Genomic DNA, 57,671 nt, shown 5'->3' with positions numbered 1-57,671 from the left:
GTAAAAGAATACGATTTCAAGGGAAACGTCAACTCGGTCTGTATGGTAAAATGAATGTATTATTATTCGCTGGTATCGACATAAAGATCTTGCTCCCACACACCTTCCTTTACTACTGCTCCGTTATTGTCGTATAATTTTCCTTTTCCATTTTTTTGATTTTTCTTCCACTTACCACTATATTTTGAACCATTTGACCAATGCATAGTTCCTTTCCCATGGCGTTGATTATTCTTAAAACTTCCTTCATAGTAATCGCCGTTAGACCATGTGTATGTGCCTTTTCCTGAAATCTTATTGTTATAAAAACTACCAGAATATTTAGTAGAGTCAAACCATAGAATATTACCTTTAACTAATTTTCCAAATGCAACTTCTACATCAAAAGCAGCTCCTTGAGAGGTGAATTTATGCCATCCATCAGTTAACTGATTGATGTGTTGAGTTGGTACATTATTTAAATCTTGAGCGTTCCCATAAAAAACCATTCCTACTACAAAAACGAATATACTTATACTTTTTTTCATGTTTTCCCTTTTTTATATTGTCGTACAATGTAAAGGGATACTTACAGAAGGATATAGAAAATAGTAATATTAATGTTGATATTTAGGGAATTAGAAAGAATAACGTTGTACTATCCTCCAATTGCAATCATACTTCGGTTATTATGAGAATCAGGTTTGTTAAACTTATCTAAGGTATCCATTCCGTTACGGACTTTTAATTTAGCTTGTATTGCTTTTTGAACAATAGGAGAGATAGGTTTTCCTTCTCTTAATGGTGTTAATAGATCTGATTCTTTAGAAGAAAACAGGCAATTTTTTATTTGACCATTGGCAGTGAGTCGTATTCTGTTACAACCATCACAAAAAGGATTGGTTACAGAGCTTATAACAGCAAAAGTACCTTGATATCCTTTTATTTGATAACTTTTTGTAGTGTCATTTGGCGCATCTTTACATTTTATAATGTCATCTTTTTCAAAATTTGAATGCACTTGATTAAGAATTTCCTGTAACGAAACTAGCTTATCCATATTCCACTTATTACCATCAAAAGGCATAAATTCTATAAAACGAATTTGTATGGGTAAATCTTTACTAAGATTGATAAAATCGATAACTTCATTATCATTAAAGCCTTTCATCAAAACACAATTTACCTTCACATTAAATCCTTCCTTAACTAGAAGAATAATATTTTGATATGCTTTTTCAAAATAAGATCTGCGAGTGATTTCTGAGTTTTTATTAGCATCTAAAGAATCAAGACTAACATTAAGTGTTGTAATCCCACATTTTTTGAAGTGATCAATAAACTTATCTACAATAACGCCATTGGTTGTCAAAGTAAGTTGTACGGGCAGTGAAGAAAGTTTTTCCATGATTAGAGCAGCATCTTTACGTACCAAAGGTTCTCCACCTGTTAAGCGAATTTTTGTAACTCCCAGATCTACAAATTCTTTGGCGATAGTGTAGATTTCTTCATAGGTCATGATGTGTGCCTTGGGAGATAACTGGATTCCTTCTGCAGGCATACAATAGGTACATCTTAGATTACATCTTTCTGTAAGCGAAATACGTAAATAATCATGTTTTCTACCAAAGGTATCGGTAAGAATATCAGTGGCTACAGGTTTGCGATGTCCAGCGTCTGACTTAGTCATGTCTAGCTCCTTTTAAAATTCTAAATACATGTAATACTTCAGGAAAAATAGAATCCATAGATTCTTTGGCTCCTTTGGTAGATCCAGGAAGCGCCAGTACTAATGTATTTTTAATAGTTCCGGCTACGCTTCTTGAAAGCATGGCATAAGGCATACGATCTTGTCCATATTTACGAATAGCTTCTTCAATACCTGGGATAGTTCGATTTAACAACGGTTTTAAAGCCTCTGGAGTGACATCACGTTGGGATAATCCCGTACCGCCGGTATAAATGATAAGATCAGCTCCTTGTTTCTGATATAACTTTGCTTTTTCTTGTATCACTTCGGCTTCATCAGGAATGATAATATAATCCATGATATCCACTTCACAAGCCTCTAATTTGGTTATAATAGCTTTACCAGCTCTATCTTCTTTTTTTCCTTCAGAAATAGAATCTGAACATACAATTACGGCTGCTTTAAGGTCTCTCCTAAACTTATCTTTATAATCAGATTTTCCTCCTTTTTTATCAAGGAGTTTGATATGATGAATTTCTACGCCTTTATCAATAGGTTTTAGCATATCATACATGTTTAGGGCTACAACACTTGCCCCATGCATGGCTTCGACCTCAACCCCTGTTTTATAGATGGTTTTTATAGTAACCAGAACTGTAATTTCCAGTTCGTTTATGGTATACTCGATACCAGTATATTCTATTGGTAGTGGATGGCAATCAGGAAGTAACTCGGGTGTTTTTTTTACACCCAGTAAACCGGCAGCTTTACTCATAGCAAATACATCTCCTTTGGGTACAGTGCCTTTTTCTATAGCTTCTATAGTTTCTGGTTTACTAACCTTAACAATAGCTTGAGCAGTTGCAATTCTTAATGTTGATGTTTTATGTGTGATGTCTACCATATTGTATAAATAAAAAAATTCAAAAAACAAGAGCCAAAATTCAATCTTTAGCTTTATTAATAATATTAGATAAAATTTTGTTTAATTCGGTCGCCTCCTGAATAAGTTCTTCTATTTTGTTTACTTCTTCAATTTCTGAAGAGATTTTTATTAATTTTAACCAATATCTGCTTTCTTTTGCTTCTTTTCTGGCGATTTTCAGACGCATTTTAAAATCTTTTGCACCCAACGGTTCGTTGGCTTCAATATAATTTGCTCCAACAGAACCAGAAGAACGAATTACCTGTTTAATGTCATCCATATTGATTAGAGATTTAGTCAAATTTTTGCAAAAAAGTCTCACATCCGCCGCAAAGTTGAAAGCTCTATCTTCTAAATCATATTTTGATGTTGTCATTTGTATTTTTTGAAGTTTGAAACTTACTTTTTGAGGTTTGCAAAACAGTTTTAACTGTTCTGTTTCCATTGATGTGTTTGGTCTTCAAATAGTTCTTTTCCAAAAACGGGGACATCTGCTTTAATGGCTTCAACGACATATTCCAGAGCTTCAAAAACAATTTTTCTTCGAGGAGAAGAGACAAAAACAAATAGACAAATCTCTCCTGCATTTACTTTTCCCAAACTATGATAAATATGCATGCAAGTGAGATCAAATTTTTCAAATGTAGCTTCTCGTATATCATGGAATTTTTGATTTGCCATATCTTCATATGCGGTATAATCAATTGCGACAATGCGATTTCCATCGATTTCGTCTGCCCGTACTTGACCCAAAAAGATATTGTGCGCTCCAATACTGGTTTTGGTCTGATGCTTGGCAATAGAATTGCCTATGAATTCAGATGAAATTGCTCCTTGAACAAATACATTTTTTGGTTTCTTTTTTTCCATATATTTAATTTCTATACTTCTTTTATGGTTTGAAATTCATAAAGTGCCATTGCTCCTCCTTTAACATGAGAAACATTTTTAAATTCGTGTTCCAGAAGAATTTCTACTGCTTTTTTACTTCGAATACCTGATTGACAAAACACAATGATTTCTTGCTCTTTATCTATTTTATTGATGTATTGTTGAAGCTGACCTAATGGAACATAATCAGGGTTTAAATTGTCTATTTTTGGTTGTTCATGGGGTTCGCGTACATCAATGAATAGTATATTATTCATCTCAAAAGCATCTCTAGCGTCTATCTCTGATATTTTTGATATTCCGCAGAATACATCATAATCTGTAGTTTCAAAGTTTTTAGCATTGGCAATTACCTTAGAGACTTCAGACTCAACTCTGGGAATACTAAAAGAAGAAGATTGTGCTGTCAAACAATCATAGGTAAATAATATCCCGTTAAGGATATTGCCTAAATGTAGAATAATTTTTAATGTTTCATTTGCTTGCATGCTTCCTATGATACCGGGTAGTACTCCTAAAACACCTATTTCTGAACAAGAAGGTACACTTCCTGCCTTTGGAGGTTCTGGAAATAAACAGCGATACGTAGGTCCCTCTTGATAATTAAACACAGAAACTTGCCCTTCAAACTTAAAAATAGCTCCGTATACCAGAGGCTTTTTAGCAATTACACAGGCATCATTTACTAGATATCGAGTAGAAAAATTATCAGTGCCATCTACAATAATATCATATTCAGAAAAAAGAGAAACTGCATTTTTTGTAGTTAGTTTTTCTGGATATGCATTGATAGTAATATCTGGATTGAGATCTTCAAGACGATGTTTTGCAGCTAATGCTTTATTCATTCCTAAAGAACTATTCCCATACAAAATCTGGCGATGTAAATTAGAGATGTCTACCGTATCAAAATCGATAATACCAATCGTACCGATTCCTGCTGCGGTAAGATATTGCAGAACCGGACAGCCTAAACCTCCAGCGCCAATAACTAATACTTTGGCGGCCTTAAGCTTTTCCTGGCCAGAAATACCTATTTCTGGTAGGATAACTTGTCTGTGATATCTGGGGTTGAAATTCATTTGTACTATGTTAATAGTTTTTATTCTATCATCCTCCTGCAAAAGGAGGTAATAAAGCTATTTCTGCCTTAGAGTCGATCATATAATTTTGATCTACTAATTTTTGATCTACAGCTATTTTAAAATTCTTATCGCTTAATTTGGGATGTTGATGTTTTAGTTTCTCTACTAATTGTGATACCGAACATACTTCAGTTTGGACCTCTTCTTCATTAATAGAAGTGGCCTCTGCCAGCATACCAAAATATTTAATAGTCAATTGCATCTGTAATTGTTTTTAAATCTTCAATAGTATTTAAATTTATAACCAATGCTTCTTCTTTTTCAGAAACCGTGATTGTTTTTGTACGCATTGCTAAAACCAGTTTACGTAAACGTCGCTCTCCGTTTTTTAATAATTCAAAACATTTTTCTGCACATTGTTTTTTATATAAAGCAATTAAGGGAATTGTTTTTCCTTTGCTTTCGAACTGAACAATATCATAGTTCTTGGTTCTATATTCTAAAAGTTGTTGTAAAACCCCAGTATTAATTAATGGGACATCGCAACTCACAATAAGGTTGTTTTTTGTTTTTGAATGCAGTAATCCTGCATGAATTCCTGCTATTGGTCCTGATTCAGGTACGATATCTTCAATTCTTTTTATATTGAATGTATCATAATCAGGGTTACTACTTACAATGATCAGTTCGGTAACCAATGGTTGTACTACATCGATAATATGTTGTATAAAAGGTTTGTTTTGTAAAAGAATCAGGCCTTTTTCACGTCCCATTCTCGAGCTTTTTCCGCCCGCTAGAATAATTCCCGTTATGTCTTTTTCTTTATTCATCAATACAATACCTTAATGCATAAATCTAATTTCTAGAAAAAGTTCTCCTTTTTTTAAATTATAATGTTATTTCTTTTGATTGTTGATCAAGAAACTCCCAACATTTTTGATTAATGGTGTCAAATGTTTGAATCATCTTTTCTCCGTACGGAGTTAAATAAGCACCTCCACCGCCTTTTCCACCTGTAGAAGTGATAACTAAAGGCTCCTTGGTAGCCTTATTCATACTATCCAATAAATTCCAGGCTTTCTTATAAGACATTTCCAAACTACTTGCTGCCTTACTCAAAGAACCTGTTTGATTTATAGCTTTTAATAATTTTACTCTTCCTTCACCAAGAAAAACACCGTTCTCTGATTCGATCCAAATCCTACTCTTTATTTTGTAATCCATAATCCATGTTTACTAGCGTTTGGTTTTCAAAGATACAACGATTTTTCTGGATAGATTTTTCTTTATCAGAATTTTAGCAAATAATGATTTTTCGATCTGTTTTTTTATAATTCTCTAGTGAAGAGTGTGTTTTTATGGCAGATTTATCACGGTAACAGTATCTCCAATGTTTACTTCGGTTACTTCTTCAGGAAGGTATACTATTGCATTGGCTAATGCAAACGATCTAAGCATAGAAGATGCCTGCCCATCTAGAATGGTTATTTTATTACCATCTATTAGGGCCTTTAGAAATTCTGCTCGTTGCCCTTTTTTTTGATAAGGATTGGCAGAAATAGCAGTACTTCGGGTTAAGTTATGGTTTTCATACCCTGCGATTTTCAATAAAGAAGGAAGTACATAAATATAAAAACAACTTAGAGAAGAGGCTGGATTACCTGGTAATGCAAAGATATTTGTGTTTTGTTTTTTAGCAAAGTAAAGTGGTTTCCCTGGTTTTTGCTTTACTTTATAAAATATCTCTTCGACATCCAGGGCTTGTAATGCTTTGCCAACAAAATCATAATCCCCTACCGATATTCCTCCAGAAATCAATACCACATCATATTGGTCAATAACAGTCTCTAAAATAGAAAGCGTAAGATCATATTCATCTTCTATTTTATAATATGATATATCTGTAAATCCAGCTTTGGTGAGTGCGCTGGATAACATAATTGAATTACTCTCATAGATTTGACCATATTTTAGTTCTTGTCCCGGAGGTATTAATTCATTTCCTGTTGCAATAATTGCGATCGAAGGTTTTTGGTACACAGGAATATGAGTAATTCCTAAACTAGCTAAATATCCAATAGCCGCAGCCGTCATTAAGGTTCCTTTTGCTAGTGCGATGTCATCTTTTTTGATTTGTTCGCCAAAAGGACGAATATTCGCATTAGAAACGACATGTTCGCTTAGTATAACCTGATTATTTTGAACAGTTACTTTTTCTTGCATAATCACTGCTTGAGCTTGCGAAGGTACTGGAGCTCCTGTAAAAATTCTAATTGCTTCTCCTTGTTCTAGCTTAGGATCGGTATCATCTCCAGCCTTAACTTCACCTATAAGCGTAAAGGTTTTTTCGTCTATAGAGCCTAATGCATATCCGTCCATTGCAGATTGTCGAAATGGGGGCATATGAATCGGAGAAAGAATATCTTCTGCAAGGACATATCCAAGTGATTTTGATATGAGAATATCAGAAGTTATAGTTGTTTTTTGAATATTGTCTTGGGCTAATTGAAGGGCTTTCTCTACAGTGATCATTGGTAATTTTTTCTATAGGTAAAGGTACTACGAAATTCTAATATTTTTTAAATTATACATTAACAATGAATGGGTGGTATAAAAATAAGTTGAGAAAGATTTATATATTCAAAAAACCTCCCAAGGGTATACTAAACGTAATAGTATTTCTGGGAGGTTTTTTAATGAACAAAATAAAAGATCAAATGCAAAAGCTGTCTAAAAAATGTTCTTAGCTGTTATGTCGAGTATTCCAATACGTTTTGATATAACAGTGTATTCCTTAAGATATTTTTTATGCAGCCCCGTTTTTGATTTTATCATATTTTTCAAATTATAAAGACACGATAGTTGTAATCTTTAAAGTAGGATTGATTTGAGAAATAATGGTAATACTTTTATCTGTTTTTTCGATCACCTTGGTTTCAGGTACGATATTAATCAGATCGATTTCTTTATCCCGGTATACAGGATTAATTTTTGGTTTACTTACTTCAGGTAATTTGATTTCATCTTTAGACGAACTTTTGGCATTAGGTCGTAGGTAAACCGATAGTGGCCTTTGTTCAAAATCAATAAGCCAGCTAATCAACTCCATGTTGGCAGGAGTGGTGGACTTTGTTTCTCCTATTAAAAAATTTACAATGGGCTTAAACTTGTCACCCTTCATATTCTCGATGGCTTGAAGCTTATCTTCTCCATCTTTAAATTTAAAAAAACGATTTAAGATCTGCTCGTCATACTTTCCTTTTCTTTTGTCGAGCAGCCATATGCACGCTTCTTTAATTTGTTTTCGAGTAGGCTTTAAAAGATAACTACTCATGTCTCCACCTTTTTCCCTGTTGTACTGATCAAGAATTTCATTCTTGTAGGACATACTTGTTTTCATTCTCATAGATATAAATAGGTTTTTAAAGGAATCTTCTGGTATTCCAAGGAATCTTTGGAATCCTTGGAATGGGATGTGAATCCAGATTTGGGTTCTTTATAAATTCACATCAACAAAATGACTCCGGTTTCATATTGCTAACATAGTAAATGTACGGCTTTAGTTTTTACGGTAACCCGTAATTCTATGGTAAAAACTTACATGAAAAGAGGAAAAACACCACTGCGCAGACTCTTTTTATGTTAAAAAATTAACAAATACCCAAGTATTAACGGTTGCTGACAACCCAAAACAAGTATCTGGATAAATATCCGGACGGCAACCACTTTTTTTAAATCGAAAATAAAACCCAAAAATTATGAAAACTATTTCTTACCTACTTATTGCACTTTTTATAACTGCTAATTTAACCTCTTGTACTGCCGATAGTGTAGCCAATGATGAAGATATCTCTGCTGAGCTAGTTGCTACAGGAAATGATGGAAGTGTTGATGAGGAAGATGAAAGTGGGAGTTAAGTAAACTACCTAAAATATAAATATTGTTAAATCCGGTGTCTATGTTATTCTAATAGCATAAACACCGGATTTATTTTAGTATTTTAGAGGGATGAAACTTTGGCGTGTCGATTTCCCTTTACTTACAAAATTTTGGGTGTTTACAATGTATATCATCACGTTTGCTTTTGGTCAACTATTAGCACAAACTCCATTGCACAAAAAAGAAATAGATAGTATTATTCAATACTATGAGCTAAGCAAAGCAGACTCATTATCAATAAAAGAAAGGTTACATAATGTCACTTTGTTTTTAAAAGGTGCAAGATTATCTAATCAGGATTCTCTGATGTATAATGGATTGATGACAAAAACATGGTTACTGGGTAAAGTGAAACAATATGATAGTGCCATTGTATACTCTCATCAATTATGTGATTTAGCAAGGCAAAATCAAGATACGACTTATTTAATAAAAGGTTTTACAAAATTAGGAATTTACCACAAAAATAATAATCAATTAGCAGAGGCTTTTAGGTATTATAATGAAGCTTTTAGAATTTCCAGAATTATTAAAGATAGTCTAAATGCAGGTAAGAAATTATTGCAGATGGCCAATATTCAAGCTTATTTAGGAGATTACTCAGGAAGTAAAACTACGGCGATTGATGGAGTGAAATATCTAGAATATACTACTGATTTAAGAAATCTTGCAGGATTATATCACAGGATTTCTGTAGGAAATAGAGTGCAGAAAAATTATAAGGAAGCCTTAAAATATAATGAATATGCTTTAGAGTTGGGAAAAGATAGCTTAACTATAAAAGCCATAGGCATTAAAAACATTTTAATTTTTAAAAATACTAAAGCCTTAATATTAGGAAATCAAGGAGATTATCGACAGGCAATAGAATTGTTAAAGACATTAGAGTCTAACACAATCGTGCAACAAAACAAGACTGAATACGCTAGAGTATTGAGCAATCTAGGTCATATATTGTGGTTAGAGAATAAAGAGAATAAGAATTCTGAAGTCATGTTACTTAAGGCATTAAAAATACGAGAAGAAATACATGATGTTCTAGGTTTGATGTCAAGTAATATTTATTTAACTAAGTTTTATCTTGAAAAAGATAAAACTAGAGCTCTGGAGTATACGGAAGCGGCGTATGATAATGCGAAAAAACGCCATAGTTTAACTTCTATTCTTGAAGCGCTTGATTTTATATTTAAGCTAAGAGAAAATACCAATGAAGAAGCGAAGGTATATAGTCGTATCCATAAGGAACTGGAAGAAGCTAACCAAAATAATAGAGAAATTTATGCAGTCACACGGTATGAAAACGATAAACTTGCGAATAAAATCCTGATTTTAGATGCACAAAAAGCACAACAAGAATCTGAAACAGCCAGACAACGTTCTCAGAAAATTATGTATCTTTTAGGTACAGTTATTCTTGCATTATCAGGAGGTTTTGTGTTTTATCTATTACAACAACGATATAAACGAGAAAAAATACGAGAAGTGTATGATGCAGAGACCCGTATCTCCAAAAAATTACATGATGAGCTGGCCAATGATGTATATAATGTAATGGTGCAGATACAAAATGAACAAAATAGTCCTGATGTATTAGATAAATTAGAAGAGATCTATAATACGACCCGGGATATCTCTAGAGAACATAATAGCTTTACGACGGGAGAAAACTACGCTGCAGAGCTCACCAATATGTTGAGTGGGTATAGTTCTAATGAGACCAAAATCATTATAAAAGACATCGAGGATGTCAATTGGGAATCGGTAGACCCCGAAAAAAAGATCATTGTGCACCGTACTTTACAGGAATTAATGATCAATATGAAAAAACATAGTGAAGCAGGGCTGGTTGCGGTGACATTTAAGAAAACACTGAAAAACGTAGGAATTACATATGCTGACAACGGAATTGGAGTGTCAGAAAATGAAATAATACATAGTAACGGACTCCGAAATGCGGAAAACCGTATAAAAACCATCGGAGGATCGTTTATCTTTGATTCAGAAAAAGGAAAAGGCTTTAGAGCCAGGATTAGTTTCCCAAATTAATTATAATAATAACACTTATGTTCAAGAAAGTTTTAGTAACAGAAGACCTTGGTAGTATTAATCACGGTATAGCACAGATTCTTCATGAAAGAACTGGCATTAATGAAATAGATCAGGCACAATATTGTGATGATGCACACCTAAAGGTGAGAAGAGCTATAAGTGACGGCAAACCTTTTGATTTGTTGATCACTGACCTTTCTTTTAAAGAGAGTCATAGAGAACGTAAATTAAAATCAGGTATTGAGCTTGTAGAGGCGGTACGTGCTATACAACCCGATATACGGGTTATCATATATTCTATGGAAGACAGACCTGGTAAGATCAAATCGTTTTTTGCTGATCAGGCGATTAATGGATATGTATGTAAAGGGAGGTATGGATTAAATGAATTGGTGCAATCGGTTACGGAGGTATATAATGGGAATGCATACTTATCTCCACAATTAGAAAGTTCTATGAGTAAAAACAATGTTTTTGAACTCATGGACTATGATATTTTATTACTTAAACATTTATCTGATGGGTTAACCCAGGACGAAATAGGAGATTATTTTAAAAAGAATCATATTTCTCCAAGCAGTATTAGTTCTATAGAAAAAAGACTTAATAAATTAAAATTCAATTTTAAAGCTAAAAATGCGATTCACCTGGTTGCAATGACTAAAGATTTAGGATTGTTATAAATTGAAATTTAGAAATAAATCAAATACATTATACCTTCTTTCCTTTCTTCTAGACATCAAGGTGTATTGTAATTAGATAAAAGTACTTTCTTGTGGTATTCCGGACTTGATCCGGAATCTTTTTTTACCAAATATTCTTATCTCAAATAGACGTAGATTATTATACGTTGCATTCTCCACAAGAGTTTGATCGAATAAAATAGTATAGAAATTCATTTTTTAGTTAAAAATAATCGTGATCACATACATAGAGAAAGTATAAGGTCATGCAAATTCATTCTCTCCCTAATTGTTAACTCCTGCTGATTTGCATCAAAATTGTGTTAAATACACAAATGTTATGGAAATCCGTAATAAATTGCTAGGGATTAATAATAGCTTTACAGAACTCTCGAAATTGAATAGAAAAACTGACTATTATAAAAATAACAACCCCGCAATTGTAAAACTTTGGCGAGCCAACAAAAGCAGGGTCTGAATAACGATTGATCTAATAAAACCAACCATTATAATGGTATTTTTATAATAACAAATCATTCAAAAGCACTTCAGTGCTTTTGAATGATTTATCGTTAAGTACGTGTGTAAATTCTTACAGAACTAATGTTTTTTATATTCCTACAGGCACAATATAGTAAGAAGGTTTTATATTTTTACGGTTTCCCGTATATTATTTATTCTTTTTTTTAAAAAAAGAGGTTTAAAATAATCTTATTCCCGCATGCTTTAAAATTTAAAATTCAATGCTTTATAAAAAGTAGTCGTTGATATCAGTCTATAATTACAAGAATGTGATTAAGAATTACTTTGTCATTAGAACTTAATCTAATTTAGGGGACCGAGATGGGGTTTTTAGAATTCTTTTGTAAGAAAGAAATATGTTAAAAAAAACCCGGGAAGTATTGAGATAATCAATTATTAATCTTATAGTAAGCGAATTACATCAAATAACACAAGTTTGAGAAAGGGATGTTTTATTAAGATTAACTATCGTATTAAATTTTTTAACTAATTTGGATTATAATGAATTGAAATTTAGCCGATAATGGATAACAAATTATAAACATGCATATTTTTTGTAATGCACTTTTTTTTATACGACTAAATAGTTTACTCATCTAATTTTTATAATGAATTGATAGACCAACATGAGCAAATAGCGGTTCTCATATTTGCTAATTCTTCAGAAGAAGAATTAAAACATAAATGCATTCCTAAAGGGAAAGGTTTATTTAATTATTTTAATTCTCAAACACTTAAGAAAGTTCGTAAAACCAATTTACCTTTCTTTCTTTATTCAGAAAAAGATCAGTTGGGTAATAATTTTGCAGAACGTTTTGCAAATGCAATTGAAGATCTTTTTAATAAAGGATATGAAAAAATCATTACACTTGGTAATGATAGTCCTAATTTAGAAGTTTCTCATATTATTGAGGCTAGTAAAAAACTATCCCATAATGATGCTGTTATTGGTCCATCTATGGATGGAGGGGTCTATTTAATGGGGCTTCATAGAAAATCTTTTAATAAGCTACAATTTCTAGAATTACCTTGGCAAACGAATACACTAGCTAAAACATTTATCAATAAGATTTTAAAGCTTGGATTAACGGTTCACTTCTTGAAATACCTTAAGGACATTGATAATCTAAAGGATTTAAAACAATTTTTAAGAGATATAAGAAATTTGTCATCAATATTTAAGAATATTCTGCTGACAATTTTTAAAACTTCTTTTCAGGAAATTCGATTTCAGGATGTCTTTATTTCCAAAGTCGTAACTACGTTACATTTTAATAAAGGTTCGCCAAGTTTGATTTAGTAAATCCTAAATTAAATTTTTCACTATTTATATTATTATTAAGCTTGATGAAACACTTTTTATTAGGGCTTACACTATGTTTGATATCATGTAGTTATGCCCAAAATTCGGTTACAGGTACAGTGACCTCTTCTATCGATGGTACATCTTTACCATTTGTAAATATTGTAATTAAAAATACTAATCAGGGAACAACTTCTGATATTGATGGTAACTATACTATCGAGATTAATGACCAGAATGTTATCCTTATATTTTCATCTTTAGGATTTAAAACTAAAGAAGTTTTTGTTGGAAATCAATCTACGATTAATTTGATTCTAGAAGAAGGTTCTACAGGTTTGGAAGAAGTAGTTGTAACAGCTCTTAACAGGGAAAGAGAAGCAAAGGAATTAGGCTATGCGATACAGAGTATTGGACCTTCTGCTATAGCTGAGGTAAAATTAGTTAATTTTTTGGATAATTTGGCAGGTAAAATAGCAGGAGTTACCATTACTCCTGGAGGAGCAACAGGAGTAGGTTCTTCTTCTAAAATTATAATTAGGGGAGAGCAATCGTTTACCAATAATAACCCCTTATTTATTGTTGATGGTACACCTATTAATAATAATACAGTCTTTAATTTCACTAATGAAGCGGCAGCTGGTTTTCAAGAAGTTGATTTTGGTAATGGAGCGATGGAAGTAAATCCAGATGATATTGCTTCAGTATCGGTACTCAAGGGGCCAAGTGCTGCAGCGTTATATGGTACCAGAGCCTCTAATGGAGTTATTATTATTAATACCAAAGATGGTTCTAAAAGTAAGGGCCTAGGAATTAGTATTAACTCTAGTATATTTATAGATACTGCTTTTCAATTACCTCAATTTCAGAATGAATATGGGCAAGGTAATTCGGGGCAATTCGAATTTGTTGATGGATTAGGGGGTGGAATTAATGATAACATCACTTATAGTTGGGGACCAAGATTAAATCAGGGAACGTTGATTCCACAATTTGATAGCCCGGTTACTTTGGCAGATGGTACTATAGTTCGCGGGGGTGATACTTCATTATATAGTGGGATACCAATTACAGCAACGCCTTTTGTGTCTAATCCAGATAATTTGAAAGATTTTTATGAGACAGGAGTAACAACGATAAATAATGTATCGATTTCTTCGGGTTTTGATAAAGGAAATTATCGACTATCTTTTACAGATTTAAGAAGTGAATCTATTATTCCGGGAGTTAATTTAGATAGAAAAACGGTTGCAGCTCGCTTAGGTTTTTCACCAACTGATAAAACAAAAGTAACGACTAGTATTAATTATGTAAACACAAGTAGTGATAATAGGCCATCTAATGGGTATGGGTCAGAAAACGTGAATTATTCATTGGTAGCATGGGGTCCAAGGTCTTTAAATATAGATAATTTACAACAATATTGGCAACCAGGCTTAGAAGGAGTACAACAATACTCTTTTAATTATACCTTCTTTGATAATCCTTATTTTATTTTATCTGAAAATCGTAACAGCTTCAATAGGGATCGTGTTTTTGGGAATATCGCTGTAAGACAGCAATTGACTAAAAATTTTAATATAACCATTCGTACAGGAATGGACTATTCCAAAGAAGATAGACAGTTTCTAAGAAATTTTAGCACCAATCGTTTTAGAAATGGAGCCTATGCAGAACATGATGTTTTTTATAGAGAAATCAACACAGATTTCCTGTTCAATTACACTAAAAAAATAAAAGACTTTGATATTGATGTATCTGTAGGAGGAAATCGTTTAGATCAAAAAGCCAAAACAACCCAGACGCAGACTACACAATTGGCACAACCAGGGATTTTTAGTTTTAATAATGCGGCATCACCTATAGAAAGTTTTGGTTTCGAATCCGAGAAACGTATCAATAGCTTGTATGGGTTGTTAAAAATAGGATATAAAGATTATTTGTATTTGGATATTACAGGAAGAAATGATTGGTCCAGCGCTCTGGCAACACCATTTTCTGCAGATAACACTTCATTTTTTTACCCTTCAGCTTCTACAAGTTTTATTTTGAGTAATGTGGTTAAACTACCAAAAATGATTTCGTTTGCCAAACTAAGGTTTAGTGCTGCTCAGGTAGGTAATGATACCAATCCATATCAAACTTCTGGAGCATTTGTATCCCAGACAGCTGTTAATTCTCAACCTACGTTTAGTAACCAGGACTTTATTCCAAACCCGGATTTAAAACCAGAGAAAACTACTTCTTTTGAATTTGGAACAGATCTTCGTTTTTTTAAAGATCGGTTGAACTTAGATGTTACGTACTATAATTCCTTAACCAAAGACCAAATTCTTTCTTTGCCTATTCCGATTTCTTCGGGATTTAGTCAACAAGTAGTTAATGGAGGAGAAGTGCGATCTAAAGGCTTAGAAATTGTATTAGATGCGATACCCGTTAAGAGTGAAAATTTTCAATGGAACACAACTGTCAATTTTAGCAAAAATGTATCGACAATAGAATCTTTACCGCAGCAAGATGGCAGAATTACTTTGGCATACTCCAGAGTATATGATAACCCTGATCAGACGGTATGGTTTCAGGTAGAAGAAGGAGGGCGTATAGGGGATTTTTATGGTACCGGATATCTTCGTAATGAAAATGGGGATTTTGTATTGACTTCTGAAGGGCGTTTTATCGCAAATCCCACGCTAAAAAAACTTGGGAATTATAACCCTGATTTTGTAGTAGGGTTGACGAATCATTTTTCATATAAAAATTGGGATGTTGATTTTGTATTGGATTGGCGTCAAGGAGGAGAGCTTGTTTCCAGAACTTTATCACTAGCTGCTGTTGGAGGCCAATTAGAAGAAACTGCTTTTAGACCCGAAGAAGGAATTATTGCTCAAGGAGTTGTAAACACAGGAACAGCAGAGAACCCTGTATATGTGCCAAATACAACCGCAGTAACACCAGAGAGCTTTTATCGCCAGTTTTATGACCGTAATCATGAAGAGAATAATGTATATGATGCCTCCTATTTAAAAATGCGCCAGTTTGAGATCGGATATTCATTTAGTCTTGATGAAAATAAGATAAGCTTCTTAAAAGGAAGTGCGGATTTTAAGGTTTCACTGGTTGGCAAAAACCTATTTGCGATTAGTGATATTCCTCATTTTGATCCAGAACAGTTAGCAGTACAAGGGCAAGGACTAGTTAGCGGTGTAGAAGATTTATCATATGCTACATCAAGAAGTTTTGGACTCAAATTAGGTGTTAATTTCTAATCGTACGACAATAGCGAATTGTTAAAAATAAAAGAATGAAAAAATACATATATATTATTTTGAGCAGCATATTTTTAATTGGCTGTACTTCAGATTTTGAAGATATAAATACGAATCCTAATGCGCCTGTTGATGTACAACCTAGCTTATTGCTCAGACAAGTAATCTATGATTATGGAGAACAGATGTCTTATGAAGGTTTTGTTGCAGGTAATTTACTAGGACAGCATTTAACAGCATTGGATTTTAATTTATTTGATCGTCATGCACTCAATTCTCCACAATTGGGAGGGAATCCCTGGTCGATTTTTTATAAAAACCTTCGGGATAATGAACTCATTATAAGAAAATCGAGAACATCAGAGACTTTTGCTGTATATGAAGGACCTGCTTTAATTTTTAAAGCATACATGACAATGGCGTTAACAGATCTTTTTGGAGATGTGCCTTACAGTGAGGCTTTTACAGGAGATGTCGGAGTGGTAAGACCAATTTATGATACGCAAGAAGATATTTATCTGGCTGAAGGAGGAATTTTGGATAATCTGGAAAAAGGTATAGAAGCAATTAATATGTATTCTGGAGTAATTACTTTGGAAGGTGATATTCTATATGATGGAAATTTGGATAATTGGATTAAGTTTGCGAATTCTTTAAGAATTAAAGCATTGATACGAATATCTTCACAAGAAAATATAGCGACAACGCTGCAGGATATCGTAACTGAAGGTAATTATATAAAAACCAATACAGAAAATGCCATTTTTGAATTTACCGATGGAGAGCCGAATAATTTTAGAATGGCCAGATTGAGAGCTGGAGATTTTAATAATTTTGTGATGTCAGAAACTATAGAAGATGTCCTGACTGGATTAAATGATCCCCGTGTAAATGTATTATTCAGGTCATTTGGTAATGCAACCGGTATAGCATATAATGGATTGGTTAACGGTATTGATGCTTCTCAGACAACAATTTCTTTATCTGATTACTCACTTGCGGGAACTGTATTTAGAGAAAACACAGGTGATCTTAATGCCAATTATATGACAGCCTGGGAAACTAGTTTTTTATTAGCTGAAGCTGCATTAAAAGGAATTATTACAGAAAATGCACAGACATTATATGAAGAAGGAGTAGCACAAGCTTTTGAGTATTGGAATACCGAATTACCATCAAATTATTTAGCAACCACAGCAGCATATAATAGTACCAGTGCATTAGAACAAATTATTACCCAGAAATGGATAGCCAATACAATTAATGGTTATGAGGGATGGATAGAGTATCGCAGAACGGGTTTTCCTGTTCTTAAAAACGTTTCTGCTAGTTTAAATAATGGAGTAATTCCTATAAGAATGCCATATCCGGCAGAAGAAGCTACGCTTAATACTACTAATTATAATAGAGCAGCAGAGAGAACCGATAACAATAGTATCAATTTTCCGGTATGGTGGGATCAATAGTAAAATAAGGATTGTTTGATGAAAGAAATCGAAATTTGGCAATGGAGTTTAATTGTACTTTCTAGTCTTTTGTTTTTCTGGTGGTCTCCATTAGCAAAAACAAGGGAACAGTTTTATCAGGCTAGTAAGAACGAAAAGCAGCGACCTACATTATGGATGCTAACAGGAAGTCTGGTTATTTCCTGGATCTTTGCCAAAAGTATTACGAATGCTGCCAATTTGGGGTTGAGTTTTGGAATTGTTGGTGGAGTAGCATACGCAGGGTATTATCTCTCATTTGCAATTGCTGGAGTCATTATATATCAATTACGAACCAAAGGAGGGTTTAAAAGTATACATCACTTTTTAGGATCACGCTTCGGGCAAGGGTCTGTATTGCTTTTTTCTGTATTAATTGGTTTTCGGTTGTTTAATGAGGTGTGGTCCAATACAATGGTGATAGGATCCTATTTTGGAACTGTAGGAAGCTCATCTTATTACTTAGCTATCATTGTTTTTACAGTATTAACACTTGCTTATGCATTAAAAGGAGGCTTGAGTAGTAGTATTTTTACAGATGTGATACAGATGGGGTTATTTTCTATACTGTTATGTATTATATTATGGAATATATTCGAGGTAAAAGATTTCTCTATTAAGGATGTTGCATTATCCGGAGAATGGACAATGGCTTTAGGGGGAAATTTATTACTTGCAGCAATCATACAATCATTTAGTTATCCGTTTCATGATCCTGTATTGACCGATAGAGGATTTATAAGTGCTCCAAAAACAACACTGAAGAGTTTTTTATGGGCTACTGTGCTGGGTGGATTATGTATTATTTTGTTTAGTGTTGTAGGTGTTTTTGCAAAACAACAAGGAATTGAAGGACAAGCTGCCGTAGCAGTAAGTAAGACTTTTGGAGTGTTCATACTCCTGGTAGTAAATTTTATTATGATTACATCTGCTGCTTCTACATTAGATTCTACTTTTTCATCGTCGGCAAAACTCATAGCTATTGATTTAAAATTAGGAAAGGAAGTATCTTTTGGACGTTGGATGATGGTCATTGTTGCTATTATAGGGACAATACCAGTATTTCTTAATGCAGAAATTTTATCAGCTACTACAATTAGTGGTACGATGGTGATTGGATTAACACCTATATTTTTGTGCTGGAAAAAAGAAGTCCCTAAAATCAGTTTTTTCTTATCTGTGGGTAGCGGATTAGTATTTGGAGTACTATTAGTTTTTGATATATTTCCACAGCAATTCATATTTACTACTGGGAAATATGCAGATTTATTATGGGTAAATATTTGGGGATTGATAGTTTGTTTCATTTTATATTTTATACCAACATGGATAAAAAAACGATAAATCTGGGAGAAATAAGAGGTAAGGTATTACTGTTTGGAGGAGTATATAGCAATTTACAAGCTTTAGAAAGTTTGATTGCTATAGCAGAAAAGGAAGGAATCTCTCCCAAAAATTGTTTCTGTACCGGTGATATAGTTGGATATTGTGCACAACCAGAAGAGACAGTAGATCGTTTTATAAGTTGGGGAGCACAATCTATTATTGGTAATGTAGAAGAACAATTACGATCAGGAGCGCTGGATTGTGGCTGTGATTTTAGTGTAGGTTCCAGGTGTGATAACTTCTCTAAAGAGTGGTATCCTTTTGCTCAAAAAGAATTGTCAAAAGATTCTATTGATTGGATGAAAGGATTACCAAACCATATCTCGTTCGTTTTTTCAGGTAAAAAGGTAACTTTAGTTCATGGGAGCTATAATCATATTTCAGAATTTATATTCAGATCATCTCCTTGGGAAATAAAACAACAATCTTTTGATGCGGTTAAAAGTGATATTATAGTGGCCGGGCATTGTGGATTACCATTTTATGATATTCATAAAGAATTACTTTGGTTAAACCCTGGGGTAATTGGCATGCCGGCAAATGAAGGAAAAACAAGGGTTTGGTATGCAGTTATGGATGACCTTAATGGTTTTTCTTTCCGATATCATACCTTAAAGTATGATAATCAAACGGCTAATGAACTAATGTTATCCAGAGGTCTGCCAAAAGAATATGCGCATACATTGCAAACAGGTTTATGGGATAACATGCAAATTCTTCCTGAAGAAGAAAAAATGTTATGTGGAAATGATATTAATGATACTATAATGATGAAGCATGAAAAAAATAAAAATCAGGAGGTGATCTGAAACGTATAGTTTAATAAATTTAATGTTTAACCAAAGATATTATTACAGTGCAGGTATAGCATATATGTTTATCATCCAAACTATCAGTATATGTCCAAAGAAATCCCAAATATTTCATTTAAGACTCAATATCCAGAAATAAAGGGGATAGAGATATTTTTATTTGAAGACTTAATTGAAAGAAAGGATAATTTGGACCATAATCCAGAAAAAGCACACCAGCTAGAATTTTATATGTTAGCTTTTTATACTAGTGGAACAACGCAGCATTTGGTAGATTTTACTTGGCATGAAGTACAAGAGAATACTATTGTTTATTTGGTTAAAGGACAAGTTAACGCATTCAATTTCAAGAAAAATGTGAAAGGTTTTATCATACTTTTTACCGAAGAGTATTTTAATGAGAGATTAAATCACCTTCCGAGTGATGCTGTAATTAGATTATTTACTTCGCATTTATTTTCTCCAAAAATTAAAATTCCTGAAAGCTCAAGTGTAAACAATTATATTCAATTATTATATAAGGAGTTTTATGATGAGGATGATAGTCAGTACAATAAAAAGAATATTATCAATTATTTATATAACATTCTCTTCTCAAAATTAGAACAACTACAGCAATATCAGACATTCTATCTTAAAGACTCTGGTAAACTCAACACTTTTTTAAAATTCAAATCACTCTTAGAAAATAATTTTTATAAAAGTAGAAATGCCGATTTCTACGCTTCCGAATTGCACATTTCTTACAAACATTTGAATACCATTTGCAAAGAGATTATAAATATTACTGCCAAAAAGTTTATAGATGAATTTATTATCCTAAAAGCAAAAAGGAGCCTGATAAATTCATCTATAAAAAGTACTCAATTGGCTTTTTCTATGGGATTTGAAGAATCCAGTAACTTTGTCAAATACTTCAAGAAACATACGGGATTAACCCCAAATATGTTTAAAAAACTGCATGATTAGAAATGTAGGTTCGATATTAACCTATTTTACATCAACATTAACCCACGATACTTCATATTCTCACGCTAATTTTGTGCTATAATCAAAACTTAAAAAGTATGAAATACTCAATCATAGTGTTGCTTATGCTTGCTACGGTGGCTTGCAATGCAAAAAAAGAAGTAAAACCAATAAAACAAGAAGAAAAGATGGAATTATCTAATAAAGAAAAAGCAGTAGCATTATTAAACAGCTTTAATACAGGTGACCAAACAGCAATAGGGTACATCAATACAAATAAATATATCCAACATAATTTGGCTGTGGGTGATGGTTTATCAGGTTTTGGAGCCATAATGAAGAATGCTCCTGAAGGAGGTTTTAAAGCTAATGTGGTACGAGCATACCAAGATGAAGAATATGTATTTATCCATACGATTTATGACTTTTTTGGACCAAAAATCGGTTTCGATATATTTAGATTTGAAGAAGGTTTGATTGTAGAGCATTGGGATAATTTAACTGCAGTAACTCCTGCAAATCCAAGTGGACATACACAAACTGATGGTCCCACAAAACCTGAAAGTTTAAATAAAACAGAAACCAATAAAGCTTTGGTGAAAGATTTTATTTCAGCGATTTTAATGAAAGGCGAAATGGATAAAATAGGGAACTTTATTAATGAAGGTGCAGAGAATTATATACAACATAATTCTGTTATCGCTGATGGATTATCAGGACTAGGTCAAGCATTAGAGGGAATGGCGAAAGAAGGAATTGCTATGGAGTATTCGACTATTCATAAAGTATTGGGAGAAGGTAATTTTGTACTTTCCGTCAGTGAAGGTAAACTTGGAGGTATTCCAACTTCATATTATGATCTTTTTCGTGTAGAAGATGGAAAAATTGTTGAACATTGGGATATCGTTGAAACCATATTACCAGAAGCAGAAAGAAAAAACAACAACGGAAAGTTTAATTTTTAAATAAAATCGACTTTTTTAAAGAATAATAGATAGTAAAAAAGGTTGCTTGATTACAAAGACAACCTTTTTTATCAAAATTACCTTTTGTAGATATGCATGCTGGTGATGCACTTCCTAAAGTTTCACAAAAAGGATGTGAAATGGTATTGGCAATGGGATTTGATTATTCGATTATTTTTAATGTTTCTGAGAAACGACTAAAAAAACTTAGTTTAGCCTTCCATCGCAAGATTCCATCTGTGGATATCGAATGTGGGCGATTGGGTATTCCTACCAAAACTGAAATTGATCGAATTGTAAATGGAATGTTCTCATTGTTTATGAACTTAAAAATGATTAACTCAAACAAACAATCCGATTTAACGAAAACAAAACCCATAATAATTGATAAATGATTTATGATAAAAGTAACCCAACCAGACTCTTCTATACTAAAAAAAAGGCTGGTAATTTAATTGAAAAGAGAGAGCCGGTTGGTTACATTACGATTTTTTTTGGTAACAAATTAGAGGATATTAAAGCATCGCAAAACAGTATGATACTTTATATGATAGGTACTCCACCCATCAATAAAGATGAAACCATTATGAATATTGCTATAATTCCTTAAGTTTTTAAAAGTTTTTTCATTATAAACGCCGTACCATTGGTATTGAAATTAACATCATAAACACTGATGCTAATAATAAGGGTAACATATCCTGTACGGGTTTTAAATTAGCTTTTGTGTTATAATATTCAGGAGTAAATTGATTCCAATCAATAGTATCCGCATGCTGCTCTTCAAATATTTTTGGATAGAAAAAAAGCCTTAACCTCTCATGAAACGCCTCGGTTTCATTAAGGTATTCTATATGTTGACTCATGCTGGTGCCTGCTGATAGATTAAAGGCCAATTGGATATACATATTAGGGATTACTGATGCAATTTGCTTACTAGTGCGCTCCCGTAACTCGATCTTTTCACTTAAGGCATTCTGCTGAGTCTTTGAGTCATCATCTCCCATTTGTTGCATTGCATAATACCATAACCAATTAAATCCATCTGTAGGATATCCGTATTTTTTAAATTGTGGATAATGCTGATAAAACTTTTCAATTGTAGCCAGCTTATCAGTATCCCATTTGGTATGATACCCATCTCGTTGTGCTATTGCAGTACTTAAAGCTTCAGGTACGGGATATTTTGAAGATATATAAGCATTGATTCCAGCAGGTAATAGAACAATTAAAACCAGCCAAATCGATAGCAGTAACAGTGCATTAAAACCAGAAGACTTCTTAAAAACAATAACAAAAAAAGTGAGTGTAAACCAAAATATGATATATAGCATAGATAATCCCAGTATAGAAAGAAAACCGCTATTTATAGGTATATTGAGTATAAATTTTGCAAGGCAAAAAAGAAATATCAATGCCACAAATAATAACCCTAATCTGATCAAAAGTTTGGAAACAATAAACCCTAGTTTGGATTTCGTTTGAATCGACACCAGGCGCCAGGTACCGGTTTCTGTCTCTTCAGAAATAACATTAAAGGTTAAAACAATAACCAATAGAGGGAATAAATAGATAATTACAAAAGAAAGATCAAGATTGCCAGATTGTAAATTCATAGGATTGACCAAATCGGTATCAAACTTTTGCGCTTCAAAGGTTTTGATTGTAATTCGTTTAACTGTAGGATTGATATCTCCTTGACCAATAGATATTCCTGCCAATGGATTTAGAGTATTGATATGGGCAAACTTCAAATAATATAATAACAATCCTAAATCCTCATTATGAAGAGACACTTGTCGATCAAAATGTTGCTCTTGATACATTTTTACTTCAGTAATTGCTTCTTGTTGTCGTGAGAGGTGTTTGCTCCCAATGATTATAGATAAGATACCCAATAATGTAATTAGCAATAAACTAATCCAGACTTCTTTTGACCGAATGCATTGTTGCAAAAATAACCTGTATTTTATCATATCGCTTTAGCTCTTTTTGAGGTGAATAGCAACAACGCGAAAGCAATTATTGTCCATAATAGTATCGAAATTATTGCCGGAATGGCTTCTTTAAATGAAGCACCAAATTCTATAGGCTTATGGTGGAAATCTGAGAATTCTTCCCAATGCTCATGATCCACTACATGAGTTTTTCCTTCAGAACCACTTTCTTTCTTTGGACTGATATATTCCATTTGAAGTTCATTCATCGTTTGAGATAACTGATAACGATAGTCATCTGCCTGATTTTGGAAATCTATATAAGACGAAAAATCTGTTCCTGCTATCGTCATCGATAATTGTTTGATAGCCGTAAATGGATTGATAAAAGATGAAAATCTAGTAATGTTATTTTGATTAGTATACGTGTTTACCAAATTTGCATGATGTTTTTTGTATAAAGTAGAAGTGATTTTTTCACCTTCCCGCATCACAAAACCAGAATAATTAAAAGGTAAATCGGTAACCTTACTTACATTATGTACGGCTAATACCGAATCCCGTAGCTTGTTGTAGTGAGGATCATTAGGATTATGGCTGTCCCCTTTTTGGATTTCTTCTTTCTCTATTGCCGATTGAAAAGCTAATTTTGTAGGTGTTGGAAACCAGTAATTTCCCATAGCTTGAGCAGATTTAGGCAAAAGCACGATCAGTAACAACCAAATGCCTAATAACCGTAATAAAGCATCTTTTGGGCTACTACTACTAGCAGATACTACGATGGTAAAGGTAGAAATGACAAACAGGAATGCTAAATACCCCAAGCCTATTAGTGAAACTCGAAACCACTGAAGGCTATTTGTCATTTGATTTTCTAATACCAAAAGCGTAATAATTACCACTAATATAGCGGGAATAAAAAATAGAGTCGAGATTCCGAAAAGTCCAATTGATTTTCCAAACAGAATTTCTTTCCAGTTCCCTCCTTGAGATAGTACTATTTTTAAGGTTCCATTTTGTTTGTCGGCAGCAATACTTGAAAATCCTATGAAAAATAGGATCAATGGCAGCACTAATTGTAATAGTAGGGCTAAACTCAATTCTCCAAATCGCAACGTACCCGTAGAAAATGTTGCTTCAGAAAAGTTAACACTGTTTTGCCTGTGAGCTTCCAGAAACACAGTACTTCCTGTAAAACTTTCTAATCCGTAATCAAAAATACCCAAAGATGGGTTTACTCGAAATGCAAAAGTACCAAAATGAGCCATTCGGTGAGGATGTTTATCAGGGTTGGCTTCCCAGCTTTGTCGGGCTTTAATTTGGTGATCTTGTCGAATATCATTTTGAGTGATAAGATTTTGAATACCGCTAACAGCTGCAAAAGCTGTTAGCAGTATAAAAATTGAATATAAGAGATAAAAAGTTTTTGGCGTAGTCGCATTGTGCCAAAAGTTTAATGCGAATAACCGAACGTTTGCCCACTTCATCTTTTAGAATTTATACGTTGTGGTTAACAATACGTTTCTCGGAGCGCCAGGGAAAAGCCTGGTGGCGTTTAATGCACCATTCCAATAGGTTTCATCCAATAGATTATTAAGCTTTAAAGCAATTTGCATATCGATTCCAGAAGGGCGATAGTATACTGCTGCATCAAATATCGTGTATGATGGTAATTCTATACGATCTCCATACCATGACAAACGATCTCCACGATATTCTGTACCAAAACCTACTCCGATATTTTTTAAAGCTCCATGCGTAAAATCATATCGTCCCCAAAAATTAGCACTATGTTCAGGTGCTCCTCCAATACGTTCACCAATTAAAGCTGGATCATCATCTTCTATGATTTCTGCATCAATAAAGGCATAGGAAGCACTTACTTGAAAGTTAGGTAATACATATCCAGTAAGATCCCACTCAAAACCTCGACTACGTTGTTCTCCTCGTTCTGTCAATACGGATTCATCATTAGGATCTTGTTGTAATAGATTTTTTTGAGTTATTTGATATACAGCAGCATTAACTATTACTTTTCCGCCTAAAAATTCTCCCTTAGCACCAAATTCTATGTTGTCACTTTCTAAAGGATCAAAACTAGCAGGAGAACCTGCCCAGAAAAAATCTTCGGTAGCAGGTGAAAGCGTAACGGTGTTAGACTGTGGCTGAAACCCTTCTACATAGGAACCATAAACACTAATATTTTCAGTAGCTTCATATGTTAGCCCTATTCTAGGTATAAAAGCCTCGTTCTTATTAGACTCTTCATTATTTGATTTGTAATCAAAAATATCTTCATACCAATCATATCGAAGATTTAGTAATGCAGAAAACTTACCAATCTTAAATTGATTCTGGATATAAATACCGTTTGAAGTGGTAAGATTCGCAGGAATAGCAAATTCTGAAGTGATATAGCCTGAAGTTTCTCTGGCTGTATTATTAGGATCCGCGAGATTAAAATGGTCAACATTGGGTCTAGGTGCTGTTACACCATTGATGTCAATAGTTTCAAATTGAGCTGCTTCAGCAGGGTCAAAAGAAGTTGCAGTACCATTCAATCTTCTATATCTACGAGCACCATTCGATGCTCCACCTATAGTTCGTTCCCATCTGCTACCATCATATCCTACTAATAGTTTATTGGTAAACGAATCATTTTCAATATCAAAATTAATATATGCGGTGTAATTATCTGTAATCCAAAACTGTTGTCGTTCTACGTAACGTAATTCGGCAAGTGTAGGAATCGCATTTCCATCAATATCTACAGCGGCAGAACCGGCAACACGATGCTCTGCAAGGTCTTCTTCCCAGGTTTGCTTCATATAGGAAGCATTAAATCCAATATTATCAGTAATTTCTTTACTAAAATTACTGATCACCATAAACTCTTTTGAAGAATAAAAGTCGTTAGCGGCTCCAACATTTGTTGAGATATCTGTACTTTTTAGATCAAATTGACCATTAATAGGGCCAAAAAGCGGTTGACCCCGATCCAAGTTTCCAACACCACTGCTATATATCATTTCTACGTTTAGTGCTGTGGTACTATTTGGTAAAAACGTGATAGACGGTGTTATCAGAAATTGATTGTTCTGTACTAAATCTCTAAAAGACCTTGCTTCTTGAACTGCAGTGTTAAAACGATATAATAAAGTTCCAGAATCATTTAAGGGGCCTGTAAAATCTGCGGTTGCTCTTAGTGTTCCAAAACTTCCTACTGTGGCACTTACTTCATTTCTTTTTTCCTTTAAAGGTTTTTTAGTTACCAAATTAACTGATCCACCAGGATCAACACTAGAAAAAGTTACAGAAGAAGGTCCTTTAATAACTTCTGCTCTTTCTATATGTGATGTAATAGGTTGTAAAAAATAATATTGACGAGTTCTCATACCATTAATAAGCTGGCCGTCTTCTGCCTGAATGATACCTCTAATATTAAAATGATTATAGAACCCTGTATGCGTTACACTACTAGAATTTTTTATAGCATCTGCTATCTGAAAGGCTTGTCGATCGTTAATTAATTCTTTAGTAATGGTTGATACTGCCTGAGGTAATTCTCTGTTTTTTATGGCAACCTTTGTCGAAGAAAACGAATAATCACTGTTGTAATCTGTTCGTGCACGACCAACGACTTCTACACTTTGTAGTTGTTCTGTACCTTCTTCTAATTGAATAGTCCCTACATCAAATGTTGAACCATCACTAATTTCAATTGTATTTTTATAGGACTGTAATCCTAAATAACGTACTTCGATATCATAATTTCCCGAAGGAGCATCTATTTCAAATTTCCCTGATTTATCAGTTAATTTTCCAAAAGTATTTTCTGCGTTTTTTAATAAAATTGTAGCTCCAATTATTGGTGTATTTCCAGTATCGATGATAGTTCCTGTTACTTGTACTTGTGCAAATGTGGCACAACTACATAATACAAGTAAAAGGATGGATAGTGATTTAAAAAGTTTCATTATGTGAATTGATTTGTTTTACGTTTAGATAGTTTTTAAGTATAAATCTTGTAATTGAGTTGCATTGATAGTATCGGTGTTTGAAGTATGAACTAATTGTCCTTCTTTCATAATACCAATTTTGGTTCCCACATTTACTGCATTAAAGATGTCATGAGTAGCCATAAAAATAGCTTTACCTTCATTGCTTAATTCTTTACAAATTTTGGTGAATTCGAGTGTGGCAATGGGATCTAGACCTGAGATAGGTTCATCCATAAAAATATAATCTGCATTTTTTGAAAGTGCTATGGCAATGCCAACTTTTTGTCGCATTCCTTTTGAGTAGGAAGACAATTTATTTTGATGTGCCACCTCTTGAAGTCCAGCTTTTGATAGAAAATTAGACAAGTCAGTATTCGTATATTTAAATCCCGCTAATCTGCTGAAGAAATTAAGGTTTTCTATTCCAGAAAGATTTCCATAAAGTTGCACGACCTCTGGGATATATGCAATCATTTTGGTGGTTTCGTTATTATTTGATTTTACGGTAACACCATTGACCAATGCTTCACCACTTGTAGGTTCAATAAGACCTAAAAACAGATTGATTGTTGTTGTTTTACCCGCACCATTTTGACCGAGTAAACAAAATATTTCACCTTTGTCAACAGATAAATTTAGTTGACTTAGCGCTTGGTGCTTACCGTATGTTTTGGTAAGATTTATTGCTTTAAGCATTTTTATAATGTAAAATAAGATTGACGACTAATGTGTTTAAATTCGGTTAGAACCGATAACTGACTGTTTTTGAAGAAATACCTTAAATACAAAGTAGTACACTATTTTGAACTACAAATACCTTTGTATACAATTTTTTCCCGATGACCTAACAATGATGCAAGCTCTGATGACAAATTGATATTAAATAAATGACTATAGTGAGTATAAATTCACATAGCACAATGCTTTTTAGGATAGTAAGAATATTCCTGAGAAAACAGGAGGGGGTTTATTGTAAATAGAAATAGGAGAGGCAATTTTCTCCTTTGGAGTATTATATTGAGTAAAGATCACAAATGAGCTTGGAATATTTATTTGGGTATCTTCGAAGCAATAAGTATCATTAGTAATCAAGTCAAATTGATGAGAATTGGATATAATATCACAAAGCTCACAAGAAATAGGTTCGTCATCATCTGATAGATGGCTTAATGCGTGCAAGTTGGCAACCCTTGGAACAAGGAAAGTTGCTGTGAACAGCAAAGTAATAATATTTGTAATTACCTGTCGGCGCATGACCGCAATTTCAGAAATATAAAAAAAAGATTTTTTGATTTAACAAAATTTTAAGTTGTTATTTAGACATATCGTTGAATTTTAGGAAATTCTAGTTAGTACAAAAAGTTAAATACATGGTAAGAAGTAAAACTTGTATTATTCAAAGGAGTTTCTTCTCTCTTTAATGATCCTCAAAAACTCATTTCTGAGTTCAGTTTCTATAAATTCACCTCCGAACTCCATTGTAGTAGTATAACTACTTTTGTCCTTAATTCCTCTGGAAGAAACACATAAATGTTTGGCATTCACTATAACAATAACGTCTTTGGTATCCAAAGTTTGCTGTAAATCCTCTAGAATCTGTAAACAAAGTCTTTCTTGTACCTGAGGACGATGTGAATAATAATCTACTAGTCTATTAATTTTTGACAGTCCGATCACTTTTTTCTTAGGGATGTACCCTACATGGGCATTACCAATTATGGGAAGAAAATGATGTTCACAGGATGAATCGATCGTTATGTTTTGTTCAACTACTATTTTTTGATATTTATATTTGTTTTCAAAAGTGGAAATTTTGGGACGATTTTTTGGGTTTAAACCATAAAAGAGTTCTTTTACATACATTTTAGCAACTCTATAGGGTGTTCCAGAAAGGCTGTCATCTGTTAAGTCAAGCCCCAACTCTTTCATGATCTCTGAAAAATGATGTTGAATACTTTTGATTTTGTCATGATCAGATTTTTCAAAAGCATCTGCCCGTAAAGGTGTTTCTGTCGAATTGGAAATATGAGCATCTCCAATTAATTCTATTTCATTTTGACTTTTTGTGCTCATTATAAATTAATTTGTACAGCATTTTTCACCTTCACAGCTGCAGTATTTTTTATTATAAAAATGTAACCCCACCAATGATAGAGATACTACATAAATGACTTCTTCCGGTAAAGGAAATATGGATAGCTTTTCATTTAGTATAATAATAAACAACAACAGCCAAGTTGACCAAAAAGCATATTTTATTTTTAGGTTTGTAGTGGTTTTGGTGGATTGACGAATTGCTATAAAGGAAAGTCCCAAAAAGATAATATCCAGTGATTTCCACCAAAAAGAATATCCTTCTTGAAATAGAGCAGATCCTGTATGCGCAAGGAATAAAAAAGGAGTAAATAAGCAATGTAATAAACATAAGCCACTGGCTAAGATTCCTAAAGTATCCGAGTTACTATGTATATGTAATATTTTCACAAAAAAATGAATTTGTTTAAGTGAGGCAAATATAACATTATTTTATAAATGCAACTTTGTTGCGTTAGTAATATTTATTTATTTTTGGCGAAATAATATTATGATACGAACCGATTCTCTTCAGTTTACCTATCAGGATACACAAAATAACACCTTTTGTTTTCCAGATATCGATTTGCCTCCTACAGAAGATATATTGATTTTGGGGCCTTCTGGTGTTGGTAAAACAACATTGTTACATCTTCTGGCAGGCCTTTTGCCTCCAAAAGAAGGAGATATTTTTATTGGCGATACATATTTAAATAAACTTACAAGAAAGCAATTAGATTATTTTAGAGGGCAAAAAATTGGATTGATTTTTCAACGAGCTTATTTTATTAGGTCTTTAACTTTATCAGAGAATTTGACTTTACGCCAACGATTTCCTAAGAACAAAAGTAATCGATATCGAAGAGAAGAATTAATTATGCAATTGGGGCTGTCTAATCTCGAAAACAAAAGAGTTTATCAGTTAAGTGAAGGACAACAACAACGACTTTCAATTGCTTTGGGAGTTATACACAAACCTAAAGTTATATTGGCTGATGAACCTACATCTAATCTGGATGATGCGAATTGTGAAAACGTCATTTCTCTACTTAAAAAAGAGGCCCAAACCTGTAAAAGTAGTTTAGTAATTATAACTCATGATCAAAGAGTTAAAACACATTTTGATAATCATATAATTTTATAACATTGTTACATCTGGCCTATAAAAATTTGATTTCTAAACCTTTGAATACAACTTTAAGTGTTCTGCTTTTAATACTAAGTATCTCGTTAGCTACTTTTGTCTTACAAGTAAGAAATCAACTTAACCAACATTTAGAAAATAATATTAAACCATTTGATATGGTTATAGGTGCTAAAGGAAGCCCGCTACAACTTGTTTTATCTTCTGTTTTACATATTGATACACCTACTGGTAATATACCATTAGAAGAAGCTTTAAAGATGAGTAAAAATCGCATGGTTAAAGAAATGATACCGGTGTCTTATGGGGATAATTATAGGGGTTATAGAATTTTAGGTACTTCAAAACAGTATTTGATTAGATATAATGCAGAACTTCGAGAAGGGAAACTGTATGAAAAACCATTAGAGGTAGTTATTGGAGATAATGTAGCAAAAAAAATCAATCTACAAATTGGTAATACTTTTACAAGTGCACATGGTTTGGCCGAAAACACATTAGAAACTCATACAAAGAAACCTTTTATTGTTACCGGAATATTAAAGCCAACAGGTACAGTCATTGATCACCTTATCGTTACAAATCTGGAAAGTATTTGGGAAGTACATGAACATACCGAAGATCACAATCATCCTGAAGAGGAGGATGAAGAACAAAGAGAAATAACCTCTTTGTTAGTGAAATTTAGAAATCCCATAGGAGCTTTACAAATGTCTAGATTTATTAATGAAAAAACAGCAATGCAGGCAGCGCTCCCCAAATTAGAAGTAGAGCGATTAATGAGGTTTTTAGGGATTGGCTTCAAGGTAGTTAATAACATCTCTATTGCTATCTTATTCGTAGCAGGGCTTAGTATATTTATTAATTTAATAAAAACGGTAAGTGAAAGAAAACAGGAGTTGGCTTTGTTACGAACCTATGGTGTCAATACTTTTCAGTTGATAAAATTAGTTTTCATAGAGGCATTTTTTTTATCCTTTGTAGGATTTGTTTTAGGATGGTTTTTAGGAAGAATAAGTATTTGGGTATTTTCAGTTTTTATAGAAGACACATATGGACATCTTTTGGTGTTTGACTTTCCTAATCAAGAAGAGTTACTATTGCTGGCTCTAGTGATTTTAACCACTTTTTTGGCCTCAATTTTGGCCTCATCATCCTTATATAAATTAAACGTTTCTAAAATTCTTGCTGATGCGTAAAATCCTTTTATTACTTTTTTTTATAAGTATTCCATTTCATCTCTTTGCTCAGCACAAATTATCTTGGAATAATTTAACAGATGTTAGTTTTCATGATGTTTATAACGTGCACTATGATGATTATTTTTTGAAACCTACATTTGGACCTATTATAAAATCTTATGAAGGTTCCAAAATTACTATCAAAGGTTATTTCTTGGATTTTTCTCATGAAGAAGAATTTTACATAATTTCTAGAAATCCTATGTCTTCTTGTTTTTTCTGTGGAGGTGCTGGCCCCGAAACCATTGTAGAAGTTATTTTTAAACAAAAACCAGCTTTTAAAACAGATCAAATAGTAGAGGTTACCGGAATCTTAGAACTTAATGCTGATGATGTGGATCACTGCAATTATATCTTGAAAGAAGCAATAGGTAAATTGATACATTAAATACCTACCTAAGTAAAACCTGCTATCTCAGCATTTGATAACAGGTTTTTTCTGTTAATTTTATATATTTATTCTTTTAATACAACAGTGCGAGTAACTTTATTGAAAGGGCCAGGGATTAATGCACCGGTTTCATCCAGTAATTCCAATTGAATTGTAATTTCCCCCATTGGAAGTCCTTTGATAACCTGTGGAGCCCATTCTGTAATCATAAATTCTTCGCCATTAATAGTGGCACGAACTTTATGACCGTTTTCTGAAAGCGTTGTATTAAGTACAAAAAAGTCTAATAAAATTTGCTCTGTGTCTTTTCCAACATATTCTCCTTTTGGCCTACTGTAAATAAGTGTAGGTGCTTTCATGTCTAATCCAAAAGTATCTTTGGGATCATCTCCTACTATGAGTTTACGCACAATAACCGAATTATCATTTTTTACCGATTCATGAAATGAACGGCTTAAAAAAGCAACCAAGTGATGTACCCCTTCAGGAACTTCTTTCTTGAAACTTGATTCATAATGAGCAGAATAGGGCTGGTTATCCAAAATAAAATGTATATGTTGTCCTTTTCCTGAATTTGCCAGCTTTTGAGCATTTGGACCTTTAGTCTGAGCCCCTAATTCGTAGTTTTCTACTTTAAAAGAAAATTCCATTTCTCCTGATTTAACTACTTCTATATTCTCTGGGGTATCCAAAACAAGTGATGCATTAACATAGGTGGGAGAGTCTTCTAATTTTTCTAGTGTAATTTTAGGTCTAACAGTTTCTACTTCTTTTTTTGTGTTGTTATTTAAGCTATCTTCTTCGTTTGGAGCTTTTTTTTCCTGTTTGCACGCTGTAATTGTAAAAAACATTAAGAGTGTTGTAATAACCAGATGATGTGTGTGTTTGTTCATTTTGTTTTAGTTTTTTAAATAATGTTAAATTCTTCTATGGGTTGTTTTTATATAGTTCATCGAAGTTCCAGATGGATTTGGTACCTTTATTACTAATAGTAAGGTTGCCTAATTGCGTGATGCCGTCGTTCATGTTGTTTAGTCGACAAACTATTTTAGTAATTCTGCTATATTCGATATTGTTCGAATATCCAATATTAATTTTTACATCACCACCAGCAATAGTGAGTACGTTATCGTTTTGTTCTAAAAATTTACACCCCAAATATCTTAACTCTTGAACGATACGGCGATAATCATTTGGAATACAGCTGAGATAAATTTCTTTAATTCCATTAAAAAGTTTTTGATCTGCATAGGTAGATTTAAGAAAGGCTTCGCGTGAATATGACGTATATTGCTTTCCATAAAGACTTTCTAAAAAAGCTGGATTATAAAAACCATACCAAGTATGCAAGGCGGTTCCTGGGCTTGGTGTGTAGAAAGCTTTGAACCAAGTATGTTTGTGTTCGCCCAAAGGCATTTCTACAGTTTCGGCAGCATAAAGAAATGAATCTTTTGTTACTTTAAATTTAGGCTCTACACCCAGATGAAAATGTTCATCATCATTTTTTAGAGAGAAACCAATACCACTTTTTCCTATTGGTTCATTGTATTTATTTTTTGGACCTAAGATTTCAATGTAATGTTGGTGTCCACGCAAATAGCAAGTAGAGGAGTAATTGGTTACCGGAGCAAAATCAGGAAGTCCTAAATCCATGGTTGCATATGTATCTTTCCATTCATTATCCTTTGTTAATTTAGCATAGGTAATACTATCTACAACAACATATAAATGATCTAATAGCACTTTAGACACATCTTTACGAAAAACAGCATCAATCTTTTTTCTATCAATAACAGAAGGTTCTTTAGGTTGCTGTATTGGTTTCTGACAAGAAATGAGCAGTACATAACATAAAACAAATAAAGTGATACGATTTAACATATTAAAATTGTTTTAAAAAAGTGATTTTACTTATAAATTGTGTATTTCGTTGTATGGGGTCAAAGACATCAGTTTGAGTATCATTAAATACGAGATAGATAAATGATAAAGGCATATATTCCCAGCTAAAACGTATATTCCATCTACCTTGTTCATCAAAACTATTGTATTGGTAAAAGGTAGATAGTTGGACTCTGGGATTTAATGCAAGTCTGAGGCTTGCGGTATATAAATCTGTGTCTAAATCCCCCTGTAAAATCCCTACTCCATTAATATTGTTGTGCTCATAATCTGCAGACAAAGAGATATGTGGCGACGGCGCGTAACGCAATCCAGCGAGGACAGTAGTACGTGTGCCGTTATAGAAATTTCCGAAATCATATCGAATAGACCCTGATAACTTTTTAGATTGATCAGTATTGTATCGAACTAAAAATCGAGTATAATGGTATTCTCCTTCTTCGATTTCAAGGCCTAAGGGAGCAAAATTGAAATTGATATTTTGCCAGGTAGGAGTAAAAGAAGCTTCAACAAAACTATTATCCTTAAACCATGTATAAATAGGGAATATGTAAATGCTTGCTTGTTGAAAGTTACCAAAATCTTCAAAATCGTGATAATAATTGAAAAAGGCTCCAGGATCCCATCTTCTCACAAAAGGTAACCCTTTAGGACGTAAAATTGCATATCCTCCCGGACTATGGTACATTACGTCTTTCTGAAAGACAAACCCCATACTGGGAGTATATGTGTCGCTTACAAAGGTGTTAACATATCCAAGATAGTATTTATTGGTCCTAGATCCGGCAAATATTCTTCCGGCATAACCCGTGTCTCCGGTTTCACTATCCAATGAGGTCGACAGCAAATAGGAAAGTGTAATCTCGCTTTTAGGACGAATAAACCCATCAACAGAAATGGTTGTGTTATTTTGCGAAGAAACACCTAAATCTTCAGAAGAATCATCTAATCGGTATGTGACCATAGCTCCCACATTATTTTCTTTACCATAATTTTGGGTGTATCTCGCTACTCCAAATGTACTAGCGGGACTATTGTCAGTATCCCGTTGACGAACTGCAAGAGCTGCGATGGTTCGGTTCTCATTTCTGTCTGTATACCGTGCTCCGGCATCTAGAGGAGCAGGAGCAGCATTAAACGTGTTTTCCAGCCCAATGGTTCTACTAAAGAAAGGACGTAACTCAGAATTACCTCCTCCGGCCCAGATACCTGAATTTTCTAGAAAGAATTGCCGCCTTTCGGGGAAGAATATGTTGAAACGCTCCAAATTATTTACGGCTCTATCAACATCTGCCTGTGCAAAATCAGTATTAATGGTAAGATCTAATACAGCATTTGGATTGATCGCCCATTTTACATCGCCTCCAATTTTGGGTTCATTCAATTTATTTGTAATTGTATTACCAGTTTTACTTTCGTCATATTGGTACAAAGCATAAGGTTCAATGCGAATATTAGCTGAAGGAGGAGGAACTTCTAATCCTGTAAGTTTGGCTGCATAAACCATCCTGTTTTGCGAGAAGGATTGAGGAATAGCAGGAAATACTGTCTTTTCAAAATCTTTCCGAGCTAGTCTATAAAAAGTAATTCCCCATTCAATAGGAACGCCCTCAACTGATTTATCATAGCGTATAGATTTGAATGGGATGGCAAACTCAGCATAGTATCCTTCATCTGTTCGTTGTGTTCGTACACTCCAAAGGGCATTCCAATCCCGATCGGTATTATTATCATTAAAACTCTGAAGGTCTAACTGATTTCCGTAAGGAGTGGTTTGAAATGATGCGGCATATTGTTTAGTATTTTGAGCATCAATTTGGATACCAAATACATCATTTTCTCCACTATTAAAGTCACGTCGCAAATCCTGCATTCGTATATTTTTCTTTCCAAGAGAATCTTTAGCAAACACTCCAAAGTAAAGGTATTTGTTGTCATAAAGTACGCGAACTGTTGTAGGGTTTTTGATTACTCCTCCTTGTGCTGGTTCTACTCTAAAAAAATCTGTGACTGCTTCAGTATTTTGCCATTCCGTTTCATTTAATTTACCATCAATAATTATTTTTCCCGAAGTTCTGGAGGCTTTAATTTCTACAGGTATTTCGGGAGGAGGAAAATTATCTGTTCCTCGTTGTTGGGCAATGAGTACTGATTGCAACATGAGTACGAGAGTCATTAAATAATACCGCATATCAAGATGTAGTTAACATACTTTTTTCTTTTGCTTTTTTGGAAGTAATAAATCCAATGCCGAAAAGTAATGTTGTTATAATTAAAAGAAGAACTGGAACCATAGCTTGTTTTGTTTTTGTTTTTGGTTGAAAAGTAAATTGAGGAAGCTTAGGATAATCTGCTGGTGTAAAATTTTGATTATTGTACAGAAAAGGAATTAAAAAACTCCTCCAGGTTTCAGAAAAAGTAACTACTTGTTTTCGAAAATGTTCATAATCCCCAGTAGAGGTTCCTGCCATTTTGTTTAATGATTCTTGAATTGTAATTGCTGGTGATACCCATTTTAATCTTTCTACCCATGCCTGTTGTTTTTTTAGTTGGTTTTCATAAGCCGTAAGTACTGGTTTTAGTTCTTCTTTGACCAGCCGTTGAGAAGCCATATAACGATGATAAAACCCACGGGTTTGTGTTGTGTCATTTATTGCATATTCGGGATGATCTCTTAGGAAATTATCCAGAATTTTATCTTGTTTTTTAGCAACCTCGGCTTTTAATCCCCTCATTTCATTTATCATTAAGGTACGCGAAGGCATCGGATATAAGGTAGTACTTAATTGATTTAGCATAGACGGGACCAGTAAAACAAAGAGTACCCATAATCCCAACAATGAAATGGCGTTCTTGGCAGAGCTTCCTACCCAAAGGTTAACCAGAAAGGCCAGGGCAAACCAGAAAAGCATATACGTTAATATAAGCCCGATTAACATAGAGAATGATTGAAACATTGAAAACCATTCTATATTGAAAATTAAAAATGTAACTAATAGAGACAATATCACAAGTACAGATAACCAAAAAAAGCGTAGTGACAGCTTTTGTAATACCCAATTTTGAATTCGAATAGGTTGAGATGCAAGTAATCGTATTGAACCACTTTCTTTTTCTGAAGAAAGCACATTGTATGAAAAGGCAATAATGAGTAAGGGTAATAAGTATACGATGACAAAGGCTAAATCAAAACTACCAAACAACAATTGAACTGGGCTGGTCATCTCAGTAAAGTTTAATGCAAAATCATCCCCAGTAACTTTTGGTTTTACATAATGTGTAAAAAGATCTGCCTGTCCTGTTGCTATAAATGCCATAGATTGGGGCTCCATAGCAACAACACGAGGGTGGTAATTACCAACTACCATGGGACTAGTAGGGATAGTCCATCTTGAAGCACTTACTTGCATTCCTTTTTCTACAGAATCCAATAATTTAAGCATCATTTCATCATTTTCTTTCACTTCATCTTTGGCAGCAACAATATCTGTTTTTCGTTTTGTTACTTTTCCTTTTCCGTTATAAATCGAAAATCCAAACAATAGCAATAAAATAATGCTTAATAATTGTATCCATTTACTTCGTAAAAGTAGTTTTAGTTCGTATCTAAAATTGTATGAGAACATTGTTTAAATTTTTTTGATGAGTAATAGTAAGAGAAAAGAACCTATAAGCCAGCACCCTAAAACACCTAGATTGGTGATGTTTCCAGAGAGTACTGTGCCTAATTTAGGTGGTGAATATTCAAAAGCAGGTAACCGTTTCCAAAAATTAGCATCAGCTCGATATCCCCAGTTACCGTAAGTTGAATTCTTGGCAAAGTCATCATTCAGAAATTTTTGGGTCGCTATACGATAGTTTTCTGCAGCATCGGCAAAATTCCAATGAGTAGCATAATCTGTATGAGCAATAGCCATACTCATAAATCGGGTAGATAAATAAGGAGAAAATGCAGCTAATCCTTTATAAACATTAGATTGTTTTGCAAACTGATCTTTAAGATGATTATAATGTTTAAAATATATTTCAGCTTCATGTTCCTCACCTTTTTGCATTCGATACGCATCAAAATTAAAAGGGAGTTGATGCAGGCTATCAACTCCATGTTCTGCTAATACGGCTTCTTTTAATAGTTTGGCTTCTTTACTCCAGGGATTATGACCATCTAGACCTTGCTTTTTATCTTTAAGAACGTTAGCAACAAATTCTTGTCGGGTAGGATATGGGTATGTATCTTCTGCAATATTACTGGCGACTTTAGGAATAGCCAAACATGATAAAATCCATAGGGATAGAGATATTACTAGAGAAATTCCAGATTTTTTTGTTTTGGCTGAAATGAATAATACGAGGTTAATAAAAATAATGTAATACGAAGAATAAATCAGGTACATCCATAGCAAAGAATTCCAATCAAAAACACCAAAATCCTTTAGATTCGATAGGATTAAACCTGCTACTATAAATAGTGCAGTAATCAAAATCAAAATGGGAAGAAAAAGTGCTGTCCATTTACCTAAAATCCATTTCCAAGAAGAAATTCCCTGGCTTTTCAATAAGGTAAGTGTTCCCATTTCGTTTTCTTTTGTAAAGCTGTTGTACCCCAAAAGAATAATAAGCAGTGGTATCATAAATAACAACATAAAATCTGGAGTTAAATCTCCAAATCTTGCTAAGCCTGTTTGGTCGGCTGCTGCGCTGAACTGTGCTTCGTTGCGTTTGTGTGCTTCTAAAAAAATAGAAGTACCAGCATATTTGTCTACTCCCTGATCCACCAGAGATAAGGGGTATTTGGGCTTAAAAGCATAGGTGCCATAATGTGCAGCAGAATGAGGGTTTTTTTTACCCTGATTATCCCAAATAGTACGTTCTGCTGTTTTGGCTGCTTCATATTGTTCATTTGTGTTTTGATATTGTCGTGCACTAATCCATATGGATACACCCATTAATAATACCACGATAATCATTGCTATACGTACACGTCCATCACGAAAAAGCTCTTTACTTTCTTTAATAAATGTTTTTCTGATCATAGCACTACTTCTTTATAGTTCATGGTACTCAAATAGGTTTGTTCTAAATCAAGTAAAGAAATATCATTCGCAATGAATTCGTCTTTTAATTGACCATCTTTCATAATGCCAATATGTGTGGCTACTTCTTTTGCTCTAAATAGGTCATGTGTTGCCATTAATGTTGCTACTCCTTTTTGTGAAAGCTTTCGAAGGAGCTGTCCAAATTCGTTACTGGCTTTTGGATCAAGACCAGAAGTGGGTTCGTCTAATAATAAAACCTTAGCATCTTTAGCAAGAGCAATGGCAATACCTACCTTTTGTCGCATTCCTTTTGAAAAAGCTGATACTCGTTTTTCAAAGGCATCTTCTTGTAACCCTGCTTCTATCAAAAAGGAGATTAAGTTTTCTTTAGAAAGCTTTTTACCCGCAATTCCCGAAAAGTAATCTAAGTTTTCTATTGCGGAGAGACTTGGATACAACATTAGATTTTCTGGGATGTATGCAAGGAATTTTTTAGTTTCTTTGGGATTTTCAAACACATTAAGGTCATTAATCAAAGCATCCCCAGAAGTAGGTTCAATAAACCCCAATAGAAGATTGATAGTTGTAGTTTTACCAGCACCATTGGCTCCAAGTAAACAATAAATTTCTCCTTTGCCTACCTGAAGGTTTAACTGATCAAGAGCTGTTTGATCGTTGTATTTTTTTGTAAGGTTATTTGTGGTAATCATTTTGACTGAATTTATATTTGTATAAAGAAGAAAAGCACTAGTTATAGAATGCTAATCTGTTAAATTATTGATCATTAAGAAGTCTTGCAAAATATGATCCGGTGAAATAGGAAGTATTTTTATAACTCAAAAACTACTAGGAAGAATGCTAATTAAATATAGACCTATCACTCTGACTTAAATCAGAATCTAATGATTTGAATACGTTTCAAACTTAAAAATTAGAATAAAATGAAGTGTACAATTATTAATTGATGTCCCTAATAAAGTATAACAATACTATGATTTTACTATAGGAGGAGGTTTATTGTAAATACTTTCAGGTAGTGTAACACTATAGTGCGATGTTTCGTAAACAAAAGTAGTTTTATGTTCTGGAAAGTATATTGTAAATTTTTGTTCTACTTCAACAAATGTATTACCTGTAAAAGGCGTAAGTTTATGAGATGTGGTAATAATTTCACATAACTCACAATGTAACTGATCTTCGTCGTCAGAAAAATGAGAATACGTATGGAAATCAACAATTCTAAGAAACAGAAAGGCTGAAACAAAAAAGAGAGAAATTATATTTTTTAGAACATTAATCCTCATTTGATAAATATAGGAATTAGTTCCAAACTTTAATCTTAAGATATTTATAAGAATGTTTTTTTTGTAAAACTTTAAGTAAAATGATTTATTTGTTTAACATAAATTCAGGGTTTGTCAAACAAGAACAAGGTGTTAATCTGTACTATTTAGTTAGCAAAAAGTTAATTAAAGTTAATATATGTTAAATATTTAAAACATGTAAAGTGCCATTTTCCTACAAATCTGACCTGAAAGATTTTTCTTATTAAATACTTTTCTAAGCATTGATTTTTCTAAAGCAACATTGTTGCAATAGCTTATTTTTTAACTCAAAATTCCCTCTTAATTTTTGTCAATCAGCAGTTTAGCCTACGGTTTTACCACAGTGTATTTTTTTTTTGAATTTATACTTTTGGGAACTAACACAAATTTAACTCAAATGAAAAATTTTAGCAAACTTGCTTTGAGTGCTTTACTCACTGCATTAGTAATTACTTCATGTCAGGACGAAAATGTTTCTGATGGTGTGGTAGAATCAGTCGTAGAACCAACAAGTACTGAAGGAAAAATTATTCCAGGCCAATACATTGTTGTTTTCAAAAATTCAAAAATTCAACCAGCTTCAAAAGTCCTTGAAAAGACATCATTTTCTAGTAGGGAGACAAAAGCCAAATCGGTTAGGGATGTTTCTGAAGTTTCTATCAAGAAGATGAATTCTATTTTATTGGATAATGATTTAGATCAATCTAAAGTTCTGGACTATTACACCACAAAGATTTCTGGGATGACCATTAAATTGGGGGATGATGAATTTCAAAAATTATCAAAAGATCCTAATGTAGCTGGTATTGAGTATGATAGAGTAGTAGAGCTGCCAAAATTCAAAATTGAAGAAATTATTCCAGGTGATGCATCACAAAAAATGGCCCAACAAACGCCATGTGGTATCTCACGAGCAGGAGGGGCAGCTAACAGTGCTGGTAAAGACCAATGGATTTGGGTAATCGATAGTGGTATTGATTTGGACCATCCAGATCTTAATGTGGTTACTAACTCTACATATGCAAGATCTTTTGTAGGAGGTTCGCCTAATGATTGTAATGGACATGGAACTCATGTTGCCGGAACAGCTGCTGCTATTAACAACAGTGTTGGAGTTGTAGGTGTTTCTGCAGGTGCAAGCGTTGTACCAGTAAGAGTTTTTGGATGTAGTGGTGGTAGTAGTACGTCTACCATATTATCAGGAATAAATCATGTAGGACAGTATGATTTACCAGGAGATGTGGCTAACCTAAGTCTTGGAGGATTCTTTGGTTCTGGTTGTTCAAGTAATTCATCATATAGAAATGCACTATTAGCGCTAGGAAATGCAGGTACTTTGGTCGCTATCGCTGCCGGTAATAGTAGTGCTAATGCGGCTAGTTATCAGCCTGCTTGTGTTAATGGAAGTAATATATACACTGTAGCTTCAATGACATGTAATCGTGGGTTTTCATCTTTTTCTAACTATAATATGAATCCAATTGATGTTATTGCAACGGGTAGTAGTGTAACAAGTACATATTTGAATGGAGGATATGCGACATTAAGTGGTACTTCTATGGCCTCTCCTCATGTAGCAGGAATTATGCATGCCAGAGGAAGTGGACCTAGAACATCGGGTTCTGTAAGTAATAGAGGGGAAAATTATCCCATAGCAGTAAGATAAAAGACATATCATTTTACTTACGTTGGGAACGTGTAGTTACGAAACCACTTGTTGGAGAACAGGTGGTTTCTCCTATTTTTTACATTTATTGCAAATACCGATGACTAAAAATTGAGTTTCCTGTATAGTAAACCCTTCTAGATTTGGAATGTGTAGGGTGTTTGGTTGACAAGTCACTTCTTTACATTCCTGACATTCAAAATGAATATGATTATGAATTTTATGAGAAACACCGCAATTATCGCAAAGCGCATAATACGCCTTGCCATTTTTACCCGTAATAAAGTGAACTTCACCTTTTTCTGCAAATCGATCTAAAATCCTGTAAATAGTAGTTTTATTTACTTTGATAGGCATAGCATGAATAATATCCTCGGCAGACATAGTGTGTTCTGTTTTGGATAAAATATTCCTTACGAGATTTTGCTTTTCGGTATTTCTTGTTTTTTTGGATTCCATAAGATAGTTATTCAAACCCCTATACTTTTATCGAAAATAGTAATTTTTTAAGCATTAGAGGTACTTTTCAGAAAAATTGAAAGGATTGGCATTTTTTTAGAAATCCTTAAATGTTTGTCCTCAATAATTATATTAGATCAGAGTATTTGTATAAATTACTCAACATCCATGAATATTAAAGAGAATATTTTATCAAAAAAACAGTTTTAATAGATAAATTTGAATAATAAACACATTAACCACAAAATCATGAAAACACTTTGTAAGTTAACAGTAATTGCAGTAGCATTTTTCTTTGTTTCTTGTAAACAAAATCCAGCTGAAGCCCCAGAACATAAAGCCATGATAGAAAACCATAAAGAAATGGAAACTTCTCATGAAACTATGGCCAAAGAGCACAATGCCATGAAAGATGATCATCAACAAATGGTAGATGGTCATAAAACCATAGAAAATGATTCTCTTCACATGATAACTGAAAAGAATCACACAGCTTTATTAGCTAAACATGGTGAACTTATTGAAGCTCATAAATCATTGATAGAAAAACATGCCGAATTAGAAACAAAACATGCCTCTGGAGAGATTACATTAGAACAAATGACTTCAGAACATGAATCAATGAAAGCTGAGCATGAAAATATGGAGAAGGAACATCAACAAATATCTACCGAACATAAACGTATTACCGAGGAAGACCAAAAAATGATGAAAGAAGATCAGGAGAAAGAAGCAGAAGCCACATCAGACCAAAAATAGATTAGTAATAGATTAATTATTGTAAGGTCATGTTGAGCATCAATGTTCAATTTGGCCTTTTTTTGGAAATATGCCTGAACAAAAAAAGCTTCTCGGTTAAGAGAAGCTTTTGTTTTACTGTGCGGGCGGAGAGACTCGAACTCTCACACCTCGCGGCACTAGATCCTAAGTCTAGCGTGTCTACCAATTCCACCACGCCCGCATTAAAAACCTTTACAATACTTAGGACTCTTTGTAAAAGCGAGTGCAAATATAAACAATACTTTTAAAATAAAAAGACCCATTTAAAAAAATATAACTTTTATATCAATTCTTATATGAAATGACTGTTTTATAAATGGAGTTGTTTTGATTTTAGGCAAGGAAGAAAATCTATGGATAGCCTTAGCTATCGATACTATTTTGTGACGAAGTATAGAATCAAAAGAAACTATTTTACAAGGTTATTTCATATAAGAATTGGTATTAGTACTTTAGAGCCAAAATTAACTCAGATTCATGCAAAACATACACACCTATGTTCAAGAACATAAAGATCGATTTATAAACGAACTTCTTGAGCTCCTTAAAATTCCATCAGTTAGTGCTGACACAGCATATAAAGATGATGTAATCAGAACCGCAAAAGAGATAGAAAAAAGCCTTAGAGCAGCAGGTTGCGATATCGTTGAAATATGCGAAACTCCTGGTTATCCTATTGTATATGGCGAAAAAATTGTAGATAAGAACCTTCCAACAGTATTGGTATATGGTCATTATGATGTGCAACCTCCAGACCCAATAGATTTATGGGACAGTCCGCCATTTGAACCTGTAATAAAAAAAACAGAAATTCATCCCGAAGGGGCTATTTTTGCTAGAGGATCCTGCGATGATAAAGGTCAGATGTATATGCATGTTAAGGCATTAGAAATTATGACAAAAACGGGTCAATTGCCTTGCAATGTTAAATTTATGATAGAAGGGGAAGAAGAAGTAGGGAGTAAGAGTTTAAGTTGGTTTGTAGAACGTAATCAGGAAAAACTTGCCAATGATGTAATCTTGATTAGTGATACGGGAATGATTGCCAAAGATGTACCTTCAATCACAACAGGGCTAAGGGGATTAAGTTATGTTGAAGTTGAGGTTACTGGACCTAATAGAGATTTACATAGTGGTTTGTATGGTGGAGCGGTAGCTAATCCAATCAATATCCTAACAAAAATGATTGCATCTTTGCATGATGAGAATAATCATATTACTGTTCCAGGTTTTTATGATAAAGTAGAGGATCTTTCTGCAGAAGAACGTGCTGAGATGGCAAAAGCACCTTTTTCGCTTGATAACTATAAAAAATCATTAGATATTAATGCTGTTTATGGAGAAGAAGGATATACAACGAATGAACGTAATTCTATTCGTCCTACACTAGATGTTAACGGAATTTGGGGTGGATATACCGGCGAAGGAGCAAAGACGGTGATTGCAAGCAAAGCCTATGCTAAAATATCGATGCGGTTAGTGCCCAATCAAGATTGGGAAGAAATAACAGAATTGTTTAGCAAACATTTTGAAAACATAGCTCCAGAAGCAGTAACGGTAAAAGTGACCCCGCATCATGGAGGACAAGGATATGTAACACCGATAGATAATGTTGGATATAAAGCGGCAAGCAAGGCATATCAGGATACCTTTGGTAAAACTCCGATCCCGCAACGTAGTGGAGGAAGTATTCCGATTGTCTCATTATTTGAAAAAGAATTAAAAAGTAAAACAATTTTGATGGGATTTGGACTCGATAGTGATGCTATACATTCTCCCAATGAACATTTTGGAGTTTGGAATTACCTAAAAGGTATCGAAACTATTCCTCTTTTTTATAAGTACTTTACAGAATTGAGTAAATGATTCAGATATAAAAGTAGATATACAAACCACTCATAATGAGTGGTTTTTTTGTTTTTAGGAATAAATAATTTGGAAATATAAAATTTTATTCTACATTTGTAGAGTTAATTCTAACAACGTAGAACAAATGCAATTATCAAAAACAGAAGAACAAGTGATGCAATATCTCTGGAAACTAGAGAAAGCCTTTATGAAAGATGTATTAGATGCTTTTCCAGAACCAAAACCTGCAACGACAACTGTGGCTACGTTACTCAAAAGAATGACAGATAAAGGATTTATAGATTATAGATTATACGGGAAGTCCAGAGAATATTATCCTTTGGTAAAAAAGACAGATTATTTCTCTAAGCATGTGAATGGATTAATTAAGAATTTTTTTAATAATTCTGCTTCACAATTTGCATCTTTTTTTACTTCAGAAACTAACTTGTCTACTACAGAATTAGAAGAACTTAAAAAGATAGTGGATCAACAAATCGAAAAACAAAAGCAATGATCATATATATCATAAAATCATCTCTTTGTTTAGTGCTGTTATGGGGTTTTTATACCTTGTTTCTAGAACGAGAAAACATGCATCATCTTAAAAGATTTTACCTTCTCTTTAGTTTGATTTTTGCATATACAATCCCTTTGATCACAATAACATATGAAACTGATATTGTCATCAATCCAGAAGAATTTCAGCCAAACGTTACTTATACCCCTGTAATGAATGATCCACAGGTAGAAGAATCTTCTATTAACTATCTGCCTATAGTGTTATGGAGTATATATGGAACGGGCTTCCTGATTTTTGCAATTAGGTTCATTAAAAATATGTATAGTTTGATAAAAAAGGTAAAGCAAAATGAAAACCTCAAAGAAACTTCACATGTAAATGTATTATTAAACAATACCATTGTTCCGCATACATTTTTGAAATATATTTTTGTTTCTAAAAAGGAATTTCGGGAAAAAGCTATCCCTCAAGAAGTATTGTTACATGAAAAAACACATGTACGACAAAAACATACATTAGATATTTTATGTATAGAGATTTTTCAAATGGTTTTTTGGTTCAATCCTATATGGTTTTGGATTAAAAAATCTGTACGATTAAATCACGAATTTCTTGCAGATCAAAAAGTATTGAAACAACAATGTTCAATACATCGATATATGGATTTACTTGTTAGCTATCCAAATAGTACTAATCACACTATGTTGACAAGTCCCATTAATTATTCATTAACCAAAAAACGAATTGTTATGATGTCACAAAAATTTTCGAAAACAAGAGCAACAGCTAGAATGCTGTTGCTTTTACCAATCCTTTTTGGATGTGTACTTTTATTTAATAATAAAATAGTAGCACAACAAAAAACGAGTACTACTACTATTGCTCCAACTCATCCAGATAAAAATATCAAAATCAAATTAAGTGGAGAAAAGATAAATGTAAATGGTATTAATACCGATATTTCTGGTTTTGCAAAAGTAATTGATGATGTTACTAAGCAATGGAAAGATAATGAACTTACAGAATTTCATTTTGATGTTAAAATGGAAAACACCACAGATACCTTTCTGAAGAAATTAAATACAGCATATAGAAAAACCAGATTATATAAAGCAAATCCTGATGGGCATGATCTTGTTCCACCAAGTCCTCCTTCACCAGAAGATATAGGAGTTGGAGCAGTTTCTCTACCACCTGCTCCACCATCAGCTGTAAAACCTCCAGCGCCAGCCAAAGCACCAAAAGTATCACAAGGTGTGAAAAACCTAAAACCAGTCGAAGTTCCTTTATCTAATGCTGATATAGAAGCCGATTATAGTGTAATTGAAAATGAAGCAGAAATAGTAGAAGAAGAATTAGAAAAAGCGAGATATGAAGCCGAAATAGCAAGAGAGGAGTCCGAAATAATAGCAGAACAAGAGATTGAAAACGCAATGAAACATGCAGAAGAAGCAAGAGAAGAAGCAGAGATCTCAAGAGCAATTGCTATGGATGAAGCGCATAGAGTTAGAAGAGAAGTTATGGAACAAGCGCATGAAGCTAGAGCGATTGCCAGAGAAGAAGCGCGAGTGAAAAGGGAACGATCGCATGAGTTAAGAGAACAAGCATTAAGAAGATCAGAAAGATCGAGATTAAAAGCTGAAGAACGAGCTTTGCACAGATCAAAACTAGCAAGGGAAGAAGTTAAAATGGTAATGAAGCAAGCAGAGAAAGCTAGAGAAATGGCAAGATATAATGCAGAAAAGGCAAGGAAAGAAGCAGAAAAAGCCCGTAAGCAAGTTAGAAAAGAAGCTAATGCAGCTAGGGAAAAAGCGCGTAAGGCTGTAGAGAAAGCTAGAAAGGAGAGAGAAAAAATCGACAAAAGAAAAAATTAATGTAATATTCATTTCTCAAACAATTTTAATAGCCAAAACTCCCGCCTGGGAGTTTTTTTGTGCAACATTTGGCTATAAATCAGCGTTATACCTATTATCAATCAAAAACCCTTAGATCATGTTAAAACGTTTTTTTATTTTATGTTCTGGAGCCGATGCAGATATATTGGCCGATAGTTCTGGAGGAGAGCAGAACAAATATGCTGGTATAGGAGCAACAGTATTCTTTACTGCAATCATGGCTTTTATTGCTGCTAGTTATGCCTTATATACTGTATTCGATAACTATTTTTCAGCGGTTTTCTTCGGATTGATTTGGGGGCTCTTGATTTTTAATTTAGATCGTTTTATCGTATCGACTATAAAGAAAAAAGAAAACTTTATAGATGAATTGTTACAAGCAACACCAAGAATTATTTTGGCTATAATTATTGCAATAGTTATTTCGAAACCCTTGGAATTAAAGATTTTTGAGAAAGAAATCGACCGTGTATTACTTGAGCAAAAGAATGATTTTACACTTGCAAATAAAGAACAAATAGCAACGCAGTATACACCCGCTATTGCAGCAATTGAAACTGAAATCGGTTCACTAAAGCAAGAGGTGACAACAAAAGAGACAGAGGTTAATACCCTTTATGAAACGTATATCGCAGAAGCAGAAGGTAGAAAAGGGACAGAAATTATAGGAAAAGGTCCTGTTTATAAAGAAAAACGAGAAAAACACGACGCGGCTCTAGCTGAATTAGCAGCATTAAAAAAAACTAATACAGAGAAAATAGCTGGCTTAGAAATTCAAAAATCACAACTAGCAACAGAATATGAGAGTCAGGTAGTCACTTCACAACCTGTAATTGATAATTTTGATGGTTTGATGGCAAGAGTTACTGCTTTGAATGAGTTACCATGGCTCCCTTCGTTTTTTATCTTTTTACTTTTTCTGGCTATAGAAACCTCTCCTATTTTTGCAAAGTTACTTTCGCCAAAAGGAGAATATGATTTTAAATTGGAAGATCTAGAAAGTGAAGTAAAAACATGGGTAGCCCAAAAAGAAGATCAAAGAAAAGTATCCTTGGAAACAGATCATGTAATTAATGATCGAGTTTATGGTGATCTCACCGAAGAAGAAGAGTTATATGAATATAAAAAGAAAATTGCGAGAGAGATGATGAAAAAACAGCAAGATGCTTTTTATAAACGTCAAACAGGGATTTTGTAGCTAAAACCTACGATCAGGATGATAGGCATCAATATTTAACGATGTCTTTTTGTTCGATATAATTTCCGAAACCAATTTTCCAGTTGATGTTCCCATGGTCCATCCCATCATGGCATGTCCTGTAGCTATAGTTAGATTTTTACAGAGATGGGATTTGCCAATATATGGTATTCCATCTGGAGAAACGGGTCTTAACCCACAAGCTGCATCATCTTTTTCTTGTTGTGAAATTTCGATATCTGGATAATAATTACGGGTTGCCCGGGCGATAGCTTCCACTCTCACTTTGTTAATATTATGATTAATACCCGCAATTTCCATAGTTCCTGCAAATCTTGTAAAGCCTTGCATTGGAGTAACAGCTATTTTTGCTTCAGTTAAGATTGCAGGCATAGAAATACCCAAATCTCTTTCCGAATTAATACGATATCCTTTACCGGCTTCTAATAATAGTTTAAGACCTAGTTTTTTACTCAAGATATTTGACCATGATCCAGCAGCCAGAACAAATTCATCTGCTTTGTAGGAAGTGCTTGTAGTTTGTACGGCGATTATTTTCTCATGTTCTAAAGTAATATCCTGTACCTTTTCATTTTTATGAATAACAACACCTGCTGCAGTAAGATGAGTTTTCATCTCTTCCATGAATACTTGCGGAGTTGTATGCCAATCACATTCATACAATACGGCTCCTTTTGCATGTAATCTTACATTAGGCTCGATGTCTTGTAATTCTTTTAAAGAGAGATCGCGAACTGCTAATCCTTCTTTTCTGGCAATTTCTGCAACATGAGCTTCTTCTTCCAACATTTTTTCTGTCTGAGAGATCATGAGAAGTCCATTTTGAGCTAGTTGAAATGTAAACTTTTCTTCTTCCTTTATTTCTGCATAAAGATCTCGTCCTAATATAGCTATATCTTTGATTGCCGAAATACCCCGATTTACATTTTCTAATGAGCACGATTTATTAAAAGCCCAGGTCCAACGTAAAAAATCTGCATTAAGACGGGGTTTTATATATAGAGGACTAGAAGAATTAAACATCCATTTCAATCCTTTTTTCATTACGCCAGGAGCTGCAAGGGGAATGATATGACTTGGTGAAAGATATCCTGCATTTACATATGATGCTCCAAAATCCATAGAGGATTGATCCAGTATAGTTACTTGATGCCCTTCTTTATTTAGATAGTATGCTGTGCATAATCCGATAATTCCACCGCCAATGATAATACAATTTTTCAATGTTTTAATGTTTTAATGAAACAATGAATACGTGTTAAATGGTAATTTTTAATCAAATGTTATATTTTTTCTAGCTTTGGAAACTACTTTTAAAATTTCTTTAGCTTCACTTATTAATGGATTAATTATTTTTTCTGATCCTAGTCCAGCATCTTTTAAAACTTCCAACCAAAATAAGGTTTCATCAGCTTCTTCAACTGTTATAGAAATTTTAGAATAAAATTCTTTTTTAGATCTAGAAACACAAGATGCTCTATAATTTGCAGCTGTAGATGTGGCACTTTTAATAATCTGATAACCAATTATTTTAGTGGTTTCGGTTTTTTTTGGTGTATTGTACATTAGAATAATATCAACAGACAGTTTTTTTAGTTCGTTTTTTTAACTTTTCAATGAATTCTGATTTCTCCATATATAATTATTCAATTTTATTAAATCATTTTCTCATTAATAGCATTAAGTCATTTTATTATTTAAATAACCTGAAATCCATATGCATAAGGGTCATCTTCATCATCAATAGAAATAATATTGTCACCATATATTTTTGCCCAACCCTGAATACTGGGAACAATAGCTTTTTTATTGTCTAGTGTTGTTTCTTCCTCGATACGTCCTGTAAATGTGCTTCCTATAAAACTTTCGTGAATGAATTCATCTCCTTTTTTTAACTTTCCTTTGGCATATAATTGTGCCATTCGGGCTGAGGTTCCTGTCCCACAAGGGGATCGATCTATAGCTTTTTTACCATAAAAGACGGCGTTTCTGCCAGACGAATCAGAATGAATAGGCTCTCCTGTCCAAAGAATATGACTTACATCTCTTATGGTTTCATTTTCTGGATGAATAAACTTATCTGGATATTTTTTATTAATACGCTCCCTTATGATCTGGGAGTATTGAATCAACTTCCCGGCGGTATAATTTTGTATTCCATCAAAGTTTTGTTGAGGATCAATAATAGCATAATAGTTACCACCATAAGCTACATCAAAAGTTATCTCACCTAGCTCTGGACAATCGATGCTTAAATCTTCTGCAGCAAGATAAGATTTTACATTTTTTAGTTTTACCCAATCTACTTTTTTCCCTGTTTGTTGGTATTCGATTTCTACCAAACCGGCTGGGGCTTCCATTCTAATTTTGCCTGGTGTTTTTGGTTGTATCAAACCTTTTTCGATTGCAATTGTGATTGTTCCTATAGTACCATGACCACACATAGGAAGACAACCAGAAGTTTCTATGAATAATATAGCAAAATCATTCTGTGGATCATGTGGATCAAACAAAAAGCTACCACTCATCATATCGTGGCCTCTTGGTTCGAACATTAATCCAGTTCTGATCCAATCATACTCTCTTAGAAAGTGTTGACGCTTTTCACTCATTGTATTCCCTATAAGATTAGGATGCCCTGTAGTTACTACTCTTACTGGATTTCCACAAGTATGTGCATCAATACATTTAAAAGAAGTACTAGCCATTTTTTGTTCTTTGGATATAAGCATTAATTCTATTTTCTAAAATTGAAAGCGTAACTGTTCCTTGCTCTAGAATAACTTCATGAAATTCTCGTATGTCGAATTCACTACCTAATTCAGTTTCAGCTTTTTTTCTAAGTTCTCTTATTTTTAATTCTCCGATTTTATAAGATAAAGCTTGTCCGGGCCAAGAGATGTATCTATCTGTTTCTGTATGTATTTCGTGTAACGATAATGCAGTATTTGAAGCCATATAGTCTACTACTTGTTCGCGGGTCCAACCTTTTGCGTGAATTCCTGTATCGACTACCAATCGACAAGCTCTCCACATCTCATAGGTTAATTTACCAAAATGCTCATAAGGAGTAGTGTACATGCCCATTTCTTCTGCCAGAAATTCTGAATATAATCCCCAGCCTTCTCCATATGCAGATAAGTAGAGATCTTTTCTGAATTTTGGGATGCTATCTCCCAGTTCGTTATTAAGACTCCCCTGTAAATGATGTCCCGGGACAGCTTCATGAACAGTAAGAGAAGGTAATGTATATAGTGTTCTGCTTGGTAAATCATAGGTATTTACCCAATAATATCCAGGTTCTGAGCTATCTGCTTTTGTTCCTACATACCTTCCCGTTGTATATTTAGGTGCAATTGCATCGGGTACAGGAGCTACGCCATATGGTTTTCTGGGTAATGTTTTAAAAAACCTGGGTAACTGCTCATCTACTCGCTTTGCCATATCTCTGGCAATCATTAATAATTGTTCTGGAGTCTTAGCATAAAATTGCTCATCGGTACGAAGGAATTTTAAAAAGTCAGCAAAACTACCCTGAAATTCAAGGTCTTTTATAATTTGCTCCATTTGAGTTTTTATACGAGATACTTCTTTTAATCCAATATTATGAATATCATCTGCAGTATACTTGGTACTGGTGGTATAAAAGTTTATTTTATTTTGATAATATTCTTTTCCGTTAGGAGTTTGAGATACGCCAATTGTAGTTCTTGTATTGGGAAGATATTCGGTTTCGAAGAAGGCTTTAATTCTTTTAAATTGAGGGACAACATTATTTTTTATAGCCTCTTTTGCAGAAGTGATTACAGAATCTTTTTGAGTTTGTGATAATGTCTCTGGCAAATTTTTAAATGGAGAGTAGAAGAAACTATCTTCAATGTTATCAATAATATGGTTATTGTAAGTGGATTCATATCCTTCGAATATAATTCTTGGTTGCGAAACTCCTTTTTTGAGACCTTCTCTTAAATTTACAAAATGTTGATCTACAAATACAGGGATCGCATTAAGTTTACTTAGATATTCTTTTACCTGTTCATAGGTGGTTAATGGCTTAACCATATAGTTAAGATTACTATGAAAACCAGAATCTGATAGTAATGGATTTAAGTAATTTTCGAATTCATAATGATCTACTTTATTCTGTAAAACAAATTTTAAAAGATCAAAAGATATTCTATCAGTCTCTTTAAGTTGGTTTCTATCAACGGTAGAGAGTTCTAGTAGTTTTTTTTGTGCAAAATCTGCTTCGGTTTTGAAATATTCTTTGGTGAAGATGCCTAAAGGATATTCTTCTCTATCATAACTTTCTCTTTCGTCAATTTCAGTGATAATAGCATGAAGTTGATCTGATGGGTTTTTTTTGTCTTTCACCTCATTTTTTTCGGCGCACCCAAAATTTAAAAGTAAAATTGTAATGATGATAATTTTGGAAATTTTCATTTGATATTGATGTTAAATGTAGATTTTAAAATCAGATTTTACGTTGACTAGGATTACCGTCAACAAGTCTTGAAATCCCTAAAGGATTTTCGTTTTTAAGTTCATCAGGTAATAAATGATTTGGCCAGCTCTGATAACTAAAAGGTCTTACCCAACGCTTTATAGAGTGAATGCCAACTGCTGTAAACCTACTGTCAGTAGATGCTGGATAAGGACCTCCATGTAGCATAGCGGGACATACTTCTACTCCAGTAGGAACGCCATTAAAGATGATTCTGCCAACTCGGTTTTGTAATGCTTCGATCACAGAGTTGTAGTGTACAGCTTCTTCTTTTTCTGCAAGAATAGTTCCTGTAAGCTGTCCTTCAAGATTCAAAATTATATGCTCTAATTCCTCAGTATCCTTGCATTGTACGATCATAGAAAAAGGTCCAAATACTTCTTGATGAAGTTTAGGGTTTTCTAAAAATGTTTTTCCTTCTACTTTTATTATCGTTTGTCTAGCATGATTGACTAATAAATCACCATTATATTCTGCGGTTACATGTATACCATTTTGTTGTAAAACATTGGTTTTATTGTTCTCATAGTTGGCTATAATATTGGGGTGTAACATACATGAAGGTTCTATACTAATGATTTCATCAGAGAGTATATTGATAAAATTATTGAGAGCTTCTCCTTTTATGCTCAAAATCAAGCCCGGATTAGTGCAAAACTGACCAGTTCCTAATGTTATGGAATTAGCATAGGTTTTAGCTAAAATTTCTCCTCTTTTTTTTGTTGCTTCAGGAAGCAAAATGACAGGATTGATACTTCCCATTTCAGCAAATACAGGTATGGGTTCTGGTCGTTGCGAAGCAATATCAAATAATGCTCTACCTGCGCGAATACTTCCTGTAAAACCAACGGCTTTTACCTTAGGATGCTTTACCAATTGTACTCCTACCTCAATACCCGAGCTATTTAGATTAGAGAATATACCATTTGGCATTCCTGTTTTTTGAGCAGCGTTGTGAATTGCAGAAGCGACCAGTTCTCCTGTTGCGGCATGCATAGGATGTGATTTTACAATCACAGGACACCCTGCAGCAAATGCAGCAGCTGTATCTCCGCCAGCAGTAGAGTAAGCCAGCGGAAAGTTGCTAGCTCCAAAAACGACTATAGGTCCCAATGGCACTAACATTTTTCTAATATCTTGTTTAGGAATCGGAGCTCTATCGGGATCAGCAGTATCTATAGTAGCTTCTACCCAGGAACCCTCGGATACTAATTCTGCAAAAGTTCTTAGTTGCCCAACGGTTCTTCCGCGTTCTCCTTTTGCCCTTCCTTCGGGTAAGCCTGTCTCAGATATATAGGTTTGTATTAAAAGATCGCCTAAAGCCAAAATCTCATCTGCAATAGCAGTTATAAATTCTGCCTTTTTTACTCCAGAAGTTTTTTTATATGTTTTAAATGCTTCAGCAGCTAATAAGACTGCTTTTTCTATCTCTTGATCAGAAGCTTCATAAAATGTATGTTCGTTTTCAAGATTTAGTTTGGGATTATATGTTTTATAGGTTCTATTTCCTTCTGAGGAAAGCTGATTTCCGATATAGTTTTTTCCAGTTATCATATTCAATGAGATAATGAATTAATGTTTTAAGGAGCTAATGTTTTAATATTGAAATTGTACAATACTTTAGTCAAATGAGGTATTTTTTCTGGCTTTTGAAACTACTTTTACAATTTCTTCTGCTTCTTTTAATAAAGGATCAATTATTTTACGCGAGGCCAATTCTGAATCTCTTAAAACCTCTAACCAAAATACTGTCTCATCTGCTTCTTCCACTGTTATTGAAATTTTAGAATAAAATTCTTTTTTAGATCTCGAAATACAAGATGCTCTATAGTTAGCTGCAGTGGATGTTGCACTTTTTATGATTTGGTATCCGATTACTTTAGTTGCTTCTGTTTTTTTGAGAGTATTATACATTAAAATAATATCCACAGATAATTTTTTAGTTCTGTTTTTAAATTGTTTAATGAACTCTATTTTTTCCATATATAGTATCTATTAATTCAATGTTTTAATACTTTAATGTTGAAATTATACAATACTTTAGTCAAGGGAGGTAATTTTTTTCTAGAACTAGAAACTACTTATAATTTTTTTTCGATGCTGTTTTTTAATACTCCTTTATAAGCTTTTATTGTATCATTAATTCATTTTCACATTAAATCACTGTTTTTATAATCAGGTAATTCTGGTCTTGTTTTTAGCCCATTTTCAATGACTTTCAATACCGTTTTTCGTTCTTCTCCAACAAGTGGTAATCTAGGAGCACGAACATTTTCGGTGCCGATTCCTGTAGCTACTTCTGCTAGTTTGATATTCTGTACTAATTTAGGGTTTATGTCTAACTCTAGCAAAGGTAAAAACCAACGATATATTGCTATTGCTTCTTTAATTTTTCCAGCTTTTTGAAGCTCATAAATAGCCACCGTTTCTGCAGGAAAAGCGTCAACCAACCCTGCAACCCAGCCATCTGCACCCATCAATAAACTTTCGAGAGCTAATGTGTCTACCCCAGATAGGATTTTTAAACGATCTCCGAACCTATTTTTAATGCGGGTGACATTAGAAATATCTCGTGTAGATTCTTTTACTGCCCTAATGTTATCAAATGCCAATAATTCTTCAAACATATCCAGAGTCACTTCAATCTTATAATCTACTGGATTGTTGTATATCATAATTGGAAGGTGAGTACTTTTGGCTACTTCTTTAAAATAGATTACAGTTTCCCGGTCTCCAGCTTTATATCGCATAGGAGGGAGCATCATTAATCCACTCGCTCCATCTTCTTCTGCCTTTCTTGCAGCTTCAATCGCTCCTTTTGTAGTTTGCTCAGCAATATTTATGATTACCGGAACTTTGTTTTTTACAATATTAACCGTAGTTTTTACAAGGATTCTTTTTTCTTCGTCGCTCAATGTACTGGCTTCTCCTAAAGTTCCACCAAGTATGATACCATGAACACCAGCTTCTATTTGTGCATTAATATTCACCTCAAACATTTGTAAGTCCAGCGTATCTTGATCTGTAAATTTTGTTGTTACGGCGGGCATTACGCCTTTCCAGTCTATAGTCATAATGTATTTTTATTCAAAAGTATAATGAAACTAAGAGGAGATATCTTTTGAAATTACCCAAATATGATACTATATTACCTTATATTTTGTAATTTGATTAATAAATGGATATTATTGATCTAATATGACACAGGTATTACCTTTTAAAATTCCAAAGACTTCAACAGATACTCTTATCATTCAGGAAGATAGAGGGCTTAAGTTTTATGATACATTACACCAGCATGAGGAGATTCAAGTATCGTTTATTGTGTCAGGAGAAGGAAGTGTGATTGTGGGTGATACGATTACTAATTATCGTATTAATGATATTCTGGTTTTTGGAAGCCAGGTTCCTCATGTACTGAAAAGTATTTCATCTTCTGAAGAATCATATATGATTTCATTATTTTTCACCAAAGAATCTTTTGGGAGCGGGTTTTTTGAACTTTCTGAATTTAATGATTTGTTTACTTTTTTTGATAGCTTGTCATATGGGATTAGAGTACTTTCTGAAAAAGAAGAATTAAGAGAATTGTTTTTTACTATTAAAAAGAAGAAACATAGGCTGGATCGCTTTGTGATATTTTTGCAGATATTAAAGTTTTTTAGCCTAGCGAAAACTGAAACTATATCTTCATCGATTACCAGAAAAAACTACACAGATTATGAAGGAAAACGAATGGCTGATGTTTTTCAATTTGTCATGGAGAAATTTTATAGTGA

55 protein-coding genes and 1 tRNA gene (2 of these 56 cut by a window edge) are annotated in these 57,671 nt (G+C 33.6%); 22 read left to right on the top strand and 34 right to left on the bottom strand.

Annotated elements, in window-relative coordinates; all coding sequences use genetic code 11:
- On the top strand, positions 1–54 hold the final stretch of the coding sequence (locus DK442_RS02665) for a glycogen-binding domain-containing protein (RefSeq protein WP_109434282.1). The gene continues 912 nt to the left of window position 1, outside the view; 54 of the gene's 966 nt are visible here — the last part of the coding sequence; its start codon lies beyond the left edge, outside the window; the stop codon is at positions 52–54.
- Between the two features lie 8 nt (positions 55–62).
- On the opposite strand, the gene DK442_RS02660 is transcribed toward DK442_RS02665, so the two are convergent.
- The 11 genes from DK442_RS02660 to DK442_RS02610 form a co-directional block, all read right to left on the bottom strand.
- Positions 63–527, bottom strand: coding sequence for a hypothetical protein (locus tag DK442_RS02660; RefSeq protein WP_109434281.1), 465 nt, complete (start codon positions 525–527; stop codon positions 63–65).
- 110 nt (positions 528–637) lie between these two features.
- On the bottom strand, positions 638–1,669 hold the full coding sequence (moaA, locus tag DK442_RS02655; protein ID WP_109434280.1) for a GTP 3',8-cyclase MoaA: 1,032 nt from the start codon (positions 1,667–1,669) through the stop codon (positions 638–640).
- Positions 1,662–2,573, bottom strand: a complete 912-nt coding sequence (gene moaCB / locus DK442_RS02650) for a bifunctional molybdenum cofactor biosynthesis protein MoaC/MoaB (protein WP_109434279.1) — start codon at positions 2,571–2,573, stop codon at positions 1,662–1,664. The genes moaA and moaCB overlap by 8 nt, the downstream gene beginning before the upstream one ends.
- A 40-nt stretch (positions 2,574–2,613) precedes the next feature.
- Positions 2,614–3,039, bottom strand: a complete 426-nt coding sequence (locus DK442_RS02645; RefSeq protein WP_235010892.1) for a four helix bundle protein — start codon at positions 3,037–3,039, stop codon at positions 2,614–2,616.
- A complete protein-coding gene (locus DK442_RS02640; RefSeq protein WP_109434278.1) occupies positions 3,021–3,464 on the bottom strand; it encodes a molybdenum cofactor biosynthesis protein MoaE in 444 nt (147 codons plus the stop codon). The genes DK442_RS02645 and DK442_RS02640 overlap by 19 nt, the downstream gene beginning before the upstream one ends.
- Before the next feature lie 11 nt (positions 3,465–3,475).
- A complete protein-coding gene (moeB, locus tag DK442_RS02635; RefSeq protein ID WP_109434470.1) occupies positions 3,476–4,567 on the bottom strand; it encodes a HesA/MoeB/ThiF family protein in 1,092 nt (363 codons plus the stop codon).
- 28 nt (positions 4,568–4,595) lie between these two features.
- A complete protein-coding gene (locus DK442_RS02630; protein WP_109434277.1) occupies positions 4,596–4,832 on the bottom strand; it encodes a MoaD/ThiS family protein in 237 nt (78 codons plus the stop codon).
- The gene (locus DK442_RS02625) at positions 4,816–5,400 is read right to left on the bottom strand and encodes a molybdenum cofactor guanylyltransferase (protein ID WP_109434276.1); all 585 of its coding nucleotides are present in this window, start codon (positions 5,398–5,400) and stop codon (positions 4,816–4,818) included. Before DK442_RS02625 ends, DK442_RS02630 begins: the two co-directional genes overlap by 17 nt.
- A 58-nt stretch (positions 5,401–5,458) precedes the next feature.
- Positions 5,459–5,794 carry a winged helix-turn-helix domain-containing protein gene (locus tag DK442_RS02620; RefSeq protein ID WP_109434275.1) on the bottom strand — a complete coding sequence of 112 codons (336 nt, stop codon included), beginning with the start codon at positions 5,792–5,794 and terminating at the stop codon, positions 5,459–5,461.
- A 132-nt stretch (positions 5,795–5,926) separates the two neighbouring features.
- Positions 5,927–7,102, bottom strand: a complete 1,176-nt coding sequence (gene glp, locus DK442_RS02615) for a gephyrin-like molybdotransferase Glp (RefSeq protein ID WP_109434274.1) — start codon at positions 7,100–7,102, stop codon at positions 5,927–5,929.
- A 313-nt stretch (positions 7,103–7,415) separates the two neighbouring features.
- Positions 7,416–7,970, bottom strand: coding sequence for a hypothetical protein (locus DK442_RS02610; protein ID WP_109434273.1), 555 nt, complete (start codon positions 7,968–7,970; stop codon positions 7,416–7,418).
- A 358-nt stretch (positions 7,971–8,328) separates the two neighbouring features.
- On the opposite strand from DK442_RS02610, the gene DK442_RS28055 reads away from it, so the two are divergent.
- From DK442_RS28055 to DK442_RS02560, 11 genes are all read left to right on the top strand, one after another.
- Positions 8,329–8,487, top strand: coding sequence for a hypothetical protein (locus DK442_RS28055; protein WP_160114023.1), 159 nt, complete (start codon positions 8,329–8,331; stop codon positions 8,485–8,487).
- Between the two features lie 145 nt (positions 8,488–8,632).
- On the top strand, positions 8,633–10,555 hold the full coding sequence (locus DK442_RS02605) for an ATP-binding protein (protein WP_160114022.1): 1,923 nt from the start codon (positions 8,633–8,635) through the stop codon (positions 10,553–10,555).
- Between the two features lie 17 nt (positions 10,556–10,572).
- A complete protein-coding gene (locus tag DK442_RS02600) occupies positions 10,573–11,241 on the top strand; it encodes a response regulator transcription factor (protein ID WP_109434271.1) in 669 nt (222 codons plus the stop codon).
- A 1,135-nt stretch (positions 11,242–12,376) separates the two neighbouring features.
- Positions 12,377–13,063, top strand: a complete 687-nt coding sequence (locus DK442_RS02595) for a DUF2064 domain-containing protein (protein WP_160114021.1) — start codon at positions 12,377–12,379, stop codon at positions 13,061–13,063.
- Positions 13,064–13,110: 47 nt separating this feature from the next.
- Positions 13,111–16,332: a SusC/RagA family TonB-linked outer membrane protein gene (locus DK442_RS02590; protein ID WP_109434269.1), complete on the top strand. Its 3,222-nt coding sequence runs from the start codon at positions 13,111–13,113 to the stop codon at positions 16,330–16,332.
- A 35-nt stretch (positions 16,333–16,367) separates the two neighbouring features.
- The gene (locus DK442_RS02585) at positions 16,368–17,798 is read left to right on the top strand and encodes a SusD/RagB family nutrient-binding outer membrane lipoprotein (RefSeq protein WP_109434268.1); all 1,431 of its coding nucleotides are present in this window, start codon (positions 16,368–16,370) and stop codon (positions 17,796–17,798) included.
- A gap of 18 nt (positions 17,799–17,816) precedes the next feature.
- Positions 17,817–19,160, top strand: a complete 1,344-nt coding sequence (locus DK442_RS02580; RefSeq protein ID WP_109434267.1) for a sodium:solute symporter — start codon at positions 17,817–17,819, stop codon at positions 19,158–19,160.
- Positions 19,142–20,011: a metallophosphoesterase gene (locus DK442_RS02575; protein WP_109434469.1), complete on the top strand. Its 870-nt coding sequence runs from the start codon at positions 19,142–19,144 to the stop codon at positions 20,009–20,011. The genes DK442_RS02580 and DK442_RS02575 overlap by 19 nt, the downstream gene beginning before the upstream one ends.
- Positions 20,012–20,101: 90 nt before the next feature.
- A complete protein-coding gene (locus DK442_RS02570) occupies positions 20,102–20,983 on the top strand; it encodes a helix-turn-helix domain-containing protein (protein WP_109434266.1) in 882 nt (293 codons plus the stop codon).
- 98 nt (positions 20,984–21,081) lie between these two features.
- Positions 21,082–21,948, top strand: a complete 867-nt coding sequence (locus tag DK442_RS02565; protein ID WP_235010891.1) for a nuclear transport factor 2 family protein — start codon at positions 21,082–21,084, stop codon at positions 21,946–21,948.
- Positions 21,949–22,040: 92 nt separating this feature from the next.
- Positions 22,041–22,343, top strand: a complete 303-nt coding sequence (locus tag DK442_RS02560; protein ID WP_109434265.1) for a hypothetical protein — start codon at positions 22,041–22,043, stop codon at positions 22,341–22,343.
- A 234-nt stretch (positions 22,344–22,577) separates the two neighbouring features.
- Here DK442_RS02560 and DK442_RS02550 read toward each other — a convergent pair whose 3' ends face one another.
- The 7 genes from DK442_RS02550 to DK442_RS02525 all read right to left on the bottom strand — a co-directional run bounded on the left by DK442_RS02550 (position 22,578) and on the right by DK442_RS02525 (position 30,370).
- The gene (locus tag DK442_RS02550; protein ID WP_109434263.1) at positions 22,578–23,924 is read right to left on the bottom strand and encodes a DUF3526 domain-containing protein; all 1,347 of its coding nucleotides are present in this window, start codon (positions 23,922–23,924) and stop codon (positions 22,578–22,580) included.
- Positions 23,921–25,372 carry a DUF3526 domain-containing protein gene (locus DK442_RS02545; RefSeq protein ID WP_109434262.1) on the bottom strand — a complete coding sequence of 484 codons (1,452 nt, stop codon included), beginning with the start codon at positions 25,370–25,372 and terminating at the stop codon, positions 23,921–23,923. Before DK442_RS02545 ends, DK442_RS02550 begins: the two co-directional genes overlap by 4 nt.
- 3 nt (positions 25,373–25,375) lie before the next feature.
- Positions 25,376–27,862 (bottom strand): TonB-dependent receptor, encoded by a 2,487-nt coding sequence (locus tag DK442_RS02540; RefSeq protein ID WP_109434261.1) that lies wholly within the window; start codon positions 27,860–27,862, stop codon positions 25,376–25,378.
- Between the two features lie 24 nt (positions 27,863–27,886).
- Positions 27,887–28,582: an ABC transporter ATP-binding protein gene (locus DK442_RS02535; protein ID WP_109434260.1), complete on the bottom strand. Its 696-nt coding sequence runs from the start codon at positions 28,580–28,582 to the stop codon at positions 27,887–27,889.
- 231 nt (positions 28,583–28,813) lie between these two features.
- A complete protein-coding gene (locus DK442_RS28050) occupies positions 28,814–29,140 on the bottom strand; it encodes a hypothetical protein (protein ID WP_143916807.1) in 327 nt (108 codons plus the stop codon).
- A gap of 138 nt (positions 29,141–29,278) precedes the next feature.
- A complete protein-coding gene (folE, locus tag DK442_RS02530; RefSeq protein WP_109434259.1) occupies positions 29,279–29,959 on the bottom strand; it encodes a GTP cyclohydrolase I FolE in 681 nt (226 codons plus the stop codon).
- Between the two features lie 6 nt (positions 29,960–29,965).
- Positions 29,966–30,370 carry a MerC domain-containing protein gene (locus DK442_RS02525; protein WP_235010890.1) on the bottom strand — a complete coding sequence of 135 codons (405 nt, stop codon included), beginning with the start codon at positions 30,368–30,370 and terminating at the stop codon, positions 29,966–29,968.
- A 100-nt stretch (positions 30,371–30,470) separates the two neighbouring features.
- On the opposite strand from DK442_RS02525, the gene DK442_RS02520 reads away from it, so the two are divergent.
- Genes DK442_RS02520 through DK442_RS02510 form a run of 3 tightly spaced genes read left to right on the top strand, consistent with a single transcriptional unit; the run spans position 30,471 to position 32,732 of the window.
- Positions 30,471–31,103 carry an ABC transporter ATP-binding protein gene (locus DK442_RS02520; protein WP_109434258.1) on the top strand — a complete coding sequence of 211 codons (633 nt, stop codon included), beginning with the start codon at positions 30,471–30,473 and terminating at the stop codon, positions 31,101–31,103.
- A gap of 41 nt (positions 31,104–31,144) precedes the next feature.
- Positions 31,145–32,302 (top strand): ABC transporter permease, encoded by a 1,158-nt coding sequence (locus DK442_RS02515; protein WP_160114020.1) that lies wholly within the window; start codon positions 31,145–31,147, stop codon positions 32,300–32,302.
- Positions 32,295–32,732 (top strand): hypothetical protein, encoded by a 438-nt coding sequence (locus DK442_RS02510; RefSeq protein ID WP_109434256.1) that lies wholly within the window; start codon positions 32,295–32,297, stop codon positions 32,730–32,732. The genes DK442_RS02515 and DK442_RS02510 overlap by 8 nt, the downstream gene beginning before the upstream one ends.
- A gap of 68 nt (positions 32,733–32,800) precedes the next feature.
- On the opposite strand, the gene DK442_RS02505 is transcribed toward DK442_RS02510, so the two are convergent.
- The 7 genes from DK442_RS02505 to DK442_RS02475 form a co-directional block, all read right to left on the bottom strand.
- Positions 32,801–33,628 carry a hypothetical protein gene (locus tag DK442_RS02505; protein WP_109434255.1) on the bottom strand — a complete coding sequence of 276 codons (828 nt, stop codon included), beginning with the start codon at positions 33,626–33,628 and terminating at the stop codon, positions 32,801–32,803.
- A gap of 34 nt (positions 33,629–33,662) precedes the next feature.
- The gene (locus DK442_RS02500) at positions 33,663–34,616 is read right to left on the bottom strand and encodes a DUF5829 family protein (protein ID WP_109434254.1); all 954 of its coding nucleotides are present in this window, start codon (positions 34,614–34,616) and stop codon (positions 33,663–33,665) included.
- Position 34,617: 1 nt separating this feature from the next.
- On the bottom strand, positions 34,618–36,828 hold the full coding sequence (locus DK442_RS02495) for a DUF5916 domain-containing protein (protein ID WP_109434253.1): 2,211 nt from the start codon (positions 36,826–36,828) through the stop codon (positions 34,618–34,620).
- A 1-nt stretch (position 36,829) separates the two neighbouring features.
- Complete coding sequence (locus DK442_RS02490) at positions 36,830–38,263, bottom strand: DUF3526 domain-containing protein (protein WP_109434252.1); 1,434 nt, start codon at positions 38,261–38,263, stop codon at positions 36,830–36,832.
- Between the two features lie 3 nt (positions 38,264–38,266).
- On the bottom strand, positions 38,267–39,670 hold the full coding sequence (locus DK442_RS02485; protein ID WP_109434251.1) for a DUF3526 domain-containing protein: 1,404 nt from the start codon (positions 39,668–39,670) through the stop codon (positions 38,267–38,269).
- On the bottom strand, positions 39,667–40,383 hold the full coding sequence (locus DK442_RS02480; protein WP_109434250.1) for an ABC transporter ATP-binding protein: 717 nt from the start codon (positions 40,381–40,383) through the stop codon (positions 39,667–39,669). Before DK442_RS02480 ends, DK442_RS02485 begins: the two co-directional genes overlap by 4 nt.
- Positions 40,384–40,662: 279 nt before the next feature.
- Positions 40,663–40,977, bottom strand: coding sequence for a hypothetical protein (locus tag DK442_RS02475; protein WP_109434249.1), 315 nt, complete (start codon positions 40,975–40,977; stop codon positions 40,663–40,665).
- Between the two features lie 418 nt (positions 40,978–41,395).
- Between DK442_RS02475 and DK442_RS02470 the strand changes: the two genes are divergently transcribed.
- A complete protein-coding gene (locus DK442_RS02470; protein ID WP_109434248.1) occupies positions 41,396–42,664 on the top strand; it encodes a S8 family serine peptidase in 1,269 nt (422 codons plus the stop codon).
- Between the two features lie 72 nt (positions 42,665–42,736).
- On the opposite strand, the gene DK442_RS02465 is transcribed toward DK442_RS02470, so the two are convergent.
- Positions 42,737–43,123: a Fur family transcriptional regulator gene (locus DK442_RS02465; protein WP_109434247.1), complete on the bottom strand. Its 387-nt coding sequence runs from the start codon at positions 43,121–43,123 to the stop codon at positions 42,737–42,739.
- Positions 43,124–43,372: 249 nt separating this feature from the next.
- Between DK442_RS02465 and DK442_RS02460 the strand changes: the two genes are divergently transcribed.
- Positions 43,373–43,882, top strand: coding sequence for a hypothetical protein (locus DK442_RS02460; protein ID WP_109434246.1), 510 nt, complete (start codon positions 43,373–43,375; stop codon positions 43,880–43,882).
- A gap of 120 nt (positions 43,883–44,002) precedes the next feature.
- Here DK442_RS02460 and DK442_RS02455 read toward each other — a convergent pair.
- A tRNA-Leu gene (locus tag DK442_RS02455) sits at positions 44,003–44,084 on the bottom strand.
- A gap of 296 nt (positions 44,085–44,380) precedes the next feature.
- Between DK442_RS02455 and DK442_RS02450 the strand changes: the two genes are divergently transcribed.
- The 4 genes from DK442_RS02450 to DK442_RS02435 all read left to right on the top strand — a co-directional run bounded on the left by DK442_RS02450 (position 44,381) and on the right by DK442_RS02435 (position 49,367).
- A complete protein-coding gene (locus DK442_RS02450; protein ID WP_109434245.1) occupies positions 44,381–45,769 on the top strand; it encodes a dipeptidase in 1,389 nt (462 codons plus the stop codon).
- A 127-nt stretch (positions 45,770–45,896) separates the two neighbouring features.
- Positions 45,897–46,268: a BlaI/MecI/CopY family transcriptional regulator gene (locus DK442_RS02445; RefSeq protein ID WP_109434244.1), complete on the top strand. Its 372-nt coding sequence runs from the start codon at positions 45,897–45,899 to the stop codon at positions 46,266–46,268.
- Positions 46,265–48,148: a M56 family metallopeptidase gene (locus DK442_RS02440; protein ID WP_109434243.1), complete on the top strand. Its 1,884-nt coding sequence runs from the start codon at positions 46,265–46,267 to the stop codon at positions 48,146–48,148. Before DK442_RS02445 ends, DK442_RS02440 begins: the two co-directional genes overlap by 4 nt.
- 118 nt (positions 48,149–48,266) lie before the next feature.
- Positions 48,267–49,367 (top strand): DUF4407 domain-containing protein, encoded by a 1,101-nt coding sequence (locus DK442_RS02435; RefSeq protein ID WP_109434242.1) that lies wholly within the window; start codon positions 48,267–48,269, stop codon positions 49,365–49,367.
- On the opposite strand, the gene DK442_RS02430 is transcribed toward DK442_RS02435, so the two are convergent.
- The 7 genes from DK442_RS02430 to DK442_RS02400 form a co-directional block, all read right to left on the bottom strand.
- Positions 49,368–50,612 (bottom strand): FAD-binding oxidoreductase, encoded by a 1,245-nt coding sequence (locus tag DK442_RS02430; RefSeq protein WP_109434241.1) that lies wholly within the window; start codon positions 50,610–50,612, stop codon positions 49,368–49,370.
- Positions 50,613–50,660: 48 nt separating this feature from the next.
- On the bottom strand, positions 50,661–50,975 hold the full coding sequence (locus DK442_RS02425) for a four helix bundle protein (protein ID WP_255412204.1): 315 nt from the start codon (positions 50,973–50,975) through the stop codon (positions 50,661–50,663).
- Between the two features lie 110 nt (positions 50,976–51,085).
- The gene (locus DK442_RS02420; protein WP_370444652.1) at positions 51,086–52,120 is read right to left on the bottom strand and encodes a 4-hydroxyproline epimerase; all 1,035 of its coding nucleotides are present in this window, start codon (positions 52,118–52,120) and stop codon (positions 51,086–51,088) included.
- Positions 52,089–53,831, bottom strand: a complete 1,743-nt coding sequence (locus DK442_RS02415; protein ID WP_109434239.1) for a DUF885 family protein — start codon at positions 53,829–53,831, stop codon at positions 52,089–52,091. Before DK442_RS02415 ends, DK442_RS02420 begins: the two co-directional genes overlap by 32 nt.
- Positions 53,832–53,862: 31 nt before the next feature.
- Complete coding sequence (locus DK442_RS02410; RefSeq protein ID WP_109434238.1) at positions 53,863–55,446, bottom strand: aldehyde dehydrogenase (NADP(+)); 1,584 nt, start codon at positions 55,444–55,446, stop codon at positions 53,863–53,865.
- A 66-nt stretch (positions 55,447–55,512) separates the two neighbouring features.
- A complete protein-coding gene (locus DK442_RS02405; protein ID WP_109434237.1) occupies positions 55,513–55,875 on the bottom strand; it encodes a four helix bundle protein in 363 nt (120 codons plus the stop codon).
- A 167-nt stretch (positions 55,876–56,042) separates the two neighbouring features.
- Complete coding sequence (locus tag DK442_RS02400) at positions 56,043–56,966, bottom strand: dihydrodipicolinate synthase family protein (protein ID WP_109434236.1); 924 nt, start codon at positions 56,964–56,966, stop codon at positions 56,043–56,045.
- A 124-nt stretch (positions 56,967–57,090) separates the two neighbouring features.
- Between DK442_RS02400 and DK442_RS02395 the strand changes: the two genes are divergently transcribed.
- A protein-coding gene (locus DK442_RS02395) for an AraC family transcriptional regulator (RefSeq protein WP_109434235.1) crosses the window boundary here: on the top strand, positions 57,091–57,671 show its 5' portion. The gene runs 289 nt beyond the window's last position; 581 of the gene's 870 nt are visible here — the first part of the coding sequence; its start codon is at positions 57,091–57,093; the stop codon falls past the right edge of the window.

Source organism: Aquimarina sp. AU119 (genome assembly GCF_900312735.1).
GTDB lineage: Bacteria > Bacteroidota > Bacteroidia > Flavobacteriales > Flavobacteriaceae > Aquimarina > Aquimarina algiphila.
Note: the sequence above shows the minus strand (reverse complement) of the source record. Positions and strands in the feature narration are given on the sequence as shown.

What these genes read in the sequence shown, in the direction of transcription:
- DK442_RS02660 (WP_109434281.1), bottom strand. Translation starts at nt 527, where the DNA reads ATGAAAAAAAGTATAAGTATATTCGTTTTTGTAGTAGGAATGGTTTTT.
- moaA (WP_109434280.1), bottom strand. Translation starts at nt 1,669, where the DNA reads ATGACTAAGTCAGACGCTGGACATCGCAAACCTGTAGCCACTGATATT.
- moaCB (WP_109434279.1), bottom strand. Translation starts at nt 2,573, where the DNA reads ATGGTAGACATCACACATAAAACATCAACATTAAGAATTGCAACTGCT.
- DK442_RS02645 (WP_235010892.1), bottom strand. Translation starts at nt 3,039, where the DNA reads ATGGAAACAGAACAGTTAAAACTGTTTTGCAAACCTCAAAAAGTAAGT.
- DK442_RS02640 (WP_109434278.1), bottom strand. Translation starts at nt 3,464, where the DNA reads ATGGAAAAAAAGAAACCAAAAAATGTATTTGTTCAAGGAGCAATTTCA.
- moeB (WP_109434470.1), bottom strand. Translation starts at nt 4,567, where the DNA reads ATGAATTTCAACCCCAGATATCACAGACAAGTTATCCTACCAGAAATA.
- DK442_RS02630 (WP_109434277.1), bottom strand. Translation starts at nt 4,832, where the DNA reads ATGCAATTGACTATTAAATATTTTGGTATGCTGGCAGAGGCCACTTCT.
- DK442_RS02625 (WP_109434276.1), bottom strand. Translation starts at nt 5,400, where the DNA reads ATGAATAAAGAAAAAGACATAACGGGAATTATTCTAGCGGGCGGAAAA.
- DK442_RS02620 (WP_109434275.1), bottom strand. Translation starts at nt 5,794, where the DNA reads ATGGATTACAAAATAAAGAGTAGGATTTGGATCGAATCAGAGAACGGT.
- glp (WP_109434274.1), bottom strand. Translation starts at nt 7,102, where the DNA reads ATGATCACTGTAGAGAAAGCCCTTCAATTAGCCCAAGACAATATTCAA.
- DK442_RS02610 (WP_109434273.1), bottom strand. Translation starts at nt 7,970, where the DNA reads ATGAAAACAAGTATGTCCTACAAGAATGAAATTCTTGATCAGTACAAC.
- DK442_RS28055 (WP_160114023.1), top strand. Translation starts at nt 8,329, where the DNA reads ATGAAAACTATTTCTTACCTACTTATTGCACTTTTTATAACTGCTAAT.
- DK442_RS02605 (WP_160114022.1), top strand. Translation starts at nt 8,633, where the DNA reads ATGTATATCATCACGTTTGCTTTTGGTCAACTATTAGCACAAACTCCA.
- DK442_RS02600 (WP_109434271.1), top strand. Translation starts at nt 10,573, where the DNA reads ATGTTCAAGAAAGTTTTAGTAACAGAAGACCTTGGTAGTATTAATCAC.
- DK442_RS02590 (WP_109434269.1), top strand. Translation starts at nt 13,111, where the DNA reads ATGAAACACTTTTTATTAGGGCTTACACTATGTTTGATATCATGTAGT.
- DK442_RS02585 (WP_109434268.1), top strand. Translation starts at nt 16,368, where the DNA reads ATGAAAAAATACATATATATTATTTTGAGCAGCATATTTTTAATTGGC.
- DK442_RS02580 (WP_109434267.1), top strand. Translation starts at nt 17,817, where the DNA reads ATGAAAGAAATCGAAATTTGGCAATGGAGTTTAATTGTACTTTCTAGT.
- DK442_RS02575 (WP_109434469.1), top strand. Translation starts at nt 19,142, where the DNA reads ATGGATAAAAAAACGATAAATCTGGGAGAAATAAGAGGTAAGGTATTA.
- DK442_RS02570 (WP_109434266.1), top strand. Translation starts at nt 20,102, where the DNA reads ATGTCCAAAGAAATCCCAAATATTTCATTTAAGACTCAATATCCAGAA.
- DK442_RS02565 (WP_235010891.1), top strand. Translation starts at nt 21,082, where the DNA reads ATGAAATACTCAATCATAGTGTTGCTTATGCTTGCTACGGTGGCTTGC.
- DK442_RS02560 (WP_109434265.1), top strand. Translation starts at nt 22,041, where the DNA reads ATGCATGCTGGTGATGCACTTCCTAAAGTTTCACAAAAAGGATGTGAA.
- DK442_RS02550 (WP_109434263.1), bottom strand. Translation starts at nt 23,924, where the DNA reads ATGATAAAATACAGGTTATTTTTGCAACAATGCATTCGGTCAAAAGAA.
- DK442_RS02545 (WP_109434262.1), bottom strand. Translation starts at nt 25,372, where the DNA reads ATGAAGTGGGCAAACGTTCGGTTATTCGCATTAAACTTTTGGCACAAT.
- DK442_RS02540 (WP_109434261.1), bottom strand. Translation starts at nt 27,862, where the DNA reads ATGAAACTTTTTAAATCACTATCCATCCTTTTACTTGTATTATGTAGT.
- DK442_RS02535 (WP_109434260.1), bottom strand. Translation starts at nt 28,582, where the DNA reads ATGCTTAAAGCAATAAATCTTACCAAAACATACGGTAAGCACCAAGCG.
- DK442_RS28050 (WP_143916807.1), bottom strand. Translation starts at nt 29,140, where the DNA reads ATGCGCCGACAGGTAATTACAAATATTATTACTTTGCTGTTCACAGCA.
- folE (WP_109434259.1), bottom strand. Translation starts at nt 29,959, where the DNA reads ATGAGCACAAAAAGTCAAAATGAAATAGAATTAATTGGAGATGCTCAT.
- DK442_RS02520 (WP_109434258.1), top strand. Translation starts at nt 30,471, where the DNA reads ATGATACGAACCGATTCTCTTCAGTTTACCTATCAGGATACACAAAAT.
- DK442_RS02510 (WP_109434256.1), top strand. Translation starts at nt 32,295, where the DNA reads ATGCGTAAAATCCTTTTATTACTTTTTTTTATAAGTATTCCATTTCAT.
- DK442_RS02505 (WP_109434255.1), bottom strand. Translation starts at nt 33,628, where the DNA reads ATGAACAAACACACACATCATCTGGTTATTACAACACTCTTAATGTTT.
- DK442_RS02500 (WP_109434254.1), bottom strand. Translation starts at nt 34,616, where the DNA reads ATGTTAAATCGTATCACTTTATTTGTTTTATGTTATGTACTGCTCATT.
- DK442_RS02495 (WP_109434253.1), bottom strand. Translation starts at nt 36,828, where the DNA reads ATGCGGTATTATTTAATGACTCTCGTACTCATGTTGCAATCAGTACTC.
- DK442_RS02490 (WP_109434252.1), bottom strand. Translation starts at nt 38,263, where the DNA reads ATGTTCTCATACAATTTTAGATACGAACTAAAACTACTTTTACGAAGT.
- DK442_RS02485 (WP_109434251.1), bottom strand. Translation starts at nt 39,670, where the DNA reads ATGATCAGAAAAACATTTATTAAAGAAAGTAAAGAGCTTTTTCGTGAT.
- DK442_RS02480 (WP_109434250.1), bottom strand. Translation starts at nt 40,383, where the DNA reads ATGATTACCACAAATAACCTTACAAAAAAATACAACGATCAAACAGCT.
- DK442_RS02475 (WP_109434249.1), bottom strand. Translation starts at nt 40,977, where the DNA reads ATGAGGATTAATGTTCTAAAAAATATAATTTCTCTCTTTTTTGTTTCA.
- DK442_RS02470 (WP_109434248.1), top strand. Translation starts at nt 41,396, where the DNA reads ATGAAAAATTTTAGCAAACTTGCTTTGAGTGCTTTACTCACTGCATTA.
- DK442_RS02465 (WP_109434247.1), bottom strand. Translation starts at nt 43,123, where the DNA reads ATGGAATCCAAAAAAACAAGAAATACCGAAAAGCAAAATCTCGTAAGG.
- DK442_RS02460 (WP_109434246.1), top strand. Translation starts at nt 43,373, where the DNA reads ATGAAAACACTTTGTAAGTTAACAGTAATTGCAGTAGCATTTTTCTTT.
- DK442_RS02450 (WP_109434245.1), top strand. Translation starts at nt 44,381, where the DNA reads ATGCAAAACATACACACCTATGTTCAAGAACATAAAGATCGATTTATA.
- DK442_RS02445 (WP_109434244.1), top strand. Translation starts at nt 45,897, where the DNA reads ATGCAATTATCAAAAACAGAAGAACAAGTGATGCAATATCTCTGGAAA.
- DK442_RS02440 (WP_109434243.1), top strand. Translation starts at nt 46,265, where the DNA reads ATGATCATATATATCATAAAATCATCTCTTTGTTTAGTGCTGTTATGG.
- DK442_RS02435 (WP_109434242.1), top strand. Translation starts at nt 48,267, where the DNA reads ATGTTAAAACGTTTTTTTATTTTATGTTCTGGAGCCGATGCAGATATA.
- DK442_RS02420 (WP_370444652.1), bottom strand. Translation starts at nt 52,120, where the DNA reads ATGCTTATATCCAAAGAACAAAAAATGGCTAGTACTTCTTTTAAATGT.
- DK442_RS02415 (WP_109434239.1), bottom strand. Translation starts at nt 53,831, where the DNA reads ATGAAAATTTCCAAAATTATCATCATTACAATTTTACTTTTAAATTTT.
- DK442_RS02410 (WP_109434238.1), bottom strand. Translation starts at nt 55,446, where the DNA reads ATGATAACTGGAAAAAACTATATCGGAAATCAGCTTTCCTCAGAAGGA.
- DK442_RS02405 (WP_109434237.1), bottom strand. Translation starts at nt 55,875, where the DNA reads ATGGAAAAAATAGAGTTCATTAAACAATTTAAAAACAGAACTAAAAAA.
- DK442_RS02400 (WP_109434236.1), bottom strand. Translation starts at nt 56,966, where the DNA reads ATGACTATAGACTGGAAAGGCGTAATGCCCGCCGTAACAACAAAATTT.